Origin of the sequence: Pelomonas margarita (assembly GCF_043555875.1) — a bacterium.
Taxonomy (GTDB): Bacteria; Pseudomonadota; Gammaproteobacteria; order Burkholderiales; family Burkholderiaceae_C; genus Pelomonas; species Pelomonas margarita.
In genome coordinates, this window is sequence record NZ_JBIGHW010000004.1 from 56079 (window position 1) to 110555 (window position 54477).

The window sequence follows — 54477 nt, forward strand, 5'->3', positions numbered from 1 at the left end:
GCGAGGGCGGCAAGCTGCGCCGGTATGCCCACCTGTCCACCGGCAACTACAACCCCAAGACGGCGCGCCTGTACACCGACGTGGGCCTGCTGACCGCCGACCCCGACCTGACGGCCGATGCCGACTCGGTGTTCCGCCAGCTGGCGTCGCTGGGCAAGTTCAAGGCGCCGCGCCGCATGCTGCTCGCGCCGTTCAACATGCACAGCCGCATGGTGGAGCTGTTGGCGCAGGTGGAGGCCGCGGCGCGCGCCGGCTACAAGGCTGCGCGCGTGGTGATCAAGATCAACGCGCTGACCGATGCAGAGCTCATCCACGCGTTGCTGCGCACCGCCCAGGCCGGCGCCAAGGTGGACCTCATCGTGCGCGGCGCCTGCATGCTGCCGCCAGGGCTGCCCGGCGTCAGCGACAACATCGTCGTGCGTTCGGTGGTGGGCCGCTTCCTGGAGCACACGCGGGTCTGCTACTTCCGCTGGGCGGAGAGCGACGATGGCGAAGCGCTGTTCCTGTCCAGCGCCGACTGGATGAGCCGCAACATGTTCCGCCGCATCGAGGTGGCCTGGCCGGTGCTGGACGCCCGGCTGCGCCAGCGTGTCATCGACGAGGCCTTGCAGCCCTACCTGCACGACACGCTGGACGCCTGGCAGCTGGGCCCGGACGGCCGCTCGGCGCGCATCAGCGGCGAGCCGGGCGTCGGCGCGCAACAGGCGCTGATGCGCCGCTACAGCAGTGATGTCTGAGCCTCTTGGCCTGCAACGCTGGAACAAGGTGAGTTCATGGACCTGATCCTGTGGCGCCACGCCGAAGCCGAAGTCATCGCGCCCGGCCAGGACGACCTGCAGCGCCTGCTAACGCCCAAGGGCGAACGCCAGGCCCGGCGCATGGCGGCTTGGCTCAATCACCGGCTGGCCGCGTCCACGCGTGTGCTCGTCAGCCCGGCGCTGCGCTGCCGCCAGACGGCCGACGCGCTGGGGCGCGAGGCGCGCATCGTGCCGACGCTGGCGCCGGATGCGCCTCTCCAGGCGCTGCTGGACGCCGCTCGCTGGCCCAAGGCCAGCGAGCCGGTGCTGATCTGCGGCCACCAGCCCACGCTGGGCCAACTGGCGGCGCACCTGCTGGCCGGCGTGGAGCAGGACTGGGCGGTGAAGAAGGGCGCTGTCTGGTGGCTGCGCTGGCGCCAGCGTGACGGCGCGCCGGAGGTGACGCTGCACGCCGTGCAGGGGCCGGACGCGCTGTAGCCGGGGCGGGTCACGACCCGCCCGATGCCACCTTCAGCTGACAACAAGCTCCAGCAGGTCGCCGCGCGCCCAGGCCGCGGCCTCTTCCTTCAGCAGGAAGCGGGTGCGTGCCTGCTTGTTGGACCAGCTGCGCGGGCTGCGCAGCGTCAGGCGCCGCCCGGCCCGCTCCAGCGTCGGCACGCCGGGGGGCACCGTGCGGGCGTGGCACAGGATGACGGCCAGCCGCAGCGCGACGAGCTGTTCCAGCAGCCCCGCCTCGCCGAGCTGTGCCTCCAGCTTGCGCAAGCCGCCCCGCTGGCCTAGCGCCAGCGTGGCCAGCCGCTGTAGCTGGTTGGTGGAGAAGCCGGCGGCGTCCGCGTGGCCGAGGATGTAGGCGCTGTGGCGGTGGTGGTCGTGATGCGAGACCAGCATGCCGATCTCATGCAATGCAGCGGCCCAGCGCAGTTCGCGCAGCGGCTCGGCCAGCGGCTTGGGCACCAGCTGGCGGTAGAGCTTCTCGGCCTTCTCGGCGACGCGGTCGGCCTGCGCCTGGTCCACGCCGAAGCGCTGCTGCAACTGCTGCACGGCATTGGCGCGCGGATCGCGGGCGCCGCTGGGCTGCTGCCGCTCGGCCAGGTCGAAGATGACGCCCTGGCGCAGCGCACCTTTGGTGGGCAACAGCTCATCAATGCCGAACTGCGTCAGCAGCGTGTAGAGGATGCACAGGCCGCCGGCCACGACGGGGCGGCGGTCGTCCTTCATGCCGGGCAGCTGCAGCTTGTCCTGCGAGCCGGCGGCCAGGCATTGGTTGATGCACCAGCGCAGCGCGGCCGGCGTGATGCGGCCGTCGGTCTGGCCCGATGCCGCAAGCACCTGCGACACCGCGCCCGCCGTGCCCGACGAGCCCAGCGCCTCCCTCCACAGCTCGGGGCGGAACAGCGTCAGGCCTTCCTCCAGCTCCGCCCCAGCGGCCACCTGCGCTGCACGGAAGGCCTCCTCGGTGTAGCGGCCGTCGCCGAAGAAGCGCATGGACAGGCCCACGCTGCCGACGCTGTAGGACTCGGCCAGCACGGCCTTGCGGCCGGTTCCCAGGATCATCTCGGTGGAGCGGCCGCCGATGTCGATGACCAGCCGGGGCTTGTCCGAGGGCTGCAGCCGCGCGACGCCGGCGTAGATCAGGCGGGCTTCCTCGCGGCCGGCGATTACCTCCACCGGATGGCCCAGCACGGCCTGCGCGCGCGCCAGGAAGGCGTTGCGGTTGCGGGCCTCGCGCAGCGTCTGCGTAGCCACGGCCCGCACGCGCCCGGCCGGGATGCCGGTCAGCTGCTCGCCGAAGCCCTTCAGGCAGGCCAGGCCGCGCTCCATGGCGGCCTCGGTCAGCATGCCTTCGTCGTCCAGGCCGGCCCCTAGGCGCACGCTTTCCTTGATGTAGCTGACCCGCTGATAGCGCTCGCCGCTGAGGCGGGCCAGTTCCAGCCGGAAGCTGTTGGAACCGATGTCGATGGAGGCCCAGAGTTGGCCGGCTGTATCGGGGCGCGTCGTCATGGCGGCGGATTGTCGGGGCAAAATTTGACGCCCCTTCGTAACTCACGCCCCCCGGAGCGCCCATGCTGAAAGACGACATCGACAGCCTCAGCCCCGCACGCGATTTCAACCGCCGCAGCTTTGTGCAGACCACGGTGGGTAGCGGCTTTGCAGCCGCCGTGCTGCCGGTAACGGCGCAGACCGTCACGACCGACACCGCGGGCCTGGAGGCGGGCCCGGTGACCATCCCGGTGGGCGACTTCGCGATGCCTGCCTACCGCGCCCAGCCGGCCGGCAAGCAGCACCTGCCGGTCGTGCTGGTGGCCAGCGAGATCTTCGGCGTGCACGAGCACATTGCCGATGTGTGCCGACGCTTCGCCAAGGCGGGCTATCTGGCCATCGCGCCGGAGCTGTTCGTGCGCCAGGGCAACGCCGGTGCCTACACCGAGGCGGCGCGGCTCATCGCTGAGGTGGTCAGCAAGGCCAGCGATGCGCAGGTCATGGCCGACCTCGACGCCACGGTGGCCTGGGCGGCCGCCCAGGGTGGCGACACCGCCCGGCTGGCCATCACCGGCTTCTGCTGGGGCGGGCGCACGACCTGGCGCTACGTGGCGCACAACCCGCGCGTGGCGGCGGGCGTGGCCTGGTACGGCCCGGTGGCGCGGGCCTACCACCCGGGTGACAAGACCATCGTAGAGCTGGCCGCGGCCATCAAGGCGCCGGTGCTGGCGCTGTATGGCGCGGCGGATGGTGGCATCCCGGTGGAGACGCTGACGCAGCTGGAAACAGCGCTGAAAGCCGCCGGCAACCTGAGGAGCGAGTTCGTCGTCTACCCCGACACGCCGCACGCCTTCCATGCCGACTACCGGCCCAGCTACCGCAAGGCCGCGGCCGAGGACGGCTGGAAGCGCTGCCTGGCCTGGTTGGCCGTCCACGGCGTGAAGGCTTGACAGCTCTGCTACGCTGACTGCACTCGGGCCGCAGCTGCGGCCCGTTGCTTTGGCAGATTTCATGACGCTTCTCTATATCGTGCTCGCGACCTTTGCGGGCGGCCTGCTGTCGGTGCTGGTGGCCGCCAGCCTCACCGTGGGCGTGCTGACCCGCCTGGTGAAGAGCCTGGTCAGCCTGTCGGCTGGCATTTTGCTGGGCACCTCGCTGCTGAACGTGCTGCCCGAAGCCTTCGAGAGCCACACCGCCGAGCCGCAGACGCTGTTCGCCGTGCTGCTGGGCGGCCTGCTGTTCTTCTGGCTGCTGGAGAAGGTGGAGCTGTATCGGCATGTGCACCACCACGAGGGTGATGGCCACCACCACCATCACCACTTCGACGCCGAGCAGGCGGGCCGTGGCGGGCTGTCGGTGCTGGTGGGCGACAGCATCCACAACTTCTGCGACGGCGCCATCATCGCGGCCGCCTTCCTGGCCGACACCAAGCTGGGCGTGGCCACGGCGCTGGCCATCGTTGCCCACGAGATCCCGCAGGAGGTGGGCGATTACATCGTGCTGCTGAACGCCGGCTTCAGCCGCGCCAAGGCGCTGCTGTTCAATGCTCTGTCGGGCATGGCGGCGGTGCTGGGCGGGGTGTCGGGCTGGCTGCTGATCGGCCAGTTCGACCTAGCTTTGCCCTATCTGCTGGTGCTTGCGGCCAGTAGCTTCATCTACGTGTCGGTGTCGGATCTGCTGCCGCAACTGCAGCAGCGCCTGGCCATCCGCGAGACCATCGCGCAGGTGGCCTGGCTGGCCGTTGGCCTGGCGCTGTCGCTCGGGGTGTCAACACTGCTGCACGGCGCCGCGCACGCGCACTGAAGTGCGCGGCGGCAGCGCGCGTCACTTGACGATGAGCACGGGCAGGTCGACGTGCGTGAGCACCTTCTGCGCCTCGCTGCCCATCAGCAGCGCCGCAAAGCCCTTGCGGCCATGCGAGGCCATGACGATGAGGTCGACGGACTGGTCCTTGGCGTGGTCGACGATGGCCTCCCAGGCGTGGACTGCTTCCACCGTGTGGCCCTGGCAGGCCAGGCCCTCGGCCGCGGCCGCGGCACACACGTCTTCCACGCGCTTGCTGGCCAGGCGCTGCTGCGCGTCGATGAACTCCTGCGGCGGCACGGGCTGGATCTCCGAGACCGCGCTGTAGGGGAAGGGGTCCATAACGCTGAGCGTCAGCAGCTGCGCGCCGTGCAGCTTGGCGAGCTGGATGGCCATGTCCACCGCGTGGGTGGTGATGTCAGAGCCATCGGTGGGAACAAGGATGCGCTTGAACATGCAGTCCTCCTGTCGTCGTTGCGGAGAACCCCAGTGTGGCGCATGCGTGTGTCATGTGCTTGTCGGAGATCAACCCTTTGCGATGGGGCGCGCGGGGTCGGCGGACCACTCGCTCCACGAACCCGCATAGAGCACGCCTAGCCCCAGGCCGGCATGCGCCATGGCGAGCAGGTTGTGGCAGGCGGTCACGCCGGAGCCGCACTGGTGCACGACGTTGCCGGTGGCCAAGGCCTGCAGTTCGGCGCGCAGCTGCGCGGCGGGCTTGAAGCGGCCGTCGGCGCCGAGGTTGTCCTTGAAGAAGCGGTTGGCGGCGCCGGGAATGTGGCCGGCAGCCTTGTCCAGCGGCTCGATCTCGCCGCGGAAGCGCTCCCCGGCGCGGGCGTCGATGAGGCGGACGCGGCCCAGCTGCGTCAGCAGCGCCTCGGCGCTGATCTGTTGCACCAGCGGTTCGCTGGGCTGCCAGGTGCTGGGCGTGGCGGCCGGCAGCGCGGTCGTCATGTCGCCGTCCCAGGCGCCGTCCAGCACGGCCACCTCGGCATGGCCCAGCCATTGCAGCATCCACCACGCGCGGGCGGCGTACATGCCGCCCTGCCGGTCGCAGGTGACGACCTGACGGCCCGCGCGCAGGCCCAGGCGGCGCATCAGCGCCGCGAAGGTCTCGCGTGCCGGCAGCGGGTGGCGGCCGTAGAACCTGCCGTCAGCGCTGGTGGTGGCGCCGGCGAGGTCGCGGTCCAGGTGCAGGTAGAACGCGCCGGAGATGTGGCCGGCCGCGTAGGCGCGCTCGCCGGCACCGGTGTCGGCGAGGTCGAAGCTGCAGTCCAGGACGAGCGGGTCGTGCAGCGCGCGCAGTTCGGCGGCGGAGATCAGCGTCGTGTAGGCCATGGGTCAGGACTCGTTGGGGTTGAACTGGCTGTCCTTGGGCGGCGGCGCGGCCCGGGCGCGCAGCAAGGTGGCCGCGATGCCGGCGCCGATGATGAGCAGCATGCCCAGGGCCGCCAGCCAGGTCAGCGGGTCCTTGAACAGCAGCATGCCGTAGCCGAAGGAGAACACGATGCCCAGGTACTGCAGGCAGGCGTTCACCAGCGGGCGGCCGATGGCGTAGGCGCGGGTTAGGCAGACCTGGGCCGTCGTGGCCAGCAGGCCCACGGCCAGCAGCAGCGCGGCGCCGCGCAGCGTGTGGGCTTGCAGGCCGCCTTCGGTGATGCCGGTGATGACGGCGCCGGCCACGCAGCCGCCGGCGGAGAAGTAGAAGACGACGCGCAACTCGGGCTCGCCGGCCCGGCCCAGTGCGGTGACCTGCAGGTAGGCCATCGCGGCGATCATGCCGGACAGCAGGCCCGCGAGGCCGTGCCACAGCTGCTGCTGGTCCAGCGTGGGGCGCAGGATGAGCGCGACGCCGACGAAGCCCAACAGCACCGAGGCCATCAGACGCCAGTCCAGCTTCTGCGCGCCCATCAGCACGGCGCCGCCGAGCAGGAACAGCGCCATCCAGACCGAGGACATGTAGTTCAGCGTCATCGCCGTGGCCAGCGGCAGCTTGGCGATGGCGTAGAACCACAGGCACAGCGAGGTGACGCCCGAGATGCTGCGCCACAGATGCATGCCGGGCAGGCGGGTCTTGAGGCTGAGGCCTTGCTGGCGAACCAGCACGGCCATCATCACCATGCCCACCAGGCCGCGGTACATGACGATCTCGCTGGCTGCGTAGAGCTCGCTGGCCAGCTTGACGCAGACGCCCATGGTGGCGAACAGGAAAGTCGCCAGAACCATGAGCATCGGGGCGGGCATCAGGCGCCTGTGCCTTCGCTCATGCCCATCTGCTGGCGGAACCACTCGTGGAAGTGCTGCATGCCGTCTTCCATCGGGCTCTGGTAGGGGCCCACCTCGTTGTCGCCGCGCATCAGCAGCGCCTTGCGGCCGGCATCCATGCGCTCGCCGATCTCGTCGTCCTCCACGCAGGTCTCCATGTAGGCGGCCTGGTGGGCCTCGACAAAGTCGCGCTCGAAGGCCGCGATCTCCTCGGGGTAGTAGAACTCGACGAGGTTCAGCGTCTTCTGCGGGCCCTGCGGGTGCAGCGTGGACACCACCAGCACATGTGGATACCACTCCACCATGATGTGCGGGTAGTAGGTCAGCCAGATGGCGCCTGCCTCGGGCGGGCGGCCTTCTCGGTACTTCATGAGCTGGTCATGCCAGCGCTGGTAGACCGGTGAGCCGGGCCGCTCCAGCCCCTGGTGCACGCCGACCGTCTGCACCGAGTGGTGCTTGCCGAACTCCCAGGCCAGGTCGTCGCAAGTGACGAAGCCGCTCAGGCCGGGGTGGAAGGGGCCGACGTGGTAGTCCTCCAGGTAGACCTCGATGAAGGTCTTCCAGTTGTAGTTGCACTCGTGGACCTGCACCTTGTCGAGCACGAAACCGGAGAAGTCCAGCTGCGCGCGCGGCCCGAGCTGGGCCAGCTCGGCGGCGACGTCATGGCCGTTGTCCTCGAACAGCAGGCCGTTCCATTCCCGCAACTTGTAGTTGTTCAGGTTCAGGCAGGGGTCGTGGTCGAAGTGCGGCGCGCCAATCAGCTCGCCCTGATGTGAATATGTCCAGCGGTGCAGCGGGCAGACGATGTTGGCCTGTGTGTTGCCGCGCCCCTTCAGCATGACCGCCTGGCGATGCCGGCAGACGTTGGAGATCAGCTCGATGCCTTGGGCGGAGCGCACCAGCGCCCGGCCTTCGCCCTCCTGCGGCAACGCATAGTGGTCGCCGATTTCCGGTACAGCCAGTGCATGGCCGACATAGCGGGGCCCTCGCTGAAAGATGCTGGCCTGTTCGCGCTGGAACAGATCGGGATCGAAGTAGGCGCTCACCGGGAGCTGGGTCTGGCTGCGTTGTAGCGCCGAGACAGGGAGGCTCAGGTCGGACATGATCCAGGCGGGTCTTTCAGGCGGGTAGGGGTGCTGCGTCCCTCCGGCGCATCTCGGCTTGCCGAGTCGGCCAGGTTGCTGTGGTGGATGGGGTGCGGGTCGCGTACGCGCGCGGCCGCGGAGGAAGGGTCGGGATTCTACCCAGGCCGTCGGCCGTCCACTACAGAGGGGCTTTGTCCGTGGGGGAATGTCAAAACCCGCTGACTACAATTGCCGTTTCGCGTTTTGAAATGACAAAGCCCTCTTCCCGCACCAAGCCCGCCGCGACAGACGGCATTGAAACCAGCTACGAGCAGGCGCTCGACGAGCTGGAACGCTTGGTGGCGGCGATGGAGGGCCAGCAGCTCCCGCTGGATCAGCTCTTGCAGGCTTACAAGCGTGGCGCCGAACTGCTGGCCCTGTGCCGTGGCCGGCTGCAGGCCGTGGAGCAGCAGGTGAAGCTGCTGGACGGCAACGAGCTGAAGGCCTGGGAGGGCTCCTGAACATGGAAGCAAAAGACTTCGGCCACTGGGTTGACCAGTCGCTGGGCGCCGTCGAGTCGGCGCTGGACGAGCTCGTGCCCGCCCGCGCGCCTGCGGGCCTGGGCGAAGCGATGCGCTATGCCGTGCTCGGCGGTGGCAAGCGGCTGCGGCCGCTGCTGGTGCTGGCGAGCTGCGCTGCCGTCGAGGGCAATGCCTTTGCGGCGATGCGTGCGGCCTGCGCCGTTGAACTGATCCACGCCTATTCGCTGGTGCATGACGACATGCCCTGCATGGACAACGATGTGCTGCGCCGCGGCAAGCCGACGACGCATGTGGCCTTCGGTGAAGCCCAGGCCATGCTGGCCGGCGACGCGATGCAGGCGCTGGCCTTCGACGTACTGACGCCCGACGAAGGCATCGCCCCTGCGTTGCAGGCGCGGCTGTGCGCGCTGTTGGCCCGCTCGTCGGGCTATGACGGCATGGCAGGCGGTCAGGCCATCGACCTGGCCAGCATTGGCAAGCAGCTTGACGAATGCACGCTGCGCGACATGCACCGCCGCAAGACCGGTGTGCTGCTGCAGGCCAGCGTCATGATGGGGGCGGCCTGCGGGCCGGCGTCTGCACTGGCGACCAAGTCGCTGTCGGATTACGGCGCCGCGCTGGGCCTGGCTTTCCAGGTCGTCGACGACATCCTGGACGTGACGCAGGACTCCGCCGTGCTGGGCAAGACTGCTGGCAAGGATCAGGACGCCAACAAGCCGACCTATGTCAGCGTGCTGGGCTTGGAGCCGGCCCGAGCGCTGGCACAGGCGCTGCGTGCCGAGGCCAAGGCGGCGCTGGCCGCCAGCGGCCTGGCCGACGTCAGCCACCTGAGGCTGCTGGCCGACTCGGTCGTCGAGCGCGTGAACTAACAAGAGGGCACCGCCATGGACTACACGCTGCTGAACGGCATCAACAGCCCGGCCGACCTGCGCCGGCTGCCGCGCACCGACCTCAAAAAGGTTGCCGATGAGCTGCGCGCCTATGTGCTGGAGAGTGTCTCCAAGACCGGCGGTCATCTCGGCTCCAACCTCGGCACCGTCGAGCTGACGGTGGCGCTGCACTACGTCTTCAACACACCGGAAGACCGGCTGGTTTGGGACGTGGGCCACCAGACCTACCCGCACAAGGTGCTGACCGGCCGTCGCGACCGCATGGGCTCGCTGCGCCAACTGGGCGGTATCAGCGGCTTTCCGCGCCGCGATGAGAGCGAGTACGACACCTTCGGCACCGGCCACTCGTCCACCAGCATCTCCGCCGCCCACGGCATGGCCATGGCGGCCAAGATCAAGGGCGAGGATCGCAAGGCCGTCGCAATCATTGGCGACGGCTCGATGACGGCCGGCATGGCCTTCGAGGCGCTGAACAACGCCGGTGTGGCGCATGGCGGCCTGATGGGCGACGTGCTCGTCATCCTGAACGACAACGACATGTCGATCAGTCCGCCCGTCGGCGCGCTGAACAAGTACCTGGCCCGCCTGATGAGCGGCAGCTTCTACGCGGCCGCTCGCGAGGGCGCCAAGAGCGTGCTGAAGAACACGCCGCTGTACGAGTTCGCGCGTAAGTTCGAGGAGCACACCAAGGGCATGGTCGTGCCGGGCACGATCTTCGAGGAGTTCGGCTTCAACTACGTCGGCCCCATCGACGGCCATGACCTCGACTCCCTCGTGCCGACGCTGGAGAACCTGCGCGACAAGCGCGGCCCGCAGTTCCTGCACATCGTCACGAAGAAGGGCGCCGGCTACAAGCTGGCCGAGGCGGATCCGGTCAAGTACCACGCCGCCTCCGGCAAGTTCGACCCCGCTGTGGGCTTCGTCACGCCGGCAACGAAGCCAAAGACGACGTTCACGCAGGTGTTCGGCGACTGGCTGTGCGACATGGCCGAGGCCGATCCGCGCCTCGTCGGTATCACGCCGGCCATGCGCGAGGGCTCGGGCATGGTGGAGTTCCACAAGCGCTTCCCGCAGCGCTATCACGACGTCGGCATCGCCGAGCAGCACTCGGTGACCTTCGCCGCGGGCCTCGCCTGCGAAGGCCTCAAGCCGGTCGTCGCGATCTATTCGACCTTCCTGCAGCGCGCCTACGATCAGATGGTCCACGACGTGGCCATCCAGAACCTGCCGGTGCTGTTCGCGCTGGACCGTGCCGGCCTCGTCGGCGCCGACGGTGCAACGCATGCCGGCAACTACGACATCGCCTACACGCGCTGCATTCCCAACATGGCTGTGCTGACGCCGGCCGACGAGGACGAATGCCGCCAGGCGCTGTACACCGGCTTCTTGCACAACGGCCCGGTCACGGTGCGCTACCCGCGCGGCGCCGGTGCCGGCGTCGTGCCGGTCAAGCAGATGACGGCCCAGCCCTGGGGAAAGGGCGAAGTGCGCCGTGAGTCCCAGAGCACCGGCCAGCGTATCGCCGTGCTGGCGTTCGGCACGCTGCTCTACCCCGCACTGGAAGCGGCGGAGCGCCTGGATGCGACGGTGGCCAACATGCGTTTCGTGAAGCCGCTGGATGCCGAGCTTGTCGCCGAGCTGGCACGCACGCACGACGCCCTCGTCACCGTCGAGGACGGTTGCCTCATGGGCGGTGCAGGCAGCGCGGTGACCGAGGCGCTGAACGCTGCCGGAATCACGATTCCGGTGCTGCAGCTGGGCTTGCCGGACGAGTTCGTCGAGCATGGCGACCCGGCCAAGCTGATGAGCCTTTGCGGGCTGGATGCCGCCGGCATCGAGGCCAGCATCGTCAAGCGCTTTGGCGCGAAGCCGACGGTGGTTGCCCGCTCCGCAGCGCGCTGAGCAAGGCATCGACCAGCGGTTGCGCGGGTCGGTGCAGCGGGATCAGCGCACTGACACGATAGGGAATCGACACCGTCAACGGCCGCACTTCGAGACCTGGGCCGGAACAGGCTGCCGCGGTCAACGGGTTCACGATGGCCACGCCCAAGCCTGCTCGCACCAGTTCGCAGACGGCCACGGCGCTGTGTGTCTGTAGCCGCAGTCGCCGCTTCACGCCCGCCGCGTCGAAGCGTGCGTCGATTTCGCGTCGGTAGGGATCGTCCTCGGCCAGGCTGATGAAGTACTGGTCGTCGAAGTCCTTCAGCGCCAGCCGCTTGCGCGATGCCAGTGCATGACCAGCCGGCAGCACGGCCACTTCATCGGCCTGCAGCAGCGGCTCCACCCGCACGCCGGGTAACGGCGTGGCCTGCTCGGCCAGGCCGAGGTCGAAACGCTGCTCGCCCATCCATGCGTCCAACAGTGGTGGCTCGGCGGGCGTGATGGACACGTTGGCGCTCGGATGCCCGGTCAGCAGTTTGGTCAGCGCGCCGGGCAGCAGCGCGTGGCTCAGCGCCGGCAGGCTCAGCACGCTGAGTTCCGTGTCCTCCGATCTGCCCAGCGCCTCGGCGCGCTCGATGACGCGGGCCAGGCCCTGGAAGCTGCGCTCCACCTCGTCGAAAAGCGCCCGCGCCCGCGCCGTCGCCTTCAATCGGCCCCGTTCACGGTCGAACAGCGCGTAGCCCAGCAGCTGCTCCAGCCGCGCCAGGTCACGCGAGAGCGTGGGCTGTGACGTGTGTAGCAGCGCTGCGGCGGCGGTGACGCTGCCAGCCGTCATGACGGCGCGGAAGACTTCGATGTGGCGGTGCTGGATATCCATATCGGGATTGGATTGTCCAACGACAAATTGCAATTTGATTGAATGGACGGCGGGCGGCATGCTGCGAACCATGACAAAGCCCCTGCCTGCCGCCCTCACGCCCGCCCGCCTGCAAGCCCAGGCCGCCGACCACGGCACTCCGCTGTGGGTCTACGACGCCGCTACCATCCGCGCCCGTGCCGCGTCGCTGAAGCGTTTCGACGTCGTTCGCTTCGCGCAAAAGGCCTGCTCCAACATCCACGTGTTGAAGCTGCTGCGCGAGGTCGGCGTCAAGGTGGACTCCGTGTCGCGAGGCGAGATCCTGCGCGCGCTGGCGGCGGGTTACCAACCGGGTGGCGACGAGATCGTCTTCACGGCCGACCTGCTGGACCACGCGACGCTGGCCACCGTCGCCGAGCACCGCATCCCGGTCAACGCCGGTTCCATCGACATGCTGCACCAACTGGGCGCCGTGTCGGCCGGCCACCCGGTCTGGCTGCGCATCAACCCCGGCTTCGGCCACGGCCATAGCCACAAGACCAACACCGGTGGCGAGCACAGCAAGCACGGCATCTGGCACGCCGACCTCGCCGCGGCGCTGGGCGCTATCCGCCAGTACGGCCTGAAGCTCGTCGGCCTGCACATGCACATTGGTTCCGGCGTGGACTACGGCCATCTGGCCCAGGTCGGGCAGGCGATGGTGGGCCTGGTGAAGCAGGCCGTCGACGCCGGCCATGACCTGCACGCCATCTCGGCCGGCGGCGGCCTGTCCATTCCCTATCGCGAGGGCGACGCCGGCATCGACGTGGACCACTACTTCGGCCTGTGGGATGCGTCCCGCCGCGAAGCCGAGGCGCTGGTAGGCCATGCGCTGACGCTGGAGCTCGAGCCCGGTCGTTACCTCGTCGCCGAGAGCGCCGTGCTGCTGGCGGAGGTGAGGGCGGTCAAGAACGCCGGCGCTAACCGATTCGTGCTAGTGGATGCTGGCTTCAACGAGCTGATGCGGCCCGCGATGTACGGCAGCTTCCATGCGATGACGCTGCTGCCTCGCGACGGCGTCGCGCGGCCCGTGCGCGAGTCCGTCGTCGCCGGCCCGCTGTGCGAGTCGGGTGACGTGTTCACGCAGGCGGCCGGCGGTGAGGTGCTGACGCGCCCGCTGCCCGAGGCGCAGGTCGGCGACCTGCTGGTCATCCACGACGCGGGTGCCTACGGCGCGTCCATGTCCAGCAACTACAACAGCCGGCCGCTGGCGGCTGAGGTGTTGGTGGACGGCGACGCCAGCCGCCTGATCCGTCGCCGCCAGACAGTCGAGGAACTGCTGGCTTTGGAGACCGGTCTTTGATCGGACAATCCGGGGATTGAGTTCCCCAGATTGCCCATGCCCACGTCCCGCCCGCCCGTCCAGGGCCGCAAGGTCCGTTTCGCGTTGATCGGCTGCGGCCGCATCGCGCAGAACCACATCGAAGCCGTCAGGCGTCATGCCGATCGGGCGGAGCTGGTAGCGGCCTGCGACATCGACGCGGCAGCCCTTGCCGAAGCCGTGGCCAAGACGGGTGCGCGCGGCTTTTCGTCGCTGACGGCGCTGCTGGCGGCCAAGGACGAGCTGGCCATCGACTGCGTCGTGCTGACGACGCCCAGCGGCCTGCACCCGCGCCAGGCCATCGAGGCCGCCGCGGCCGGCCTGCATGTGATGACCGAGAAGCCCATGGCCACGCGCTGGCAGGACGGCCTGGCCATGGTCAAGGCCTGCGACGACGCCGGCGTGCGCCTGTTCGTCGTCAAGCAGAATCGCCGCAATTCGACGCTGCAGCTGCTCAAGCGCGCCGTGGCCGAAGGCCGCTTCGGGCGGCTCTACAACGTGGCCGTCAACGTGTTCTGGACGCGCCCCCAGGCCTACTACGACAGCGCCGACTGGCGCGGCACCTGGGAGTTCGACGGCGGCGCGTTCATGAACCAGGCCAGCCACTACATCGACCTGCTGGACTGGATCGTGGGCCCGGTGGAGAGCGTCATGGCGTACACCGGCACGCTGGCGCGCAACATCGAGGTCGAAGACAGCGGCGTCGCCGCGCTGAAATGGCGCAGCGGCGCGATGGGCACGGTCAACGTCAGCATGCTGACCTACCCGAAGAACCTCGAAGGCTCGATCACGCTGCTGGGCGAGAGGGGTACGGCGCGCATCGGCGGCCTGGCGGTCAACGAGATCAAGGAGTGGCAGTTCGACGCGCCGCACGACATGGACGCGCAGGTGGCCGATGCGAGCTACCAGACGACCTCCGTCTATGGCTTCGGCCACCCTGCGTACTACGACAACGTCATCAACACGCTGCGCGGCGAGGCACAGGCTGAAACGGACGGCCGCGAGGGCCTGAAGTCGCTGGAGCTGCTGATTGCGATGTACATGAGTGCCCGCGACGGCAAGCGCATCAACCTGCCGCTGCACTACTGATATGCCCCCACGTTCACTTCGTTCACTGCCCCCCGAGGGGGCGCTCGCGCCTTTGGGGCGACCCGGCGGGCGCGACTGATGGCCACCACGATTCACCCCTCGGCCATCGTCGATGACGGCGCCCAGTTGGGCGACGACTGCCGCGTCTGGCATTTCGTTCACATCTCGGCTGGCGCGCGCATCGGCGCGAAGTGCTCGTTCGGCCAAAACGTCTATGTTGGCAACGACGTCGCCATCGGCAACAACGTCAAGATCCAGAACAACGTCTCGGTCTACGACGCCGTGACGCTGGAGGACGACGTGTTCTGCGGCCCCAGCATGGTGTTCACCAACGTCTACAACCCGCGTTCGGCTGTCACGCGCAAGGACGAGTACCGGCGCACGCTGGTGAAGCAGGGCGCGACGCTGGGTGCCAACTCGACCATCGTCTGCGGCACCACCATCGGCCGCCACGCCTTCATCGGCGCTGGCGCCGTCATCAACCGCGACGTGCCCGACTTCGCGCTGATGGTGGGTGTGCCGGCGAAGCAGATCGGCTGGATGAGCCGCTTCGGCGAGAAGCTGGCGCTGCCCGTGAAGAGTGCCGATCCCGTCGAAGCCACCTGCCCGCACACGGGCGACCATTACCGCCTGACCGGGCAGCAACTCACTTTGATCTGATGGACTTCATCGACCTCAAGAGCCAGTACGCGGCCCTGCGCGACAACATCAACTCTCGCATCCAGGCCGTGCTGGATCACGGCCAGTACATCCTCGGTCCCGAGGTCGAGGAGATGGAGGCGGCGCTGGTGGCCTACTCGGGCGCCAAGCACTGCATCAGCGTCGCCAGTGGCACCGAGGCGCTGCTGATCTGCCTGATGGCGCTGGACCTGCAGCCCGGCGACGAAGTCATCACCAGCCCGTTCACATTCGCGGCGACGGCCGAGATGATCGTGCTGGCCGGCGGCGTGCCGGTGTTTGTCGACATCGAGGCGGATACGGCCAACATCGATGCGACGCTGATCGAGGCGGCCATCACGGCGAAGACGAAGGCCATCATGCCGGTCAGCCTGTATGGCCAAGTGGCGGACATGGACGTGATCAACGCGATTGCGACCAAGCATGGCCTCGCCGTCATCGAAGACGCCGCGCAGAGCTTCGGTGCGACGTACTGGGGTGCCCCCACGTCGGCGAGTACGCCGGCTGCCCCCCGAGGGGGCGCGCCCGCCTTGGGGCGGCCCGGCGGCGGGCCGGGCAAGAAGAGCTGCAACCTCTCCACCTTCGGCTGCACCAGCTTCTTCCCGAGCAAGCCGCTGGGCTGCTACGGCGACGGCGGCGCCATCTTCACGAGCGACGACCGGCTGGCCCAGGCCTGCCGCGAGATCCGTACCCACGGCCAGAGCCAGCGCTACCTGCACACCCGGCTGGGCGTGGGCGGCCGCATGGACACGCTGCAGTGCGCCGTCGTGCTGGGCAAGCTGGACCGTTTCAGCTGGGAGATCGAGCGTCGCCTGGCGCTGGGCGATGCCTACGCGCGCAAGCTGCAAGCTGCCGCGCCTGACCTGCAACGGCTGGCCGTGCGGGGCGACCGCGACTGCGTCTGGGCGCAGTACACCGTCTTCGTCGACGATCGCGATGCCGTGCAGGCGCGCCTCAAGCAAGCCGGCGTCCCGACAGCCGTTCACTACCCCCGGCCGCTGCATCACCAGCCCGCCTATGCCCGCTACGCGCAGCCCGAGTCCTGCCCCCACAGCGTGGCTGCGGCAAGCCGGGTGATGAGCCTGCCGATGAGCGCCGATCTCACCGACGCCCAGCAGGACCAGATCGTCAGCGCACTGGCGGGCGCCCTGCGCTGAGGGGCGCGGTACGCCGTTTCGGGCGGGCGCCATAGGCAGCGCCAATAACGGTCATTTGATAAATGTTTTCAACCGAAAACAGGTTTTATCTATAGTTCCGTCTATCCCATCAACCCGCCCCCACGGAGCGTTTCATGTCCCTGATCAACACCCAAGTCCAGCCCTTCAAGACCGAAGCCTTCCACAACGGCAAGTTCATCACCGTCAGCGACGAGACGCTGAAAGGCAAGTGGTCCGTGCTGATCTTCATGCCGGCTGCCTTCACCTTCAACTGCCCGACCGAAGTCGAAGACGCGGCCGACAGCTACGCCGAGTTCCAGAAGCTGGGCGCCGAGGTCTACATCGTCACGACCGACACGCACTTCTCGCACAAGGTGTGGCACGAGACCTCGCCGGCCGTCGGCAAGGCCAAGTTCCCGCTGGTGGGCGACCCGACCCATACGCTGACCAACGCTTTCGGCGTGCACATCCCCGAAGAAGGCCTGTCGCTGCGCGGCACCTTCGTGATCAACCCGGAAGGCGTGATCAAGACCGCTGAAGTGCACTCCAACGAGATCGCCCGCGACGTGTCGGAAACCCTGCGCAAGCTGAAGGCTGCCCAGTACACCGCCGCCAACCCCGGCCAGGTCTGCCCGGCCAAGTGGAAGGAAGGCGCCAAGACCATTGCCCCGTCTCTGGACCTGGTCGGCAAGATCTAACTGATGAACTTTAGGGTTGGACCTCGTCGCGCAGCGGCAAGCTCCGACCTCAACTGATCAAGATGTCGCTTGCAAGGAGCCCGGGAGGGCTCCTTCCCTCCGCAGAGCCCCTCAGGTTCTGCTGAAAGGGCCTCCGGCCGCTTCGGTGCGGGGACCCTTTCAGCAGTGGCCGGACTCGCCACGCCTCACTGAAAGGACCTCACCATGTTGGACGCCGCCCTCAAGACCCAGCTCCAGGGCTACCTGGACCACGTCAAGCTTCCCTTCGAGATCGTTGCCTCGCTGGACGACTCGGCCAGCAGCGCTGAGATGCGCGAACTGCTGGACGAGATCGCCAGCATGAACGACAAGATCACGCTGCGCACCGACGGCACCGACGCGCGCACGCCGTCCTTCCTGCTGCGCCGCACTGGCACCGAGCAGAGTCTGCGTTTCGCGGCCATACCGCTGGGCCATGAGTTCACGTCGCTGGTGCTGGCCCTGCTGTGGACCGGCGGCCACCCGCCCAAGGTCGAGCCCGCCCAGATCGACGCCGTCAAGGCGCTGGACGGCGACTACGACTTCGAGATCTACATGAGCCTGACCTGCCACAACTGCCCGGACGTGGTGCAGGCGCTGTCGCTGATGGCCATCGTCAACCCGCGCGTGCGCACCACCGTCATCGACGGCGGCCTGTACCAGAGCGAGGTCGAGGGCCGCGACATCATGGCCGTGCCGGCCGTGTGGCTGAATGGCAAGCCCTTCGCGTCGGGCCGCATGAGCCTGGAGGAGATCGTGGCCAAGCTCGACACTGGCGCCGCCGCTCGCGATGCCAAGAAGCTGGACGCAGAGGGGCCCTACGACATGCTCATCGTCGGCGGTGGCCCTGCTGGCGCGGCGGCCGCCGTGTACGCGGCGCGCAAGGGCATCCGCACCGGGGTGGCGGCCGAGCGTTTCGGCGGCCAGGTGAACGACACGCTGGGCATCGAGAACTACATCTCCGTGTCCATGACCGACGGCCCCAAGTTCGCGGCTGCGTTGGAGGGCCATGTCAAGGACTACCAGGTCGACATCCACAACCTGCAGCGCGCCGAGAAGCTCATCCCCGCCACCGAGCCTGGCGGCCTGATCCAGGTGCAGCTGGCCAACGGCGCCACGCTCAAGGGCAAGACCGTCATCCTGTCGACCGGCGCGCGCTGGCGCAACGTCAACGTGCCCGGCGAGGCCGAGTACAAAAACAAGGGCGTGGCTTACTGCCCGCATTGCGACGGCCCGCTGTTCAAGGGCAAGCCGGTCGCGGTCATCGGCGGCGGAAACTCGGGCGTGGAGGCCGCCATCGACCTGGCCGGCATCGTCAAGCACGTGACGCTGATCGAGTACGGTGACCAGCTGCGCGCCGACGCCGTGCTGGTGGCCAAGGCCCGCAGCCTGCCCAACGTGACCATCATCACCAACGCGCAGACGACCGAGTTCACTGGCGCCGGTGGCAAGCTCAACGGCCTGAACTACACCGACCGCGTCAGCGGCGAGGCCCGGCGCGTGGAGGTGGACGGCTGCTTCGTGCAGATCGGCCTGGTGCCCAACACCGAGTGGCTGCGCGGCACAGTGGAGCTGAGTAAGCACGGCGAGATCATCGTGGACGCCAAGGGCGCGACCTCGGTGCCCGGCGTGTTCGCGGCTGGCGACGTGACGACCGTGCCCTTCAAGCAGATCATCATCGCCGCCGGCGACGGCGCGAAGGCGGCCCTCGGCGCCTTCGACCACCTGATGCGCAGCTAAGCCGGCCGGGCGACTGCCGCGCGGCGGGCCTGCCACAGGCCTTCCGCGCTGTAGACAGCCAGCGCCGCCCATATGAAGCCGAACGCGACCAGCCGCGTCGCGTCCATCGCCTCCTGGAACAGGAACACGCCCAGCAGGAACTGCAGCGTCGGCGACACGTATTGCACGATGCCCAGCGTGGCCAGCGGAATGCGGCGCGCTCCGGCCGCAAACAGCAGCAGCGCCCCGGCCGTCACCGGCCCGGTGCCGATCAGCCAGACCCAGTCCACCGCGGTCTGTCCGGCCAGTGAGCCGGCTTGCGCCCAGAAGGCCAGCCCGGCCAGCGCCAGCGGCGCGAGGATCAGCGTCTCTAGCGCCAGGCCCTCGATGGCGCCCAGCGTCGCCGTCTTGCGCATCAGGCCGTAGAGGCCGAAGCTGACCGCCAGCACCAGCGCGATCCAGGGCAGCCGGCCGGCCGCCACCGTCAGCCACAGCACGCCGAACGCCGCCAGGCCCACGGCCAGCCACTGCACCGGGCGCGGCCGTTCGTGCAGCACCGCAAAGCCCAGCGCCACGTTGACCAGCGGGTTGATGAAGTAGCCCAGGCTGGCGTCGATGACGTGGCCATGGCCCACCGCCCACACATAGGTCAGCCAGTTCACGGCGATCAGCAGCGCCGAGATCGTGAAGCGCCGCCAGGTGGCGGCACGCACCTCGCGCAGCCAGCGCAGGTGGCCGGTCACCAGCAGCACCACGGCCACGAAGGCCAGCGACCACAGCGTCCGGTGCGCCACGATCTGCAGCGCCGGGATGGCGGCGATCTGACGGAAGTACAGCGGAAACAGTCCCCAGCTCAGGTAGGCGCCGAGGGCATAGAGGACACCAGCGTTCATCGCCGGCATTCTCGTTGCGGGTAATCCCCGGTGCCATCGCAGGGGCGACGCCGTCGAATCGAGCCGGTCCTGTTCGTCGTCATCCCATGGCCCGCATCGAATTCACGCCGCAACTGCATCGCTTCGTCGAGACGCCCGTGCTCGACACCGCCGCCACGCAGCTGGGCGACGGCCTGGCGGCCGCGTTCGCGATCAATCCCCGCCTGCGTGGCTACATCCTCGACGACCAGGGCCACGTGCGGCCCAACGTGGTCGTCTTCATCGATGGCCGGCGCGCGCGCGACCTGCGCGGCCTGACCGACCCCCTTGGCCCCGACAGCCGGGTTCATGTTCTGCAAGCACTCTCTGGAGGTTGAGATGGCAACTGATCGCGCCTGGGCCGCGACCCGCAAAGGCCTGTTCGAACTTCGTCTCCGTGGCGCAAGCTGGCAAGTGGAGAACCTGAGCTTCACCGCCGACCCGGTCACCATGCTGCTGCCGCCCGACGCCTCTGGCCACATGCTGGCCGGGCTCAATCTCGGCCACTTCGGCGCCAAGCTGCAGGCCAGCGATGACGCCGGTCAGACCTGGCGCGAGGTGGCGGCGCCCAGCTTCCCGCCGCAGCCCGACGGCGCCGAGGGCCCGGCCTGGAAGCTAGAGCAGGTGTTCGCGCTGGAGCGCGCGGGCGACGCCATATGGTGCGGCAGCGTGCCGGGCGGGCTGTTCGTCAGCCATGACCGGGGTGAGTCCTGGCAGCTGGCCGAAGCGCTGTGGCGCGACCCGCGCCGCACCGAGTGGATGGGGGGCGGCAACCCCAATCCGGCGCTGCACTCCATCTGCCCGCATCCCACGCAGCCGCAGGAGCTGCTGATCGGCGTGTCTTGCGGCGGCGCCTGGCGCACGACTGACGGCGGCGCCAGCTGGGCGCTGCGCGCCAAGGGCATGCGGGCCGACTTCATGCCGCCCGAGCTGGCTGGCGACGAAAACTCGCAGGACCCGCACCTCATCGCCCGCTGCCGTGATGCGCCCGAAGTGCTGTGGTGTCAGCACCATTGCGGCATCTTCCGCTCCACCGATAACGGCGCGAGCTGGGACGAGCTGCAGGCCCAGCCGTCGAGCTTCGGTTTCGCCGTGGCCGCCCACCCGCGCGAGCCTGGCACGGCCTGGTTCGCGCCGGCCATCAAGGACGAGCGCCGCATCCCCGTCGACGCCGCACTGTGCGTGACCCGCACGCGCGACGGCGGCAAGACCTTCGACGTGCTGCGCAACGGCCTGCCGCAGCAGCATTGCTACGACCTGATCTACCGCCACGGCCTGGCCGTGGACGACACCGGTGAGCAGCTCATCATGGGCTCCACCACCGGCGGCCTGTGGGCCAGCGGCGACGGCGGCGACAGCTGGCAGACCGTCTCGGCCCACCTGCCACCCATCTACGCCGTCAAGTTCGGATGACTTGCCGACCAGGGTGTTGCACTCCTAGCATGGCGTCTCCGACAACGATCCGAGGAGACAGGGTATGAGCAGCGCAACCGGGCAGGCAGGTCAGGGCGAGCGCGAGAGCGCGCGGCAGGCCTCATGGCGAGAAGCTGACCAGATGATGTTGATGGGTCTGGCGGTACACGTGCTGATCGCGCTGGCGCTGGGCCTGCACTTCGGCGGTATCGGCCTGGCCATCGGGGGCAGCGTGGTGCTCGCCGGTGCCGCGCTGGCGGCCCACCTGACTGCCGGCGGCACGGCGCTGTCAGCCCACACCATGGCTGTGGCGGCCATGGGCATGGTGGCGCTGCAGATCCAGCTGGCGCGCGGCATGCTGGAGTTTCATTTCGGCGTGTTCGTCACGCTGGCTTTTCTGCTCGCCTACCGGCACTGGGCGCCCATCGTCACCGGCGCGGCGGCGATTGCCGTTCACCATGTGCTGTTCGACCGCCTGCAGGCGTCCGGCATGGGCGTGTACTGCCTGACCGAGCCCGGCTTCTCGCGCGTGATGGTGCATGCCGGCTATGTGGTGGGGCAGACCGTGTTCGAGCTGCTGATCGCGCGCCAGATGTACCGCCGCGCGGCCGAGCAGTCGGCGCTGGTGGGCCTGGTGGAGCACCTCACGGCGCATGAGCGCATCAACCTGGACACCGGCCACATCACCAGCGCCGAGGGCACGGCCGGGCTGCTGCGCGACGCGGTGGACCGCATCCACGGCGTGGTGCGCCAGGTGCAGACGGCGGCCAAGAGCATCGACGGTGCCAGCGCCGAGATCGCCGCCGGCAACCAGGACCTGTCGGTGCGTACCGAGAAGATGGCGGCCAGCCTGCAGTCCACCGCCTCATCCATGGACTCGCTGACCGTGGCCGTGCGCCAGACCGCCGACTCCGCCACCCAGGCCCACGCGCTGGCCAGCGGCGCGGCCGGCTCGGCCTCGCGCGGCGCGGGTGTGGTGCAGCAGGTGGAAACCACCATGCAGGCCATCGACGCCAGCGCCGGCCGCATTGCCGACATCACCGGCCTCATCGACTCCATCGCCTTCCAGACCAACATCCTCGCGCTGAACGCGGCCGTCGAGGCGGCCCGCGCGGGCGAGGAAGGCCGGGGCTTCGCCGTCGTGGCCTCCGAGGTGCGCGCGCTGGCCCAGCGCAGCGCCGAGGCTGCGCGCGACATCAAGCGGCTTATCGCGCAGTCCACCGAGCAAGTGCAGGCCGGCTCGGGCCTGGTGGTGTCGGCGGCCACGGCCATGCGCGAGATCGAGGGCGCTGCCCAGCAAGTGGCCCAGCTCATCGGCGACATCGCGCGCTCCGCCGCCGAGCAGAGCGAGGGCATCGGCCGCGTCAACCAGGCCGTGGGCCAGCTGGACCAGGTCACGCAGCAGAACGCCGCGCTGGTGGAGCAGTCCGCCGCTGCGGCCGAGAGCCTGCGCGACCAGGCGCAGCGGCTGGCCGATGAGGTCAGCGTGTTCAGCACGCGCGCCGGCTGAGGCAGGGGCGGCGGCTCAGGGTTTCCGGCAGGACCACGGCGCTGTCGGCGCCGTGGGCGGCGCGGCCCGTGGTGTCAGACTCCGGTCATGCCTGCTGCCCAAGCCCTTCATCCGTTGCGCCGCGTCGCGCTGTCGTGCCTGCTGGCGTCTGCGCTCGGCGCCATCGCCCCGGCCCATGCCGACGTGCCCGCCTACGAGCCGCGCGAGCACTACACCAAGTACGAGTACCGCGTGCCGGTGCGCGACGGCAAGAAGCTGTTCACCGCGGTCTACGTGCCCAAGGACGCCAGCCGTCGCCACCCGTTCCTGATGGTGCGCACGCCCTACGGTTGCGGGCCCTACGGCGTTGACCGCGACGGCGTGCGGCGCCTCGCGCCCAACGAGGACTTCCTGAAAGCGGGCTACATCTTCGTCTGCCAGGACGTGCGCGGGCGACACATGTCGGAGGGCGAGTTCATCGAGATGACGCCGCACAAGCCGGTCAAGAAGTCGGCGGCCGACGTGGACGAGAGCGCCGACACCCATGACAGCGTGCAATGGCTGCTGGAGCACGTGCCAGGCCATAACGGCCGCGTTGGCCTGTGGGGCATTTCCTACCCGGGCTTCTACACGGCGGCTTCCATCATCGACTCCCACCCCGCCATCAAGGCCGCCTCGCCGCAGGCGCCCATCGCCGATCTCTACATGGGCGACGACAGCTATCACGGCGGCGCCTTCATGCTGGCCGCCAACTTTGGCTTCTACACCGGCTTCAAGCCGCAGCGCACGCCGGTGCTACCGCCCAAGAGCTGGCCGTCGTTCGACTGGGGCACGCTGGATGGCTACGAGTTCTACCTGCAGCACGGCAACCTGGACGCGCTGTCGGCCCGGCTGGCCCGTGACGGCGGCCCCAACCCGTACTTCGATGTGCAGATCCAGCACGACACCTATGACGCCTTCTGGCAGGCCCGCGCCATCACGCCGCACCTGAAGAACATCCGCGCCGCCGTGCTGACGGTGGGCGGCTGGTTCGATGCCGAGGATCTCGCCGGCCCGCTGGCCATCCACCGTGCCATCGCGAAGCAGAGCCCGGCGACGGACAACCGCCTCGTCATGGGGCCCTGGGTTCATGGCGGCTGGGTCGGCGCGCCGGGCCGGCAACTGGGCCGCGTGCAGTTCCAGCAGCCCACGTCGGAGCAGTTTCAGAAGGAAGTGCTGCTGCCCTTCTTCGAGCAGCACCTGCGCTCCGATGGCGAGGTGAAGACGCCCAAGTCGCCACCGGCCCGGGCCACGGTGTTCGAGACCGGCACCAACGTGTGGCGCCGCTACGAGGCCTGGCCGCCGCGCGAGGCGCAGCCGCGCACGCTGTACTTCGCGCCCGGCGGCCGGTTGAGCTTCACGCCGCCCGTCGACACGGCGCCCGCGTTCGACAGCTGGGTCAGCGATCCCAACAAGCCCGTGCCTTTCGTCGGTTATGCCGCCCTGGGCGTGCCGCAGGAATACATGGTCAGCGACCAGCGCTTCGCTGCCACGCGGCCGGACGTGCTGACTTTTCGCAGCGAGGTGCTGGAGGAGGACGTCGTCATCGCCGGCCCGCTCGTGGCGCGGCTGTTCGCGTCCACGACCGGCACGGACGCCGACTGGGTGGTCAAGCTCATCGACGTCTACCCGCCCGAGCTGGACGAGGACGCCGCCCGCAAGCGCAAGCCGCGCAGCGATGACGTCGAGCCGCCCGAAGCGCCGCTGGGCGGCTACCAGCAGCTGGTGCGCGGCGACCCGCTGCGCGGGCGCTTTCGCCATGGCTTCGAGACGCCACGGGCCATGGTGCCCGGGCAGGTGGAGGAACTGCGCGTGACGCTGCAGGACGTGAACCACAGCTTCCGCCGCGGCCACCGCATCATGGTGCAGGTGCAGAGCAGCTGGTTCCCGCTGATCGACCGCAACCCGCAGACCTTTGTGCCCATCCGCAGCGCGCGGCCCGAGGACTTCCAGCCCGCCACACAGCGCCTGTACCGCTGGCAGGGCCAGGCCTCGGGGCTGGACGTGAAGGTACTCGCGCCGCGTTGACCTGGCCCCTATGCTCGCGCCGCGAGGAGTTCGCGGCCTTCATGCGCGTCGATGCGTTCGCGGCGCGCGAGCGGCTCACCACCTTCGCGGACGACGCCAAGGGCCTGGAGCTGCTGCGTTATGACTGGGGCGATGTGCTGCTGGGCGACCGGCTGGCCGTGCTGCATGCGGCACAGGCCGACGGGCTGGCCCTGGTTGCGCTGGCCGGGCCGGTCAGCCGTGACGTGGTGGCCTACAGGCGCAGCCGCAAGCGCTTCGACGAGGCCGCCGTGCGGCGCATCAACGAGGCCATCCTGCGGCTGGATGCGCAGGGGGAGCTGGCGCGCATCCGGGCGCGCTGGCTGGTGGCACCGCAGCAGCCGCGACCGGTGCCGGCCCCCAGGCCGGCGACTGCAGCGTCAGCGCCGCGCCGCTGACCGGGTGCGTCAGCGCCAGGTGCTCGGCATGCAGCCACAGCCGGTTCAGACCCAGGTGGGCCGCAACAGCCCGGTTCAGCGGGCCCTTGCCGTGCGTGGCGTCGCCGAGAATGGGGTGGGCGATGTGCTTGAGATGGCGGCGGATCTGGTGCCGCCGCCCCTGCAGCGGCTCGGCCGCCAGCAGCGCCACGCGGGTGGTGGCAAAGCGCGGGTCGGTGCTGACGGGCCACTCCTCGCGCTGCAGCACGCGCCAGCGCGTCTGTGCCGCCAGCAGCGGCTGGCCGGCCGAGGGCAGCTCGGGGTCGCGGGCCAGCGGGTGGTCGATGAGGCCGGCGTCCGCGCTCGGCCAGCCGCGCACCCGGGCCAGGTAGCGCTTGTCCATGCGGCCCTGCTCGAACATCGCTCCCAGCAGCGAGGCGACCTCGGCCGACAGCGCGAACAGCAGCACGCCCGAGGTGCCGCGGTCCAGCCGGTGCACGGGCCACACGGGCCGGCCCAGCTGGTCGCGCAGCAGCTGCAGTGCGGCCTCGCCCTCGCGCGCCGCCAGCTGCGTGCGGTGCACCAGCAGCCCCGGCGGCTTGTCGATCGCGACGAGGTGCTCGTCCTGATAGAGCAGGGTCAGTGTCAAGGTCGTCAGGCGCCGCCGATGTCGCGGTCGATGTAGAACCACTGGCCGTCCTCGCGCACGAAGCGACTCACCTCGTGCAGCCGGTAGGCGCGGCCGCCCAGCTTGCTGCGCGCGACGAATTCGACGAGGCCGTGCTCGGCGTCCTGCAGCGTCTGGCGCTTGACGCTCAGGCCCAGCCAGCGCAGGCCCGGCTCGGGCGGCTCCAGCGCGGCCGGCCGGGTGCTGGCGTGCCAGCTGGCCAGCAGGTAGGGCCGCAGGTCCCGCACGAAGGCGCTGTAGCGCGAGCGCATCAGCGCCTCGGGCGTGGCGGCCGCGAGCCGGCCGCTGGCGGCGTGTTCGGCATGCAGGCGGCCGCAGCAGTCGGCATAGGGGGCAGGCAGGCCGCAAGGGCAGGGGGTGGTCGCGTTCATCGGGGGCGCATCATGCCCTGCGGGCGGGCTCACGACTCAGCGGTCCAGCGCGACAGCTGCTGCAGCAACTCGGCCGCACGCGGGTCGCCGGGGCGCAGGGCCTGGGCGGTCTGGATGCTCTGCTGCACCTCGGCCTCCAGCGCGGCCGAGCGCCCATGGCGCTGCAGCACGGTCATCGCGACGGCGGCAAAGTTCAGCAGCACGCGGGCGTTGCGCGGCATGGAGATCTTGGCGCTGCGCAGGCTTTCCAGCGCGGCCTGCGGGTCGCCGTCGGCCATGCGTTGCATGCCGTCCTTCATCGCATGGGTGGCCTCGCGGCGCGCGGCCGCGGCCAGCTCGCCGCCGCTGGCGCCCAGGCCCAGGCGCTCGAAGGCGCGCTGCGAGCGCTGGATGAGGCGCTCGTCGTCGTAGTTGTTGCGCGTGACGTGCTGCAGCAGCCGCGTCGCGGCGTCGGCCTGCTGGGCCTCGATCAGCGTCTCGGCGATGCGCACGGCCAGCTCTGCGGCGTGGTCGGAGGTCTCGTCGGCACTCAACCCCACCAGCTCGGCCGCCAACCGGGCGGCGGCCTCGGCGTCGCCCGTGGCCTGCACGGCCCGCACGGTCTCGGCCTTGGCCAGCAGCTGGGCATCGTGGCTGTCGTAGCGCTGCGTCATCGTGGCCAGCAGCTTCTGTGCCTCGCCAGGGTAGCCGGCCTCGGTGTGCAGCCGGGCCATGCCCAGGAAGGGGTCCAGCGTCTCGACGGCGCTGTGCTCGGTCAGCTTGATGGCGCGGGCAAAGGCGCGCTCGGCCAGCTCGTGCTGGCCCTGGGCCAGCGCGGCCACGCCCAGCGCGGACTGGCGCTGCGCCGTGTTGGGCGACAGCGCCACGGCGCGCTCCAGCAGCGCCAGCTGCTGCGCCTCGTCGCCTTGTGCGTGCAGCACCTGGGCCAGCTCGTCGTAGGCCTCCAGGTACTGCGGGTGCTCGCGTACGGCGGTCTGCAGCAGCGTGCGGGCGGCGGCCAGGTCACCGGCCTGCGCGCGCACCTGGGCCAGCCCCAGCCGCGCCCACGCGATAGGTCCGCGCTGCAGCACGCCTTCGTAGACGGCCTGGGCGCGCGCCCAGTCACCCAGTTTCTGGTGGATCTGGGCCTGCAGGCGCAGCAGCTCGGCGAGGCATTTGCTGCCGGCGGTGATCTGTTCCTCGCACAGCTTGAGCGCGCCGCGCCAGTCACGCGCCTTCATCGCGGTGGCGATGCCGGCCAGCGCCGTCTTGCGCTCCACCAGCTTGAGCAGCCGCGTCTGCAGCATGTTCTCGGTGATGGGCTTGAGCAGGTAGTCGTCGGGCGCGTCCTCGGCGGCGGCCGAGACCATGGCGCTGGTTTTCTCGGCGGTGATCATCAGCCACACGGTGGCGGCGTCCACCCAGCCCCTGAGGCGGGCTTCCTCCAGCAGCTGCTGGCCGTTCTTGCCGGCGCCGAGGTTGTAGTCGCACAGCACGACGCCGTAGCGGCGCGCGGCCAGCATGCCGGCCGCGTCGCGGCCGTCGCTGGCGGTGTCCACACGGCGGGCGCCGCTGCGCAGCAACTGGCCCTTGAGCACGCTGCGCATGGCTTCGAAGTCCTCCACCAGCAGGAAGTCCAGGCTGCGCAGCGGGTCCAGGTGAGCGGGCATTTCTTTCATGGCAGCTGCAGGATGAAGCGGCCGCCTCCGAACTCGCCGCCGTTGGCGAGAACGGTGCTGCCGCTGGCGTCGCCGTGGCGGTGCAGGCCGGCGGCCAGCCGCGCGAAGTACAGGCCCAGGCCGGTGCTGCCGGTGCGGGTGTCGATGCCCTGGCGCGTGGGAAAGCCCTGCGCCAGCATGAAGGCGGGGAAGCCCTGGCCGTCGTCGGCCACCTCGATGGCCAGCCCGTCGGCCGTGGGCTGCAGGCACAGGGCCACGGTGTGGCGCGCGTAGCGCACCGCGTTGAACAGCGCCTGCACGACGACACTGTCGATCAGGTCGCGGTCGAACACCCAGTCGGGCGGCGCGGCCTGTGCGTGCACTTGCAGCGTCAGGCCCTTGAGCTTCACGAGCGGCCGCACGCGCGCCAGCAGTTCGTCGACGAATTCGTCCAGCGCCACCGGCTGCGGCTGGAAGGGGTACATGCCTTCCTCGATCTTGAACAGCGCCATCATCTGCACGAGGTTGCCGTTGACACGCTGCGTCTCGTACAGGGCCTGGGCCGTGGACTCGGCCGCGCCGGGCGGGGCGTCGGTGCGGGCCAGCTGCTGCAGCGCGTCTTCCAGGTAGGCCGAGATGACGCTGACCGAGTTCTTCATGTCGTGGGCTGCCGCCGCCACGAAGGTGGAGATGTCCATCGCTTGCCTTTCCGCCCCTGGCCTGCGCCTGCTGCCGGCGCCGTCACCGGGCTTGCGCGCCGACTGTACCGGTCGGGCGGCTCAGCGGGGGCGGCCGTTCGGGAAGGCGGCGATCAGCCCCTGCAGCGGCAGCGGCCGGCCCAGCAGCCAGCCCTGGCCGAAACGGCAGCCGCAGTCGGCCAGCACGGCCCGCTGCTCGGCGCTCTCGATGCCCTCGGCGATGACCTCCAGCTGCAGGTGCTGGCCCAGGCCCACGATGGTCTGCGCGATGGCGCGGTCGCGCTCGCCGGTGGGCAGGTCGCGCACGAAGCTGCGGTCGATCTTCAGCGAGCTGATGGGCAGGCTCTTGAGCATGGCCAGCGACGAATGGCCCATGCCGAAGTCATCCAGCGAGATCTCGAAGCCGATGTCGCGCAGCTGGTGCATCACGCGTTTCACCTGTTCGGGCTGGCGCATCAGCATGCTCTCGGTCAGCTCCAGCACCACCTGCGACGGCGGTACGGCCAGCTCGGCCGACATCGTGCGCAGCATCTGCGGCAGCGCGCTGCTGGTGAACTCCGAGGCGGCCATGTTGACGTGGATCTTCAGCGCGGCCAGGCCGCTGCGCTGCAGCAGGGCCAGGTCGCGAAGCGCCTGGCCCAGCACCCAGCGGCCGATGTCGATGATGAGGTGGCTCTGCTCGGCGATGGGGATGAAGACGTCCGGCGGCACGGTTTCGCCATCGGGCCGGTGCCAGCGGATCAGCGCCTCCACGCCGTGCAGCGCGCCCGAGGCGATGTCCACGATGGGCTGGTACAGCAGGTAGAGCTGACCGGTCTGCAGCGCCTCGTGCAGCGCGGTCTCGATGGCCAGGTGCTGGGCCAGCTTGGCGCGCTGCTGGGCCAGTGTGTCGGGGCTGCTGGTGGAGAACACCGTGCTGCCGTTGCGGCCGTTCTGCTTGACGCGGTACATGGCCGCGTCAGCGCTGCGCAGCAGCTCGGGGCCGGTGATGCCGTTCTCCGGGAAGCGGCTCACGCCGATGCTGGCCGACACGTTGAGTGCCACGTTCTCGTACAGGAAGGGCCGGCTGGCGGCGGCCAGCACGGCATCCACCAGCGTGGCGAGGGCCTGCTCGTTGCCGCTGTCGGGCACCAGCACCGCGAACTCGTCGCCGCCCAGCCGGCCCACGCGCGCGGGCGGCGGGGCGAGGGCCTGCAGCCGGCGCGCAAAGCCCTGCAGCACGGCGTTGCCGGCCTCGTGGCCGAAGGCGTCGTTGATGGGCTTGAAGCGGTCGAGGTCGATGAACATCAGCGCGAAGCGCCGGCCCTGGCGCTGGCTGAGCGCGCAATGCTGGTTGAGTTGGGCGTAGAAGTAGCCGCGATTGTCCAGCTCGGTCATCTCGTCCACCTGGGCCAGGCGGCGGATGACGGCCTCGGTCTCCAGCCGCTGCGCGGTCTGTGCGATCAGCGCGCCGATGGTGGCCGAGACCTTGGGCAGCTGCGCGTCGGGCTGGCGCGCCAGGCTGCTGTAGAACTCCAGCACGCCGGGGCAGTGCTGGCTGCCGTCGTCGGATGCGTAGGTCACCGGGAACACGTAGCCTGACCACAGCCCGCACATCTGCGCGCTGCCGCGCCGCAGGAAGCGTGCATCGGTGCTCATGTCCTCCACCCACTCGGCCTGGCCGGTGGCCCACACACGGCCCACCAGGCCCTCGCCCGGCGCCATGCCCAGGTCGGCGCTGACGACGCTGAACTGCTCCAGGTCGCGGTCCGGCGGGTGCCAGAAGTGGCGGCAGTGCAGCTGGCCCGGCGCGTCGCCGGCGTCTTCCATGCGCCAGTAGGCGCCCCATTCCCAGCCCAGGTTGCGGCAGATCAGCTGGATGACGTTGGTGATGGCGTCCTGCAGCGTGTGCGTGCCGACGAGGTACTCGGTCAGCGCATAGCCCAGGCGCTCGCGGACGGCGGCGTGGGTTAGGTCGGTCACGTCCTGCAGCAGGCCCCGGCGCCAGCGCGGGCGCAGCGGGTCGGGCGGCAGTGGCGTCACACGCAGCCAGCGCATGCCGCGCGCCAGGCCGATGACGCGTATGTCCAGCGGCGCCTGTGCCTGCGGGGCCGTCCACAGCCGCATCAGCCCGGGCAGGTCCTCCTCCACCACATGGCCGAAGCAGGCGTACAGGTTGTCGGGCACCTCGGCCGCGCCGGGCAGCTCCAGGTAGTCGCAGGCCACGGGCGACAGCTGCGTCTGGCCGGTCAGCGGGTCATGCCACCACTGGCCGAAGCCGGCGGCGCGCTCCAGCTCCGTCATCCCTGGCGCGAGGCTGGGCATGCGCTGTGCGGGAGCAAGGGCGAGGGCGGGTGGTACACGGGTTCCCTGGGGGCTGGTCATGCGCGGGGGCGCGCAATTCGCATGCCAGCGTTGGCCGCGCTGCAGGCCCCGCCGGCGTGCGGCCGCCCGGGTCTGGCGCAGGGGTCGCACGCTGCTGGTGCGCGGCGCGCTACGCTGTGGCCTTCATGGCAAGGAGGCGCCTGTGGGCATCGTGGTGTATTGGCTGGAGGCGGATGGCCCGGACTGGCGGCCGGCGTGCGAGTTTTTCGCCGGCCACGAGCTGACGCAGGCGCTGGCCTGCGCCGAGGCGCAGCGCCGCCAGGGGCATGGCCATGTGAGCATTTCCACCGAACTGGCCGACCACGTCGGCCGGCCCGGCGTGGCCGCCGTGGAGGGCGGCAAGACGCCCGACGGCGAAGCCTACGAGTGGAGCAAGGCCGGGCGGGCCGGCAAGGTGCGGCGCGGGCGTTGAGCGCGCTGGGGCGGCAGCTGCCTCAGAACTTGTAGCCGAAGCCCATGGTCAGCAGGTTGTCCGTCTTGCGGGTGCCCGCCGGGACGCGGCTGCTGTAGCGGCTGGACAGGCCTGCGTTCAGCGTCCAGCTGCCGCTGAGGGTGGTGGCCAGGCCGGCGTCGAAGGTGGCTCGGTCGCCGAGCTCACCGCCGCCGGGGTAGTAGACGAGGCGCTGCTTCAGCGACGTGGTGTCGCTGAGCTTGTGGCTGGACTCCTCGCCGAACAGCGCCTGCGCGCCGTCGGCGCGCGTGCCGTCGGTGGCGCGGGTGTCGGTGTAGCCCACACCGGCGAACACGTCCCACAGGTGGGCGTCGTTCTTCACGAGGTGGTGGCCCACGCCGCCGTTGAGGCTGTAGCGGTCGCGCACGCCGCCGGCCTCGTTGGTCTCGCCTTCGGCGCCGCCGAAGGAGAACCAGCGAGCGCCGAGGTTGAAGTCGTAGCGGCCGCCCACGCGCAGCAGGTCGGCGGTGGTGGTGCTGACCCCGCCGACGCGGCTGCGGCCGTAGTTGGCGATGCCGTAGAGGCTGATCTTGTCGTCGGCGGTGGCGCGGCTGGTGTCGGCGTTGGCGGCCAGCGTGCGGCTGCTGGTGTTACCGCTGGCCAGGGCGCCGGAAAGGCTGAGGCCGCCGTGCCAGCGGCCGTCGGGGGTGTCCTGGGCCAGGGCGGCTGGGCAGGTGAGGCAGAGAGCGGTGAGCAGGAGCGTGGAACGGGTCATCAAGGCAAGCAGGACTTCGGGAAAGCCCGCAGTATCCCCAGCGCCGTCGGGCCCCGGTGTCGGACGCCAGCCCGTCCGGGGGGGGCTCTCTAAAATGCCGGTATGACTTCTTCTCCTGTCGGTGTCGCGGCCGACGCTGCTTCCAGCCCCCTCCTGCGCAATCTCAACCCCGAGCAGCTCGCCGCCGTAACGGCAGCGGCCGAGCCGGCCCTGATCCTGGCCGGCGCCGGCTCCGGCAAGACCCGCGTGCTGACCACCCGCATCGCCTGGCTGCTGAACACGGGCCAGGTCAGCCCCGGTGGCGTGATGGCCGTGACCTTCACGAACAAGGCCGCCAAGGAGATGCAGACGCGCCTGGCCACGATGCTGCCGTTCAATGTGCGGGGCATGTGGATCGGCACCTTCCACGGCCTGTGCAACCGCTTCCTGCGCGCGCACTGGAAGCTGGCCCACCTACCGCAGGCCTTCCAGATCCTGGACGCGAGCGACACGACCTCGGCCGTCAAGCGCGTCATCAAGGCCATGAAGCTCGATGAGGAGCGCTTCGTGCCGAAGCAGGTGGGCTGGTTCATCGCCGGCTGCAAGGAAGACGGCCAGCGCCCGGGCGATGTGGTGGTGCATGACGAGCAGACGCGCAAGCTCGCCGAGATCTACGCCAACTACGAGGACCAGTGCCAGCGCGAGGGCGTCGTCGACTTCGCCGAGCTGATGCTGCGCAGCTACGAGCTGCTGCGCGACAACCCGGCCGTGCGCGAGCACTATCAGAACCGCTTCCGCCACATCCTTGTCGACGAATTCCAGGACACCAACAAGCTGCAGTACGCGTGGCTGAAGATGTTCGCGCCGCCGGGTTCGGCGCATGGCCAGAGCCTGCTCGCGGTGGGCGATGACGACCAGAGCATCTACGCCTTCCGTGGCGCTCGCGTGGGCAACATGATCGACTTCGAGCGCGAGTACCGCGTTCAGCGCGTCATCAAGCTGGAGCAGAACTACCGCAGCTTCGGCCACATCCTTGATGCCGCCAACGAGCTGATCAGCCGCAACAGCCAGCGCCTGGGCAAGACGCTGCGCACCGACGCCGGCCAGGGCGAGCCCATCCGCGTGCAGGAGTCGCCAAGCGACTTCGCCGAGGCGCAGTGGCTGATCGAGGAGATCCAGCACCTGCACCGCGGCGGGCTGGACCGCAAGGAAATCGCCATCCTGTACCGAAGCAACGCGCAGTCGCGGGTCATCGAGTCGGCGCTGTTCAACTCGGGCATCCCGTACCGCGTCTACGGCGGCCTGCGCTTCTTCGAGCGCGCCGAGGTCAAGCACGCGCTGGCCTACCTGCGCCTGCTGGAGAACGCCAACGACGACACCAGCTTCCTGCGCGTCGTGAACTTCCCGACGCGTGGCATCGGCGCCAAGACGCTGGAGAACCTACAGGACGCTGCCAAGGCCACGGGTCGCAGCCTCTACCAGAGCGTCAGCGCCATCGCCGGCAAGGGCGGCGCCAACCTGCTGGCCTTCACCAACCTCATCGATTCCACGCGCAACCTCACGCAGGGCATGACGCTGCGCGAGATCATTGAGCAGGTGCTGCAGACCTCGGGCCTGCTGGACTTCTACCGCACCGACAAGGACGGCGCCGAGCGGCTGGAGAACCTGGACGAACTGGTCAACGCGGCCGAGGCCTTCGTCATGCAGGAGGGCTTTGGCAAGAACGCCGTCGGCCTACCGGTGGACGAGACGGCCCAGCCTGGCACGCCGGGCGCGGTGCCCGACGCCGAGACCGGCGAGATCATGTCGCCGCTGGTGGCCTTCCTGACGCATGCCTCGCTGGAGGCGGGCGACAACCAGGCGCAGGCCGGACAGGACGCCGTGCAGCTGATGACCGTGCACTCGGCCAAGGGCCTGGAGTTCGACGCGGTGTTCATCACGGGCCTGGAGGAAGGTCTGTTCCCGCATGAGAACGCGATGTCCGACCCCAACGGGCTGGAGGAGGAGCGGCGCCTCATGTATGTGGCCATCACGCGGGCGCGTAAGAAGCTGTCCTTGAGCTTCTGCCAGACGCGCATGCTGCACGGACAGACGCGTTATCACATCAAGAGCCGCTTCTTCGACGAGCTGCCCGAGGACGCGCTGAAGTGGCTGACGCCGCGCAACCAGGGCTTCGGCTCGGGCTTTGCACGGGAGTACCAGAACGCCTGGGACCGCGGTTCCGGCCTCAAGGGCATGGTGGGGGCGGGCCGCGTCGAGAAGGCTGCCTGGGTGGAGCCGCCGGTGCCGGCCAGCATGAAGCAGAAGGTCTCCGAGGAGCACGGCGGCCTGCGCGTGGGCAAGGGCGTGTTCCACACCAAGTTCGGCGAGGGCGTGCTGCTGACGCTGGAAGGCGCGGGCGCCGATGCGCGAGCGCAGGTCAACTTCGGCCGGCATGGCACCAAGTGGCTGGCGCTGTCGGTAGCCAAGCTCACGCCCATCGATTGAGCGAGGCACCATGACGCCGCTTCTCACCCGCGACGAGATGGCCGCCTTCCTGGCGGCCGAGTTCCCGCAGACGCGGGTGACGGTGGAGGCCATCGAGGCCGACGGCGTCACGCTGGCGCATGCCATCACCGAGGCCGAGCTGCGCCCCGGAGGCACGGTGTCGGGGCCCGTGATGATGGCGCTGGCCGACGTGGCGCTGTATGTGGCCGTGCTGGCGCGCATCGGCATCGTGCCGCTGGCGGTCACGACGCAGCTGAGCATCAACTTCCTGCGCAAGCCGCGCGCCGACCGGAGCCTGCTGGCGCGCTGCCGGCTGATCAAGCTGGGCCGCACGCTCGCCGTGGGCGAGGTGTGGCTGCAGTCTGAGGGCGAGGACGAACCGGTGGCGCACGCCACCGGCACCTACGCGCTCCCGAGGGAGCGCTGATCATGCCCCGTCAGCTGCCGATGCGGCCGCCGTCGTTCTTCGTGATCATCACCGTGGCCGACCGCGGGCGGGCCGTGGCGCCGCCGGCACCGTAGCCGCTGTTGCCCGGCCAGTGGCTGGTGAACTTGCTCGGGTCGGCCAGGGCAGACACCGGCGTGTCATCACCCGGGTGCTGCACGTTGACGAACATCACCTTGCCGTCCGGCGACTCGCACATGCCGGTGATCTCGTTGTTGTTCGGGCCCACGAGGAAGCGCTTGAGCGTGGCGTCGGTCGGCTTCTTGCCCACGGGCGTCGTCACCGAGACGGTGCCGTAGTTCAGCGTCTGCACCGCGCCGTCACCCACGGTGCCCGGCAGCGCAGCCAGCATCATGCAGTTGGTGGCGTCGGTGAAGGCGCCGTCGTCGGTCTGGATCCAGCAGATGCCGGTGCTCTGGCTGAACACCAGGCCGTCGGGGCTGGAGAAGTCCTGGTCGGCGGTCAGGCCCGACAGGTTCACGAAGCCCGGCGACGCGGTGGACTCGGCGCCGAACAGATAGACGTCCCAGCTGAAGCTGGCCGCACCCGACTCGCCGCCGGTTTCCTTGACGCGCACGATGTGGCCGTTGACGTTGCCCTGCTGCGTGGTCGAGGCATCCTTGATGTCGCTATAGGCGCGCGGGTTGGCAGCGTTGACCTGGGTCTGTGAGCCGGTGGGCGCCACGCGACGGTTGCTGTTGTTGGTCATCGTGAAGTAGACCTCGCCGGTGACCGGGTGGGTGCCGCACCACTCGGGGCGGTCCATCTTGGTGGCGCCCACAGCGTCGGCGGCCAGGCGGGCGTGCATCAGCACGTCGCCGTCGTTGGCGAAGGCGTAGCCCGTGTAGCCGGCCACCGTCGGGTTGGCCATGCTGAGCTCGACCCAGGTGCCGGTGCCGTCGGCGTTGAACTTGGCGACGAACAGCTTGCCGCTGTCCAGGTATTTGTCGCCCGCGGCGATGCGGTCGGCGGGCGTGGCGTCGGCGGCGGCCCAGTTGGCGCTGGTCACGAACTTGTAGACGTATTCGTTCTGCGCGTCGTCGCCCATGTACACGGCCAGCGGCTTGCCGGCCACCGGCTTGCTGAAGGCGGCGGCCTCGTGCGCGAAGCGGCCCAGCGCGCTGCGCTTCTTAATGACCGAGGTGGCGTTGTAGGGGTCGATCTCGGTGATGTAGCCCTGGCCGTTGATCTCGTGGCGGTAGTCGTCGCTGCCGTCGGCCGACACGCCGGTGACGCTGGTATTCCAGCGAGCGTACTTGTCGGCGCTGCCGGCGGTTTCCCAGCCGTAGCGGCTGGCGGCGGCAGCTGTGGCGCTGGCCGAGCGGCCGTAGCGGGCCAGCGCCACGTTGGCGTTGGCGCTGCGCTTGGCGTTGTCGCCCATCGCGCGGAAGAAGTAGCCGGTCCAGTTCTCCTCTCCGGTCAGCAGCGTGCCCCAGGGCGTCTTGCCGGTGCCGCAGTTGTTCAGCGTGCCGCGTGTCTTGGTGGCAGACGGCGAGAACTTGGTGACCAGCAGCGCGTTGCCGCGCGCCGGGCCGGAGATCTCGATCTCGGTCAGGCCGGTGATGCGGCGGTTGAACGGCGAGTCCGTCACGCAGGCGAACTTGCTTGCGGTCTTGCGGAACTCGACGATGGCCACGCCGTGGGCGTCCACCTCGATGTCGGTCTCAGCGGCTGGGCGGGGCAGGGCGCTCGGACCCTTGGCGTGCAGGAACTGCGGCGTGATGTATTCGAAGTTCATGCCCAGCAGCGCGCGGTCGCTGTTGCTGGCGTCGGGCGTGCCGGTGGCGGACAGGCCGAAGTACTCCATGCCGTCGTGGCAGTCGCCGGCGCGCTTGTCGAAGCCTGTGTCCGTGCCGTCGTTCTTGTAGGCGGACACGCCGGCGAACATGGCGTCGCCGGTGGCGAACACGACGGTGGCGGTGTAGCCGGCCGGCACCGTGATGGTGTCGTTGAGGTTCTTGTTGACCGCCGCGAAGGACAGCAGCGTCTCGGTGGGCTTGGGCGGCTGGGCGGGCGCGGGGTTGTCGTCCCCGCCGCCGCAGGCGGTCAGGGCGGAGGCGCCGAAGGCGGCGGTCATCGCGGTGCCGAAGCCGCCGCGCAGGATGTTGCGGCGGCTCAGGCGCGCCTGCAGCACGCTGTCGAAGCTCGGGTTGGCCGAGCGGTTGGAGTCTTCGTCGTCAAACGAGGCAGCGAGGGGCAGGACGGACTTGCCAGAGGGGCGGGTCATGGGTGTGACATCACGAGGGTTGGAACACAGCCAAACAGGCTATGCGGCCTTCGTGAAATCCCTGTTAAACACCCGCAGCGGGCGTTGAACAGCGCCGCCCGCGTCAGTGGTCGAGCAGGTCCTGCGGGGCGCCGAACATGAAGCAGTCGACGAAGCTGAAGTACAGCGACGCGTAGAACGCGGTGGACAACATCAGCCCGACAGCCATCAGCGCCACGGGCGCCACCTGGGCAAGGCCCAGCAGCCCGAACACCAGGCTGATGATGCCCGCCACGGCCATCAGCAGCGCGCCCCACAGCAGCGCATTCAGCGCGAAGGCGGCCTTGTTTCGCCACAGCGCCAGCGTGCTGGAGAACAGCGCCTGCGCCACGCCCTGGCCGCCCCAGTGCACCAGGGCCGGCGCATGCCAGTAGGGCACGGCCAGCAGCGCCAGCAGGCCCAGCCGCGTGGCCATGCCCCAGAACAGGCGTGGGTCGGTGGCGGCGTTGGTGACGGCGTCGCTGTTGTCAGCGTTCTCGGCGATGAGCTTCTGCAGCTCGCGCGTGCTGCCGCCATCCACCCAGTCGGCCAGCCAGCTGATGAATACCACGGCCAGCGCGTAGCTGACGCACAGCAGCAGTTGGCTGCGGCGGCGTTCCGGCGTGAGCTTGAACGGCGCGGCGAACACGGCGGCCGTGGGCGCCTTCTTCTGCAGCACCAGATGCGTGGCCAGCATGAAGCCCAGCGACAGCAACGGCAGCGACGCGAAGGTCAGCAGCGGTCCCACGCCTGGCAGCAGCATGGCGACGAAGCCGAAGAACAGGAACAGCCCGAACAGCCCCGACAGCGCCAGCGGCTGGCGCTGGAACACCTTGAAGCCGTGGCGTATCCACAGCCGGCCGTTGCGCGCCGGCACATCCTGCAGGTGCAGCTGCATGGTCATGTTGTCTGCCTCTCGCCCGCAGGGATGACGGCTTGCTTGGGGCGGCCCGGCGCTGCGCGGCTCATGCGTGTTCCTTCAGGGCGTGCCACGGCGTGGCGATGCGCTCGCGCAGCACTCGCTCGAAGTGGCCGGGGTCGTGGGCCTTCAGCAGCGCCGCCTCGCGCGGCAGGTGCAGGTCGAACAGGCGCGACACCCAGAAGCGCAGCGCCGCCGCGCGCAGCAGCGCCGGCAGCAGCCGGTGCTCGGTGCCGGTGAGCGGCCGCACGCGCTCGTAGGCCGCCACGAATACGGCCGCGCGCTCCTCGACAAGGCGGCCGTCGCCCAAGTCGATGCACCAGTCGTTCAGGCACACGGCGAGGTCGAACAGCCAGGTGTCCACGCCGGCAAAGTAGAAGTCGAAGAAGCCGGTCAGCCGCTCGCGGCCTGGGCCCTCGCCGGGCTCGAACATCACGTTGTCGCGGAACAGGTCGGCGTGGATGGGGCCCGACAGCTCGGCCTGCAGGTGGGCATAGTCGGCAGACGTGGCCAGCTGTTCCTGGAAGCGCAGCTCGGCTGTCAGCAGCTCGGCCTGTGTAGCGTCCAGGAAGGGCAGCAGCTGCGGGACCACCTGCTGCCACCAGGCCAGGCCGCGCAGGTTGGGCTGGTGCATGGGGAAGTCGCGCCCGGCCAGGTGCATCTGGGCCAGCGTGGCGCCGACCTGCTCGCAGTGAAATGCGTCGGGCGCCATCTGGTGGCCGCCGTGCAGGCGGTCGACGATGGCCGCCGGCTTGCCGGCCACGGTGAACAGGATCTCGCCTGTCGCGTCGGCATGCGGCTCGGGCACCAGCACGCCGCGCTGGGCCAGGTGCTGCATCAGCCGAAGGTAGAACGGCAGCTGCTCGGCCGTCAGGCGCTCAAACAGCGTCAGCACGTAGCGGTGCAGGTGGCCGTCGTCGCCGGTGCAGTCGACGAAGTAGTTGGTGTTCTCGATGCCGGCGCCGATGCCGCGCAGCGAGCAGAGCTGCCCCAGGTGGAGGTGGTCCAGCAGGGCTTGCGCCTGCACGGGGCTGACTTCGGTGAAAACGGCCATGGGCTACAGGGAACACGGCGCGAGGCCGCGTGACATCAGAATTTGAGGACTTTCCAGACCCGCGTGCCCGAGCCGCTCTTGGGCAGGCCCGTGCCGGTGCCGCCGGCCGACTCGCGGCCCGCGTCGTTGACGACGATCTCGTACTCCGGCGCCTTGGTGAGCTTGTTCTTCACCGTGACCTTCTTGGTCTCGCCGCGCACCTTCAGCTCCTCGATGCGGACCTGGTCGTCCTCGGCCACGTTGCGCTCAACCTTGGGCTCGGGCGGCGGGTCTGCCAGGGCGCCGGTCGCGACTGCGGCCAGCAGCAGGAGGAGGGAGGAGCGGAGCATGGCGCGGATTCTAGGTGGGAGGTGTCCGAGAATCCGTCGCCATGAGTAAACCCATCCTGCTGCTGGTCGACGGTTCCAGCTACCTGTACCGCGCCTTCCATGCCATGCCCGACCTGCGCGGGCCCGAGGGGCAGCCCACCGGGGCGGTGCGCGGCATGGTGGCCATGCTGAAGAAGCTGCAGAGCGACATCGGCGCGGAGCACGCCGTCTGCGTGTTCGACGCCTCCGGCCCCACCTTCCGCGACGAGTGGTACCCCGAGTACAAGGCTCAGCGCTCGCCCATGCCGCCGGAGCTGCGCGCGCAGATCGAGCCCATCCACGAGGTCGTCAAGCTGCTGGGCTGGCCCACGCTGACGGTGCCGGGCGTGGAGGCGGACGACGTCATCGGCACGCTGTGCCGCGTCGGCGTGGCGCAGGGCCACCGCGTCATCGTGTCCACCGGCGACAAGGACCTGTCCCAGCTCGTGAACCCCGACGTGGAGCTCATCAACACCATGAGCAACGAGCGGCTGGACGAGGCCGGCGTGATGGCCAAGTTCGGCGTGCCGCCGGACCGCATCATCGATTACCTGACGCTGATGGGCGACACGGTGGACAACGTGCCCGGCGTGACCGGCGTGGGCCCCAAGACCGCGGCGAAGTGGATTGCCGAGTACGGCTCGCTGGATGGCGTCATCGCCGCGGCGGCCAGCGTCAAGGGCAAGGCCGGCGAGAACCTGCGCGCCGCGCTGGACTGGCTGCCCATGGGCCGCAAGCTCGTTACCGTGAAGCTGGACTGCGAGCTGGCCGACCACGTGAAGGGCTGGCCGGCGCTGGAGGAACTCGCCTTCCGCGCGCCCGACAAGGCGCCGCTGGCCGAGTTTTACACGCGCAGCGGTTTCAAGGCCTGGCTGGAGGAACTGACCGGCGCGGCACCCGCGCCCAAGCCCAAGGCCGCTGCGGCGGCCAGCCTCGGCCTGTTCGACGAGCCCGAGCCGCCCGCCGGTGCCGCCGACCTGGCCCGCCAGTACGACACCATTTTCACGTTCGAGCAGCTGGACGCCTGGATTGCCCGCTTGTGCGCAGCTCCCTTGTGCGCTCTGGACACCGAGACCGACTCGCTGGACCCGATGGCCGCGCAGATCGTCGGCATCTCCTTTGCCGACCAGCCCGGCCAGGCCGCCTATATCCCGCTGCGCCACAGCGGGCCGGACGCGCCTGAGCAACTGCCCATGGAAGAGGTGCTGGCGCGCCTCAAGCCCTGGCTGGAGGACGCGTCGGCCAAGAAGATCGGCCAGAACCTCAAGTACGACCGCCATGTGTTCCTGAACCACGGTATCCAGCTGGCCGGCGTGCAGCACGACACGCTGCTGCAGAGCTATGTGCTGGAGGCGCACAAGACCCACAACCTCGAAGCGCTGGCCGAGCGCCACCTGGGCCGCAAGGGCCTGAGCTACGAAGACCTGTGCGGCAAGGGCGTGCACCAGATCCCGTTCGCGCAAGTGGCGGTCGACAAGGCCACCACCTACTCCTGCGAGGACAGCGAGATGTGCCTGCACCTGCACGGCGTGCTGTGGCCGCAGATCGAGGCTGAGGCAGGCCTCAAGCGCATCTACGAGCTGGAGATGCCTACCGCCGATCTGCTGGCGCGCATCGAGCGTACCGGCGTGCTCATCGACACCGAGCGCCTGCAGCAGCAGAGCCATGAGATCGGCCAGCGCCTCGTCACGCTGGAGCAGCAGTGCTACGACATTGCCGGCCAGCCCTTCAACATCGGCAGCCCGAAGCAGATCGGCGACATCCTGTTCACCAAGCTTGGCCTGCCGGTCGTCAAGAAGACGGCCACCGGCGCGCCGTCCACCGACGAGGAGGTGCTGACCGAGCTGGCCGCCGACTTCCCGCTGCCGGCCAAGATCCTGGAATACCGCGGCCTGGCCAAGCTCAAAAGCACCTACACCGACAAGCTGCCGCTGCAGGTCAACGCCCACACGGGCCGCGTGCACACCAACTACGCACAGGCCGTGGCGGTCACGGGGCGGCTGTCCAGCAACGAGCCCAACTTGCAGAACATCCCCATCCGTACAGCCGAGGGGCGCAAGGTGCGCGAGGCCTTCGTCGCGCCGCCGGGCTGCAGGATCGTCAGCGCCGACTACTCGCAGATCGAGCTGCGCATCATGGCCCATATCAGCCAGGACCCCGGCCTGTTACGCGCCTTCCAGGAAGGCCAGGACGTGCACAAGGCCACCGCCAGCGAAGTGTTCGGTGTGCCGCTGGCCGAGGTGTCCAGCGAGCAGCGCCGCTATGCCAAGACCATCAACTTCGGCCTCATCTACGGCATGGGCGCCTTTGGCCTGGCCTCGGCGCTGGGCATCGAGCAGAAGGCGGCCAAGGACTACATTGACCGCTACTTCACCCGCTTTGCCGGCGTGAAGACCTACATGGACGAGACCAAGGCCGGCGCCGCCGAGCGCGGCTATGTGGAGACGCTGTTCGGCCGGCGCATCTACCTGCCCGAGATCCGCGGCGGCAACGGCCAGCGCCGTGCCGGCGCCGAGCGCCAGGCCATCAACGCGCCCATGCAGGGCACGGCGGCCGACCTCATCAAGCTCGCCATGCTGGCCGTGCAGGCTGAGCTGGAGCGGGCCGGCAAGCAGAGCAAGATCGTCATGCAGGTGCACGACGAACTGGTGTTCGAGGTGCCCGAGGCCGAGCTGGACTGGATGCGCACCGAGGTGCCGCGCCTGATGGCCGGCGTGGCCCAGCTCAAGGTGCCGTTGCTGGCCGAGGTGGGCGTGGGCAGCAACTGGGAAGAGGCTCATTGATTTCCTATATTTCCCAAAATGGGGAAAATGGGCGGGCGTGATCAGGAGCTGCCCATGTCTGCCGTCGTCGAACAAGCCATTGCCGACCATCTTCCCAGCGTGACGGCCACCGAACTCGTGGCCGGCATCCAGAAGGTGGGCCGCGCGGTGGCCGCGCATGGTGCCGTGCTCATCACCAAGCACGACCAGCCGGCCTTCGTGCTGATGTCGGTCGAGCGCTACCGCGAACTGCAGCGCGCCGCCGAGCCCGACCTCGGGGCGCTGAGCGGCGAGTTCGATGCGATGTTCGCGCGCATGCAGGGGCAGGTCGAGGCACTGGCCGAGGCGTTCGCGATGGCGCCCGAGGCGGTCGGCCAGGTCGCCGTGAAGGCCGCCAAGCCCCGCCGCAAGGCCGCCTGACTTGCCGATCTTCGTGCTGGCCGGCGTCAACGGCGCCGGCAAGAGCTCGCTGGGCGGCGCGGCCATCCAGGCCAGCGGCGCCGAGTTCTTCAATCCCGATGTCATCGCCGCGCGGCTGCGGGAGCAGCAGCCCGGCCTGTCCGTCGAGCAAGCAAACGGCCTGGCCTGGACGCTGGGCCGGCGCGGCCTGGAGAAGGCGCTCGCCGGCGGCCTGACCTATGCGTTCGAGACGACGCTGGGCGGCCACAGCATCGCCCGGCTGCTGTTCGACGGTGCCCGTCAGGGCGCGCAGATTCACGTGTGGTTCGCCGGCTTGGCCACGCCGGAGCTGCACCTGCAGCGCATCGCTGCCCGCGTGGTGGCCGGCGGGCACGACATCCCCGAGGCGAAAGTGCGCGAGCGCTTCGATGCCAGCCGAAGCAACCTCATCAAGCTGATGCCGCACCTGGCCAGCCTGCGCGTCTACGACAACAGCGCCGAGGCCGACCCGCGCGCCGGCAAGCGGCCACAGCCCGTGCTGCTGCTGCAGATGCAGGCCGGCCGCGTCGTCTCGCATGCGCCCCTGCGCAGCGTGCCGGTCTGGGCCAAGCCCGTGCTGGCCGCCGCCCTGCGTTGACTATCATCATCCGAGTCCATAAGGAGGGGTGATGCAGGTTCTGCTGGTCGATGCGTTTCCGATGGTGCGCGCGGCGCTGACGGCCCTGATCGAGCAGCACTTCGCGGGTGCGCAGGTGCTGGGCGTGGACAGTGCCGCCGCCGCGCGGGCCGCGCTGGAGCGGCAGGTGCCGCGCCTCGTGCTGCTGGACCTGCGCGTTGACGGCGGTTTGGAGCTGATGAACCAGATCCACCAGCAGCACCTGCTGCTGCCCGTGGTGGTGATCTCCGGCAGCGACGACACCGAGGATGCGCTGCAGGCTCTGGGCGCCGGCGCCATGGGCTATGTGCCCGAGCGCAGCGACCTGGGCACGCTGGTGCAGGCCCTGCACCTGGTGCTGGCCGGTGGCACCTATGTGCCGCCGCTCAAGCGCCTGGCCGACGAGCCCGCGCCCGTATCTGCCGAGCCCGGTCAGGCCTGGGCCGAACTGCCGCTGACACCGCGCCAGAAGGGCGTACTGGATCTGCTGGCGCGTGGACTGTCCAACAAGGAGATCGCCCGCGAACTCAACATCGGTGTGGAGACCGTGAAGGACCACGTCGCCGCCGTGCTGAAGGCGCTAGGCGCCAACTCACGCACGCAGGCGGTGCTGATTGCGACGCAAAAACGCGGGCGGTGACGGGCTGCATGCGGGTGCCGGCGGCGCCCGCGTGGTGGGCGGCGATCAGCCCGTTGTGGTCGCCCACTGTCGCTCACCCAACGACAGCCGTGGCGCAGGCACTCGCCGTTGCGTCAGATGTCCGGGCGGGCGCAGGGCAGTTTTCACCGAGTTCGTGCGACCGGGGGCTGGCATCATTTGCGCACGACAGACGCCGTTCTTCGGGCGAAGAGAACTTGTCACAACGCGCCGCTTTTGTCGAAAATTTAATGACCGTTTCGCCCGTCAATTTTTTTGGAAACTGCTTATGCGTCAAGTGCTTGCAGCATCCAACCAGGGGTGTGTTGTGGCGCACCGTTCCTGCTTAAGTAGCAGTGGCTGTCTCCCGAAAACGCGTTGGCCTCTTGAGGACGACTGGACTGCTGTGCGCCTCTGGCGTATAGTTTCTCAATGCTCACGGTCGTTGAAACATTGCTCTTCCAGCGCCAATGGCCGCTCTATTGGAGCGAGGAAGAGCGAGGCGTCTTCGCGGCGTACATCGCTGAGCATCCCACCGCCGGAGATGTCGTGCCCGAGTCCGGCGGCATTCGTAAAGTTCGATGGGGCCGTGCAGGTTCGGGCAAGTCGGGTGGCGTGCGGGTGATCTATTTCACTCGTACCGCTGAAGGTGAGGTCGTTTTGCTGACGCTCTACGCAAAGGCGACGACGGACAACCTCACTGGACCCAAGCTGAAGGAGATTCGCCGTGCCCTCGAAGAGTAAAGCCCTGACCGACGCGGAACTTACCGCCTACGAAGCAAAGCGCGATCTGGCGGCCGAGTTGCTGCAATCCGTGCGAGAAATGAAAGCGGGCCAAGTTCGCGTCATTTCCTCTCCCGTCATTGAGGCACGCAACAAGACTGGGTTGTCCCAGTCTCAGTTCGCTGCGCTGATGGGTGTTTCGGTTCGTACGCTGCAGGGGTGGGAGCAAGGCCGGAAGCAGCCAAGCGGTGCGGCACGCACGTTGCTGGCTATCGCTAGCACCAATCCAAAAGCGCTGTTGGCGGTGGCTCAGAAGTAAGTGCGCCAGAGGCCCAACCAGTCGCTCTAGCCGACTCGCGTCGGCAAGCCGCCGCTCGCGGCTCAGCTTCAACGTTGGGCAGCAGCATCCCGGCATCTGACCGTGCCGGAGCGAAATATCGCTGTTGACTGTCAGCCGACCTCGGTCGCGGCAAGCTCACTGACCGCCACGCAAAGCCGCCCACTCGCTGGCGCCGGCCCGTGCTGGCCGCGCGCGGCAGCCGCGCTGCATCACCGGCCGTTCAGCCGCCGCGCGACCTCGGCCTTGAACCAGCCCGACGTCAGGTGGGCGTAGAGATGCTTGCCCGGGCACACGGTCTGGGCGCTGTAATCCTTGTGGCTGGCGATGTCGTCCAGCCCCAGCCCGTGCTGGCGTGCCAGCCAGGCCGTCAACTGCACGGCGGCGTCCAGTTGCGCGGGCGTGGGCTGTTGCACCTCGAAGTTGCCGACCAGCATTAGCAGCGCGTGGCCGCGCGGGTCGTATTCGGTGTTGGTGTCGCCCGGCTGCTGCAGGGGCCGTGCCGCGTAGATGCGGCCATCGGGGGCGATGACGTAGTGGTAGGGGATGTCAGCCCAGCGCTTGGTGAGGCGCGACCATTGCTGCAGCCGGCGCAGGTAGGCCGCCACGTCGGTCCCGTCTTTCCAGACCTCGCCCTGGTGGTGCAGCGTGATCTTGCGGATGGGCTGCGCGGGCGCGGCGGTGCTGGCGGGCGTGCCGCCCCAGGCGGCCACCTCGATGATGGCGGGCGCGGGTGGTGATGGCGGTACGGTGGCACAGCCGGCCAGCGCCAGTGCTGCAGCGAGAGTGGCCAGGGCGGTGAGAGCGCGCTTCATCGCACGGCGTCGATGGCGTCCAGCACGGCCTCGGCGGTGGCCGGGGCGCGCAGTGGCGGGTCGCTGCCTTCGGGGCCTGCGGCAGCGCAGGCGTCCTTGATGGCCAGCAGCGCCGCAAAGCCCAGCAGCAGCGGCGGCTCGCCGACGGCCTTGCTGCGGTGGATGGTGTCGCTGGCATTGGCCACGCCGAACAGCGCGGTGTGCAGCTCGGTGGGGCAGTCGTTGGCGGTGGGGATCTTGTAGGTGCTGGGCGCGTGCGTGGTGAGCAGGCCGGTGGTGGGGTGCCACACGAGCTCCTCCATCGTCAGCCAGCCCATGCCCTGGATGAAGCCGCCCTCGACCTGGCCTATATCCAGCGCGGGGTTCAGCGAGTTGCCCACATCGTGCAGCAGGTCGGCCCGCGTGATGCGGCTCTCGCCGGTCAGCGTGTCGACCAGCGCCTCGCAGACGGCGCCGCCCCAGGCGTAGTAGTAGAAGGGGTGGCCCTGCAGCTTGGCCTTGTCCCAGTGCAGGCCGGGGGTGGCGTAGAAACCGTCGCTCCACAGCTGCACGCGCTGCAGGTAGGCCTGGGCCACCAGGTCCTGGAACGACAGGCGCTGCCCTTCACCGCTGACCTGCCCGCCGTCAAAGGCCACCAGCTCGGCCGAGCAGCCGAAGCGCTCGGCCGCCAGCGCCGCCAGCCGTGCCTTGATCTTGCGCGCGGCGTCCTGCGCTGCCTTGCCGTTGAGGTCGCTGCCGGTGGAGGCCGCGGTGGCCGAGGTGTTGGCGACCTTGCTGGTGTCTGTCGCCGTGCAGCGCACCTGCTCGAACGGGATGCCCAGCTCGTGTGCCACGACCTGGGCGACCTTGGTGTTCAGGCCCTGGCCCATCTCGGTGCCGCCGTGGTTCACGAGCACAGAGCCGTCGGTGTAGACATGCACCAGTGCGCCGGCCTGGTTCAGGTGCACGACGTTGAACGAGATGCCGAACTTGACCGGCGTGAAGGCCAGGCCCTTCTTGAGCACCGGGCTGCCGGCGTTGAAGGCGGCGATCTCGGCGCGGCGTTCGTTGTAGCGGCTGCTGGCCAGCAGCTGCGCCGTCAGCGCCTGGGCGTGCAGTTCCTCGACGCGCTGGCCGTAGGGGGCCACGTCTTGCCCAGGGGCGTAGAAGTTGCGCTGGCGCACCTCGGTGCCGTCGCAGCCCAGACGGCGGGCGATGCCGTCCAGGATCATCTCGATGGCGATGGCGCCCTGCGGGCCGCCGAAGCCGCGGAAGGCGGTGTTGCTCTGCGTGTTGGTTTTCGCGCAGTAGCCGAGCATGGCCACGTGCGGCAGCCAGTAGGCATTGTCGAAGTGGCACAGCGCGCGTGCCATCACCGGCGCGGAGAGGTCGGCGCTGTGGCCGGCATTGGATACGAGCTCGATGTCGGCGGCGAGGATGCGGCCGTCGTCGTCGAAGCCCACGTCCCAGCGGTAGTCAAAGCCGTGGCGGCGGCCGGTGATGAGGAAGTCGTCGTCGCGGTCCAGGCGTAGCTTGACCGGCTTGTTCAGCCGCAGCGCGGCGAGGGACGCCACGCAGGCGAACAGCGCCGACTGGCTCTCCTTGCCGCCAAAGCCGCCGCCCATGCGCCGGCATTGCACGGTGACGCGGTGGGCATGCCAGCCGAGCGCGTGCGCCACCAGCTGCTGCATCTCGCTGGGGTGCTGCGTGGAGCAGTGCACCAGCAGGCTCTCGCCGCCTTCCTGCGGCACGGCCAGGCTGATCTGGCCTTCCAGGTAGAACTGTTCCTGGCCGCCCAGGTGCCAGCGGCCTTGCAGGCGATGCGGCGCGCGGGCCAGCTGCTCGGCGGGCTCGCCACGCGTGAGGTGCATGGGCGGCAGCACGTACTGGCCCTGGGCATGCGCGTCCAGCGCGGTCAGCACGGCGGGCAGCGGCTCGGCCCGGATGACCTGCTTCGCAAGCGACGCCGCACGGCGGGCCAGCTCGCGATCGGTGGCGATGACGGCGAACACGGGCTGGCCCACGTAGCGCAGCTCCTCGGCGGCGAGGATGGGGTCGTCGTGCAGCAGCGGGCCGCAGTTGTTCTCGCCGGCAATGTCGGCTGCAGTGAGCACAGCCACCACGCCGGGCTGCTGGCGCAAGCGCGCCACGTCGATGCCGGTCAGCCGCCCGTGGGCGAGGGGCGACAGGCCCAGCGCGGCATGCAGCGTGCCGGCGGGCTCGGGCAAGTCGTCGGTGTAGGGCGCCGCGCCGCGCACATGCAGGTGGGCAGACTCGTGCGGCCGCGAATGGCCGACGACGGGCGGCGTCAGGGGCAGCTGTTCGGGCTTGTTCATGCGGCCAGCCTCGCGCTGCGCCAGACGGTGATGGTGCGGCGGTCCAGCGTCTCCAGCCACAGCTTGCGCAGCAGGTTCTGCGCGACCTTGAGGCGGTAGGCGTCGCTGGCGCGCATGTCGGTCAGCGGCTGGAAGTCGTTCACCAGCGCGGCGGCCGCGGCGTCGGCCGTGGCCTGCACCCAGGGCTGGCCGACGACGACGGCCTCGGCCTGCGCCGCGCGCTTGACGATGGCCGCCATGCCGCCGAACGCGAAGCGCGCCTCCTGCACCGTGCCATTGCGCAGTTGCACGGCCAGCACGGCGCAGACGGCGGAGATGTCGCTGTCATGCCGCTTGGAGATCTTGTGTGCGCTGATGGCCCAGCTGGTGTCCGGCCGGGGCACCCACAGCGCTTCGATGAACTCGCCGGGCTGCAGATCCTTCTTCATGTAGTCGAGGTAGAAGTCCTGCAGAGGCAGGCGGCGCTGCTGGTGGCCACGGCGCAGCATCACGTCGGCGCCAAGCGCGATGAGCGCCGGGGCGCCGTCACCGATGGGCGAGCCGTTGGCGATGTTGCCGCCCAGCGTGCCCGCGTGGCGCACCGGCGGCGACGCAAAGCGCCGCCACAGCTCAGCGAGCGACGGTGCCATCGTCGTCAGCGCCGCCCATGCGTCTTCCAGCGTGGCGGCGGCGCCTATCCACAGACCGTCGTCCTGCGCGCGGATCTCGCGCAGCGCCGTCACGCGGCCGGTATAGATCAGCGTGGGCAGGTCGCGGAACTGCTTGTTCACCCACAGTCCGATGTCGGTGGAGCCGGCCAGCAGCGTGGCCTCGGGATGGGCCTCGCGCAGGCGGGCGAGCTCGGCCAGGTCTTGCGGCGCATGAAAGCGCAGGGCGCCGTGCTGGTAGTGCAGCGGCGCATCGGCCGCCAGGTGCTGCAGCGCGGCGATGAGGGGCGCGCGGTCCAGCGGCTGCGCGGGGGCGTCGAACATGCGGTCGCCGGCATCCAGGATGGGCCGGTAGCCGGTGCAGCGGCACAGGTTGCCGGCCAGGTCGTCGGCCAGCTGCTCGCGCGTGGGGCGGGTGCCGGCGGCCTGGTGGGCCTCGTAGCAGGCCGTCATCGTCATCACGAAGCCCGGGGTGCAGAAGCCGCACTGGGAGCCGTGGCAGTCCACCAGCGCCTGCTGCACCGGCGTCAGCGCGCCGGGCTCGCCCAGATCCTCCACCGTCAGCAGCGCGCGGCCGTCCAGCGTGGGCAGGAACTGCGTGCAGGCATTGACATTGCGTAGCTGCAGCTGGCCGCTGGCATCCAGCTCACCCTGGATGACAGTGCAGGCGCCGCAGTCCCCTTCGGCGCAGCCTTCCTTGGTGCCGGTGCAGCCGGCATGCTCGCGCAGGTAGTGCAGCACCGTGGTGGTGGGCGGCAGGCCGTCCAGCTCGACGATGGCGCCACGGTGGAAGAAGCGGATGGGGCGGGTATTCATGCTGCCGTCGATTGTCGAGGCTTGATCCAGAATTGCCATATGAGTTTTACTACCCAGAAAAACTTCGAGCCTGCCCCGCGCCGCTGGGCCTTGCGGGGCGACCTGCTGGACTTCACGGCCGCACCGGCCTGGGGCGAGGTTGCGTCCGCGGCGGTGCGCTTCGACCGCGACCACTGGCTGCTGATTGAAGACGGCCGCATAGTCGGCCGCCAGGCCCACGAGCCTGACGCCAGCTGGGTGCGCAAGGACCATGCCGGCCAGCTGGTGCTGCCGGGCTTCATCGACACCCATGTGCACTGCCCGCAGCTGGAGGTCATCGGCTCCTACGGCACCGAGCTGCTGGACTGGCTGGAGCGCTACACCTTCCCCAGCGAATGCGCCTTTGCCGACCCGGCCCGCAGCCGGGCGGGGGCCGAGGTCTTCCTGGACGCGTTGCTGGCCAGCGGCACGACGGCGGCCGTGGTGTTCGCGACTGTGCACAAGGTGAGTGCCGAGGCCCTGTTCCAGGGCGCGATGGCGCGCGGCATGCGGCTCATCACCGGCAAGGTGCTGATGGACCGCCACGCGCCCGACGGCCTGCGCGACGACGTGACCCGTGCCGAGCGCGACTGCGTGGACCTGATCCAGCGCTTCCACTGCCAGGGCCGGCTGTCGTACGCGGTGACGGTGCGCTTTGCGCCCACCAGCACGCCCGAGCAGCTGGCCATGGCCGGTGCGCTGTGCCGCGCCGACGCCAGCCTTTACATGCAGACCCACGTGGCCGAGAACCGCGCCGAGGTTGAGTGGGTGGCGCGGCTCTTCCCCGAGGCGCGCAGCTACCTGGACGTCTACGAGCGCGTGGGCCTGGTGCACGAGCGTGCCGTGCTGGCCCACGGTATCTGGCTGGACGCGCAGGACAAGGTGCTCATCGCCGAGCGCGGCGCGCAGGTGGCGCATTGCCCGTCCAGCAACCTGTTCCTGGGCAGCGGGCTGTTCGACTGGTCGGCGGCGCCGTTCAACGTCAGCCTGGCGTCCGACGTCGGCGGCGGCACGTCGCTGAGCCTGCCGCGCAACATGGGCGACGCTTACAAGGTGCAGGCGCTGCGAGGCCAGCGGCTGACGGCTTGGACGGCGCTGCACGCGGCCACGCGGGGCGCCGCTGAGGCATTGCAGCTGGGCCACGAGATCGGTGGCCTGTCGGCGGGGCAGGCGGCCGATCTCTGCGTGTGGGACTGGGCTCAGGGCCCGGTGGCCGCCGCGCGCGACGCCGCGGCCCGCGAGCTGCATGAGCGCGTGTTCGCCTGGATGACGCTGGCCGACGAGCGCAACCTGGCCGCCTGCTATGTGGCCGGCCGTCAGCGCGTTTGACGGGCTGTCCTGCGTGAGCGCCGCTTCGTCGCACGCCGCGTGACCGGCCGGGCGGCGCCGCCTATCGTGGCGGCTGTCCGTTCACAAGGAGTCCCGCGATGCTCGGCCTGTTGCTCTGGTGCGTCCTGTTCGTCGTCTGCTGGCCGCTGGCCTTGCTGGCGTTGCTGCTGTGGCCGCTGGTGTGGCTGATAACGCTGCCGTTCCGGCTGCTGGGCATCGCGGTGGAAGGCGTTTTCGAACTGCTGCGTGCCGTCGTGCTGCTGCCCGCGCGCCTGCTGGGCGGCGGCCGCTGAGCGCGGTCAGCTCGGCGTGGCGGGGCGCTCCACGCCCCAGCGGCGGTACAGCTCGGCCGCCTCGGGCAGGCGCAGCCAGCGCTCGAAGGCCTGGTCGTAGCGCTGCGCCAGCACTTCGCCGGCCGCGCTGCGGCTGAAGGCCATGTGGCCGTGCAGCACGTCCAGCGGCGGCGAGCAGCGCACGATGGCGTCGGCTAGGCCCAGCCGTTGCAGCACCGGCTGGCAGTTGCGGTCATTGGCCGCGAACAGGTCCAGGCGGCGACGCTGCAGCATCTGCAGTCCCGATTCGACGTTCTGCACCCAGGTCAGTTGCGCCAGCGAGGGCTTCATGCGCTCGAAGCGGCTGCCGTAGGCCCAGCCCCGCACGGCACCGAGCGGGGCCTGCGCCAGGGCGCTGAACTCGCCGCTCCAGCGCGCCTCCTCGCCGCGCCGGGCGTACCAGACCATGGCGTCCGAATAGAACGAGCGCACGCTGAACAGCATGCGGGCCTCGCGTTCCGGCGTGCGGTAGGGGCCCACGAGGATGTCGGCCTCGCCCTGCTCCAGCATCAGCTGCGCGCGCTGCCAGGGCAGCCATTCGCACTGGACGTTGGCGCCGAAGAGCTGGGCCAGCAGGTCCACGGCCAGGCCGCGCGGCGGCTGCCCTTCGCTGCCCTCGAACAGGCGCGCGAACTGCGTGCCCACCGCGCGCAGCGGCGCCGCGTGTGCCGGCCCGGCCAGCGCCAGTGCGCCCATGCCGCCCAGCCAGTGACGTCGTGTCTGCATGGTCGGCATCATGCGCGAGCGCTCAGGGAATGTCGATGCAGCGCAGTGCGAAGTCGCGGCCGGCGCGCCGGTCCTCGAAGAAGCTGTGCAGCGTCTCGCGTGTGGTGCGGAAGGCGAGCTCGTCCCAGGGGATCTCGTGCTCGGCGAACAGCCGCGCCTCCAGTGACTCGGGCCCGGGGTTGAACGTCGTGGAGCGCAGGCGTGCCCGGTAGAACAGGTGGATCTGGCCCACGCGCACGACGTTGAGCAGCGTGTACAGAGGGCCCATCTCGATGTCGGCGCCGGCCTCCTCGTGCGTCTCGCGCAGTGCGCCCTCGGCCGTGGTCTCGCCCAGTTCCATGAAGCCGGCGGGCAGCGTCCACAGCCCGTGGCGGGGCTCGATGGCGCGGCGGCACAGCAGCACGCGGCCGTCGGCCTCCCACACCGGCAGCGTGCCGACGACGTTCAGCGGGTTCTGGTAGTGGATGGCCTCGCAGGCCGTGCACACGGCGCGCTCGCGACTGTCGTCGGCGGGGATGCGGTAGTCCACGGCAGCGCCGCAGCTGGGGCAATGGTTGAGGCGGCTGGGCAGGGGCATGCGGCGGAGTTTAGAAGCACCAAAATGACAGCATGAAGCTCTACAACTATTTCCGCTCGTCGGCATCCTGGCGCGTGCGCATCGGCCTGGCGCTCAAGGGCCTGGCCTACGACTACCTGCCCGTCCATCTGGCCAGGAACGAGCAGTTCGGCGCGGCCTTCGCGGCGCAGCAGGCCTCGCAGCTGGTGCCGGCGCTGGTGCTGGACGACGGCCAGTGGCTGGGCCAGTCCCTGGCCATCCTGGAGTACCTGGACGAGGTCCACCCCGAGCCGCCGCTGCTGCCGCGGGAGCCGCTGGCCCGCGCCCGGGTGCGCGCGCTGGCGCAGGACATCGCCTGCGACATCCACCCGCTCAACAACCTACGCGTGCTGCGTCACCTCAAGGGCGAGCTGGGCCACACGCAGGAGGAGGTGGACGCCTGGTACCGCCACTGGATCGCCACCGGGCTTGCGGTCGTCGAGCGGCGGCTGGCGACGAGTGCGGGAGGCTTCTGCTTCGGTGACGCACCTGGCCTGGCTGACTGCCTGCTGGTGCCGCAGGTCTACAACGCGCAGCGCTTCGACTGCCCGCTGGACGCCTACCCCACGGTGATGCGCGTCAACGCCGCCTGCCTGGCACTGTCGGCCTTTGCGAGCACCCGACCCGAGGCCTGCCCCGATGCAGCCTGACGCGACCTGGCTGAGCCCGGGCTGGCCGGGTGTCACGGCCTTCATGACCGGGCGCGGCCCCAACTTCGGCCGCAAGGCGGGCGATGTCGACGAGGTGCGTGCCAACCGTGCCGCGCTGGCGACGTTGCTCGGCGCGCGGCCGGTGTTCCTGGACCAGGTGCATGGCGCCGACGTCGTGCAGCTGCGTGCCGACTGGCGCGACGACAACGCGCCGCCGGCCGATGCGGCCGTGTCCACCGACCCCGACCTGGCCGTTGCCATCCTGGTGGCCGACTGCCTACCCGTGCTGTTCAGCGCGCCCGGCGGTGTGGCCGGTGCACATGCGGGCTGGCGTGGCCTGGCGGCCGGTGTGCTGCAGAACACGGTGGGCGCGCTGTGTGCGGCCACGGGCTGCATGCCGGGCGACGTGCGCGCCTGGCTGGGCGCCTGCATCGGGCCGCAGGCCTTCGAGGTGGGACCGGAGGTGGTGACCGCCTTCGGCCGCGAGCCGCTGGCGCGGGATCAGCCCGGTGTGCTGTACCGGCCCAACCCCGAGCCTCGCTGGCGCGTTGACCTGGCGTTGCTGGCTCGCGAAGCCTTGCAGGCGGCCGGTGTCGCGCAAATCAGCGGCGGCGGCTGGTGCACGTTGACCGAAGATTTACGGTTCTTCTCGTTCCGCGGGGAGGCGCTCGGCCGGCCCCGGGGGCGCATGGCTGCCTGCATCAGCCTGCGCTGAGGATTGGGCGGCCCGGCGCCGCCGGCCCGGTGTGCCCAGGATGTACAGCAGCAGACCCAGCGGCAGCACGCCGTACAGCATCAAGGTGATGAAGGCGCCGAACAGCGTGCCCTGTGGGCTCGTGGCTTCGGCGGCCGCCATCATCAACGCGACGTAGGCCCAGGCGATGGCAATCAGATACATGGGGAGCGGTTGACCTTTGTCATTGGCGTGTCGACGCATCAGGGTACAAAGCCTGCGGCTGCCGGCATGTGGCAAGCTTATTGCAATGGTTCACGGCGAGACTGTCTCGACGAAGCGTTCCCAGGAGATCCATGGCTACCCGCAAGAAGAACGAACCGCTCGGCGCCGAGGCGCAGCCCTTCGCCGAGCTGATGCAGCAGATGACGCACCTGCCGCAGATCTCTCCCGCGACGCTGGCCGAACTGCAGGCCGACTACCTGAAGCAGGCCGCCGCGCTGTGGAACGGCTCGCTGGGCCAGGGTGAGGCGCCGGCGGTCAGCGACCGGCGCTTCTCGGCGCCTGAGTGGCGGGCCAATCCGGCCGCCAGTTTCATGACGCAGCTCTACCTGC

Annotated in this window: 54 protein-coding genes (2 of these 54 running past the window's edge); 31 read left to right on the top strand and 23 right to left on the bottom strand. The window is 69.6% G+C overall.

Going from position 1 to position 54477, the window contains the following annotated elements:
* Both ppk1 and ACG0Z3_RS08770 read left to right on the top strand, forming a co-directional pair.
* Positions 1-737 carry the 3' end of a polyphosphate kinase 1 gene (gene ppk1 / locus ACG0Z3_RS08765; protein ID WP_394396910.1) on the top strand. Its footprint begins 1408 nt before the window's first position, so only the last 737 of its 2145 coding nucleotides appear in the window; its start codon lies off the left edge, out of view; its stop codon occupies positions 735-737.
* Positions 738-773: 36 nt separating this feature from the next.
* Positions 774-1235 (top strand): SixA phosphatase family protein, encoded by a 462-nt coding sequence (locus tag ACG0Z3_RS08770; RefSeq protein WP_394396911.1) that lies wholly within the window; start codon positions 774-776, stop codon positions 1233-1235.
* A gap of 33 nt (positions 1236-1268) precedes the next feature.
* On the opposite strand, the gene ACG0Z3_RS08775 is transcribed toward ACG0Z3_RS08770, so the two are convergent.
* Positions 1269-2759: a Ppx/GppA phosphatase family protein gene (locus ACG0Z3_RS08775; protein WP_394396913.1), complete on the bottom strand. Its 1491-nt coding sequence runs from the start codon at positions 2757-2759 to the stop codon at positions 1269-1271.
* A gap of 62 nt (positions 2760-2821) precedes the next feature.
* On the opposite strand from ACG0Z3_RS08775, the gene ACG0Z3_RS08780 reads away from it, so the two are divergent.
* Both ACG0Z3_RS08780 and ACG0Z3_RS08785 read left to right on the top strand, forming a co-directional pair.
* The gene (locus tag ACG0Z3_RS08780) at positions 2822-3688 is read left to right on the top strand and encodes a dienelactone hydrolase family protein (RefSeq protein WP_394396914.1); all 867 of its coding nucleotides are present in this window, start codon (positions 2822-2824) and stop codon (positions 3686-3688) included.
* Between the two features lie 61 nt (positions 3689-3749).
* Positions 3750-4541 (top strand): ZIP family metal transporter, encoded by a 792-nt coding sequence (locus tag ACG0Z3_RS08785; RefSeq protein ID WP_394396915.1) that lies wholly within the window; start codon positions 3750-3752, stop codon positions 4539-4541.
* 21 nt (positions 4542-4562) lie between these two features.
* Here the strand turns inward: ACG0Z3_RS08785 and ACG0Z3_RS08790 are convergent, their stop codons facing one another.
* The 4 genes from ACG0Z3_RS08790 to ACG0Z3_RS08805 all read right to left on the bottom strand — a co-directional run bounded on the left by ACG0Z3_RS08790 (position 4563) and on the right by ACG0Z3_RS08805 (position 7909).
* Entirely contained in the window at positions 4563-4997 is a 435-nt protein-coding gene (locus ACG0Z3_RS08790; protein ID WP_268168436.1) for a universal stress protein, read from the bottom strand.
* 69 nt (positions 4998-5066) lie between these two features.
* Complete coding sequence (locus ACG0Z3_RS08795) at positions 5067-5879, bottom strand: sulfurtransferase (protein WP_394396918.1); 813 nt, start codon at positions 5877-5879, stop codon at positions 5067-5069.
* 3 nt (positions 5880-5882) lie between these two features.
* The gene (locus tag ACG0Z3_RS08800) at positions 5883-6767 is read right to left on the bottom strand and encodes a DMT family transporter (protein ID WP_394397502.1); all 885 of its coding nucleotides are present in this window, start codon (positions 6765-6767) and stop codon (positions 5883-5885) included.
* A 17-nt stretch (positions 6768-6784) separates the two neighbouring features.
* The gene (locus ACG0Z3_RS08805; protein WP_394396919.1) at positions 6785-7909 is read right to left on the bottom strand and encodes an aromatic ring-hydroxylating oxygenase subunit alpha; all 1125 of its coding nucleotides are present in this window, start codon (positions 7907-7909) and stop codon (positions 6785-6787) included.
* A 230-nt stretch (positions 7910-8139) separates the two neighbouring features.
* Here ACG0Z3_RS08805 and xseB point away from each other — a divergent pair, with 230 nt between their 5' ends.
* Genes xseB through dxs form a run of 3 tightly spaced genes read left to right on the top strand, consistent with a single transcriptional unit; the run spans position 8140 to position 11204 of the window.
* Positions 8140-8391 carry an exodeoxyribonuclease VII small subunit gene (xseB, locus tag ACG0Z3_RS08810; protein WP_394396920.1) on the top strand — a complete coding sequence of 84 codons (252 nt, stop codon included), beginning with the start codon at positions 8140-8142 and terminating at the stop codon, positions 8389-8391.
* A 2-nt stretch (positions 8392-8393) separates the two neighbouring features.
* On the top strand, positions 8394-9281 hold the full coding sequence (locus tag ACG0Z3_RS08815; protein ID WP_394396922.1) for a polyprenyl synthetase family protein: 888 nt from the start codon (positions 8394-8396) through the stop codon (positions 9279-9281).
* A 15-nt stretch (positions 9282-9296) separates the two neighbouring features.
* Entirely contained in the window at positions 9297-11204 is a 1908-nt protein-coding gene (gene dxs, locus ACG0Z3_RS08820; RefSeq protein ID WP_394396924.1) for a 1-deoxy-D-xylulose-5-phosphate synthase, read from the top strand.
* Here the strand turns inward: dxs and ACG0Z3_RS08825 are convergent.
* The gene (locus ACG0Z3_RS08825) at positions 11152-12060 is read right to left on the bottom strand and encodes a LysR family transcriptional regulator (protein WP_394396926.1); all 909 of its coding nucleotides are present in this window, start codon (positions 12058-12060) and stop codon (positions 11152-11154) included. The genes dxs and ACG0Z3_RS08825 overlap by 53 nt on opposite strands.
* 70 nt (positions 12061-12130) lie before the next feature.
* Between ACG0Z3_RS08825 and lysA the strand changes: the two genes are divergently transcribed.
* The 6 genes from lysA (at position 12131) to ahpF (ending at position 18779) form a co-directional block, all read left to right on the top strand.
* Positions 12131-13381 (top strand): diaminopimelate decarboxylase, encoded by a 1251-nt coding sequence (gene lysA / locus ACG0Z3_RS08830; RefSeq protein ID WP_394396927.1) that lies wholly within the window; start codon positions 12131-12133, stop codon positions 13379-13381.
* A 36-nt stretch (positions 13382-13417) separates the two neighbouring features.
* Positions 13418-14488 carry a Gfo/Idh/MocA family protein gene (locus tag ACG0Z3_RS08835; RefSeq protein ID WP_394396928.1) on the top strand — a complete coding sequence of 357 codons (1071 nt, stop codon included), beginning with the start codon at positions 13418-13420 and terminating at the stop codon, positions 14486-14488.
* A 78-nt stretch (positions 14489-14566) separates the two neighbouring features.
* Positions 14567-15148 carry an acyltransferase gene (locus ACG0Z3_RS08840; RefSeq protein ID WP_394396929.1) on the top strand — a complete coding sequence of 194 codons (582 nt, stop codon included), beginning with the start codon at positions 14567-14569 and terminating at the stop codon, positions 15146-15148.
* Positions 15148-16323, top strand: a complete 1176-nt coding sequence (locus ACG0Z3_RS08845; RefSeq protein ID WP_394396930.1) for a DegT/DnrJ/EryC1/StrS family aminotransferase — start codon at positions 15148-15150, stop codon at positions 16321-16323. Before ACG0Z3_RS08840 ends, ACG0Z3_RS08845 begins: the two co-directional genes overlap by 1 nt.
* A gap of 134 nt (positions 16324-16457) precedes the next feature.
* The gene (gene ahpC, locus ACG0Z3_RS08850; protein WP_394396931.1) at positions 16458-17021 is read left to right on the top strand and encodes an alkyl hydroperoxide reductase subunit C; all 564 of its coding nucleotides are present in this window, start codon (positions 16458-16460) and stop codon (positions 17019-17021) included.
* Between the two features lie 204 nt (positions 17022-17225).
* Complete coding sequence (gene ahpF / locus ACG0Z3_RS08855) at positions 17226-18779, top strand: alkyl hydroperoxide reductase subunit F (protein WP_394396932.1); 1554 nt, start codon at positions 17226-17228, stop codon at positions 18777-18779.
* Here the strand turns inward: ahpF and rarD are convergent.
* Entirely contained in the window at positions 18776-19651 is an 876-nt protein-coding gene (gene rarD, locus ACG0Z3_RS08860) for an EamA family transporter RarD (protein WP_394396933.1), read from the bottom strand. The genes ahpF and rarD overlap by 4 nt on opposite strands.
* 86 nt (positions 19652-19737) lie before the next feature.
* Here rarD and ACG0Z3_RS08865 point away from each other — a divergent pair, with 86 nt between their 5' ends.
* The 4 genes from ACG0Z3_RS08865 to ACG0Z3_RS08880 all read left to right on the top strand — a co-directional run bounded on the left by ACG0Z3_RS08865 (position 19738) and on the right by ACG0Z3_RS08880 (position 24638).
* Positions 19738-20007, top strand: coding sequence for a MoaD/ThiS family protein (locus ACG0Z3_RS08865; RefSeq protein WP_394396934.1), 270 nt, complete (start codon positions 19738-19740; stop codon positions 20005-20007).
* A 1-nt stretch (position 20008) separates the two neighbouring features.
* Positions 20009-21082, top strand: a complete 1074-nt coding sequence (locus tag ACG0Z3_RS08870; RefSeq protein WP_394396936.1) for a WD40/YVTN/BNR-like repeat-containing protein — start codon at positions 20009-20011, stop codon at positions 21080-21082.
* A 64-nt stretch (positions 21083-21146) separates the two neighbouring features.
* The gene (locus ACG0Z3_RS08875) at positions 21147-22592 is read left to right on the top strand and encodes a methyl-accepting chemotaxis protein (protein ID WP_394396938.1); all 1446 of its coding nucleotides are present in this window, start codon (positions 21147-21149) and stop codon (positions 22590-22592) included.
* Positions 22593-22679: 87 nt separating this feature from the next.
* On the top strand, positions 22680-24638 hold the full coding sequence (locus ACG0Z3_RS08880) for a CocE/NonD family hydrolase (protein WP_394396939.1): 1959 nt from the start codon (positions 22680-22682) through the stop codon (positions 24636-24638).
* 279 nt (positions 24639-24917) lie between these two features.
* On the opposite strand, the gene ACG0Z3_RS08885 is transcribed toward ACG0Z3_RS08880, so the two are convergent.
* The 5 genes from ACG0Z3_RS08885 to ACG0Z3_RS08905 form a co-directional block, all read right to left on the bottom strand.
* Positions 24918-25682: a pseudouridine synthase gene (locus tag ACG0Z3_RS08885; protein ID WP_394396940.1), complete on the bottom strand. Its 765-nt coding sequence runs from the start codon at positions 25680-25682 to the stop codon at positions 24918-24920.
* Positions 25683-25687: 5 nt separating this feature from the next.
* A complete protein-coding gene (locus ACG0Z3_RS08890) occupies positions 25688-26092 on the bottom strand; it encodes a YchJ family protein (protein WP_394396942.1) in 405 nt (134 codons plus the stop codon).
* A 29-nt stretch (positions 26093-26121) separates the two neighbouring features.
* Entirely contained in the window at positions 26122-27750 is a 1629-nt protein-coding gene (locus ACG0Z3_RS08895; RefSeq protein WP_394396943.1) for a response regulator, read from the bottom strand.
* Entirely contained in the window at positions 27747-28427 is a 681-nt protein-coding gene (locus tag ACG0Z3_RS08900) for a sensor histidine kinase (protein WP_394396945.1), read from the bottom strand. Before ACG0Z3_RS08900 ends, ACG0Z3_RS08895 begins: the two co-directional genes overlap by 4 nt.
* An 81-nt stretch (positions 28428-28508) precedes the next feature.
* Positions 28509-30731, bottom strand: a complete 2223-nt coding sequence (locus ACG0Z3_RS08905) for a putative bifunctional diguanylate cyclase/phosphodiesterase (protein ID WP_394396946.1) — start codon at positions 30729-30731, stop codon at positions 28509-28511.
* A gap of 202 nt (positions 30732-30933) precedes the next feature.
* Here ACG0Z3_RS08905 and ACG0Z3_RS08910 point away from each other — a divergent pair, with 202 nt between their 5' ends.
* Entirely contained in the window at positions 30934-31203 is a 270-nt protein-coding gene (locus ACG0Z3_RS08910; protein ID WP_394396947.1) for a hypothetical protein, read from the top strand.
* Positions 31204-31225: 22 nt separating this feature from the next.
* On the opposite strand, the gene ACG0Z3_RS08915 is transcribed toward ACG0Z3_RS08910, so the two are convergent.
* Positions 31226-31957 (bottom strand): DUF481 domain-containing protein, encoded by a 732-nt coding sequence (locus ACG0Z3_RS08915; RefSeq protein WP_394396948.1) that lies wholly within the window; start codon positions 31955-31957, stop codon positions 31226-31228.
* A 102-nt stretch (positions 31958-32059) separates the two neighbouring features.
* Here ACG0Z3_RS08915 and ACG0Z3_RS08920 point away from each other — a divergent pair, with 102 nt between their 5' ends.
* Positions 32060-34423 (top strand): UvrD-helicase domain-containing protein, encoded by a 2364-nt coding sequence (locus ACG0Z3_RS08920; protein WP_394396949.1) that lies wholly within the window; start codon positions 32060-32062, stop codon positions 34421-34423.
* A gap of 10 nt (positions 34424-34433) precedes the next feature.
* A complete protein-coding gene (locus tag ACG0Z3_RS08925) occupies positions 34434-34850 on the top strand; it encodes a PaaI family thioesterase (protein WP_394396950.1) in 417 nt (138 codons plus the stop codon).
* Between the two features lie 10 nt (positions 34851-34860).
* Here the strand turns inward: ACG0Z3_RS08925 and ACG0Z3_RS08930 are convergent, their stop codons facing one another.
* The 4 genes from ACG0Z3_RS08930 to ACG0Z3_RS08945 all read right to left on the bottom strand — a co-directional run bounded on the left by ACG0Z3_RS08930 (position 34861) and on the right by ACG0Z3_RS08945 (position 39415).
* Positions 34861-37095 carry a PhoX family protein gene (locus ACG0Z3_RS08930; RefSeq protein WP_394396951.1) on the bottom strand — a complete coding sequence of 745 codons (2235 nt, stop codon included), beginning with the start codon at positions 37093-37095 and terminating at the stop codon, positions 34861-34863.
* A gap of 103 nt (positions 37096-37198) precedes the next feature.
* Positions 37199-38017 (bottom strand): BPSS1780 family membrane protein, encoded by an 819-nt coding sequence (locus ACG0Z3_RS08935; RefSeq protein WP_394396952.1) that lies wholly within the window; start codon positions 38015-38017, stop codon positions 37199-37201.
* 61 nt (positions 38018-38078) lie between these two features.
* Positions 38079-39086 carry a homoserine kinase gene (locus ACG0Z3_RS08940; RefSeq protein WP_394396953.1) on the bottom strand — a complete coding sequence of 336 codons (1008 nt, stop codon included), beginning with the start codon at positions 39084-39086 and terminating at the stop codon, positions 38079-38081.
* A 35-nt stretch (positions 39087-39121) separates the two neighbouring features.
* Positions 39122-39415 carry a hypothetical protein gene (locus tag ACG0Z3_RS08945; protein WP_394396954.1) on the bottom strand — a complete coding sequence of 98 codons (294 nt, stop codon included), beginning with the start codon at positions 39413-39415 and terminating at the stop codon, positions 39122-39124.
* A 41-nt stretch (positions 39416-39456) separates the two neighbouring features.
* On the opposite strand from ACG0Z3_RS08945, the gene polA reads away from it, so the two are divergent.
* The 6 genes from polA to ACG0Z3_RS08975 all read left to right on the top strand — a co-directional run bounded on the left by polA (position 39457) and on the right by ACG0Z3_RS08975 (position 44928).
* Complete coding sequence (gene polA / locus ACG0Z3_RS08950) at positions 39457-42216, top strand: DNA polymerase I (protein ID WP_394396956.1); 2760 nt, start codon at positions 39457-39459, stop codon at positions 42214-42216.
* A 54-nt stretch (positions 42217-42270) separates the two neighbouring features.
* Positions 42271-42615, top strand: coding sequence for a type II toxin-antitoxin system prevent-host-death family antitoxin (locus tag ACG0Z3_RS08955; RefSeq protein ID WP_394396957.1), 345 nt, complete (start codon positions 42271-42273; stop codon positions 42613-42615).
* Between the two features lies 1 nt (position 42616).
* Entirely contained in the window at positions 42617-43231 is a 615-nt protein-coding gene (locus tag ACG0Z3_RS08960; protein WP_394396958.1) for an ATPase, read from the top strand.
* A gap of 31 nt (positions 43232-43262) precedes the next feature.
* Positions 43263-43889 (top strand): response regulator transcription factor, encoded by a 627-nt coding sequence (locus tag ACG0Z3_RS08965; RefSeq protein WP_394396960.1) that lies wholly within the window; start codon positions 43263-43265, stop codon positions 43887-43889.
* Positions 43890-44318: 429 nt separating this feature from the next.
* Positions 44319-44630 carry a type II toxin-antitoxin system RelE/ParE family toxin gene (locus ACG0Z3_RS08970; protein WP_394396961.1) on the top strand — a complete coding sequence of 104 codons (312 nt, stop codon included), beginning with the start codon at positions 44319-44321 and terminating at the stop codon, positions 44628-44630.
* Positions 44614-44928, top strand: a complete 315-nt coding sequence (locus tag ACG0Z3_RS08975) for a helix-turn-helix domain-containing protein (protein ID WP_394396962.1) — start codon at positions 44614-44616, stop codon at positions 44926-44928. Before ACG0Z3_RS08970 ends, ACG0Z3_RS08975 begins: the two co-directional genes overlap by 17 nt.
* A gap of 230 nt (positions 44929-45158) precedes the next feature.
* Here ACG0Z3_RS08975 and ACG0Z3_RS08980 read toward each other — a convergent pair whose 3' ends face one another.
* The 3 genes from ACG0Z3_RS08980 to xdhA are packed head-to-tail and all read right to left on the bottom strand — an operon-like array spanning position 45159 to position 49539.
* Complete coding sequence (locus tag ACG0Z3_RS08980) at positions 45159-45761, bottom strand: peptidoglycan recognition protein family protein (protein WP_394396963.1); 603 nt, start codon at positions 45759-45761, stop codon at positions 45159-45161.
* A complete protein-coding gene (xdhB, locus tag ACG0Z3_RS08985) occupies positions 45758-48076 on the bottom strand; it encodes a xanthine dehydrogenase molybdopterin binding subunit (protein ID WP_394396964.1) in 2319 nt (772 codons plus the stop codon). Before xdhB ends, ACG0Z3_RS08980 begins: the two co-directional genes overlap by 4 nt.
* Positions 48073-49539, bottom strand: a complete 1467-nt coding sequence (xdhA, locus tag ACG0Z3_RS08990; RefSeq protein WP_394396965.1) for a xanthine dehydrogenase small subunit — start codon at positions 49537-49539, stop codon at positions 48073-48075. The genes xdhB and xdhA overlap by 4 nt, the downstream gene beginning before the upstream one ends.
* 39 nt (positions 49540-49578) lie before the next feature.
* Here xdhA and guaD point away from each other — a divergent pair, with 39 nt between their 5' ends.
* Positions 49579-50886, top strand: coding sequence for a guanine deaminase (guaD, locus tag ACG0Z3_RS08995; RefSeq protein ID WP_394396966.1), 1308 nt, complete (start codon positions 49579-49581; stop codon positions 50884-50886).
* 98 nt (positions 50887-50984) lie between these two features.
* Positions 50985-51179: a hypothetical protein gene (locus tag ACG0Z3_RS09000; RefSeq protein WP_394396968.1), complete on the top strand. Its 195-nt coding sequence runs from the start codon at positions 50985-50987 to the stop codon at positions 51177-51179.
* 6 nt (positions 51180-51185) lie between these two features.
* On the opposite strand, the gene ACG0Z3_RS09005 is transcribed toward ACG0Z3_RS09000, so the two are convergent.
* Positions 51186-51944: a substrate-binding periplasmic protein gene (locus ACG0Z3_RS09005; RefSeq protein WP_394396969.1), complete on the bottom strand. Its 759-nt coding sequence runs from the start codon at positions 51942-51944 to the stop codon at positions 51186-51188.
* A 22-nt stretch (positions 51945-51966) separates the two neighbouring features.
* Positions 51967-52521, bottom strand: coding sequence for an NUDIX hydrolase (locus ACG0Z3_RS09010; RefSeq protein WP_394396970.1), 555 nt, complete (start codon positions 52519-52521; stop codon positions 51967-51969).
* Between the two features lie 32 nt (positions 52522-52553).
* On the opposite strand from ACG0Z3_RS09010, the gene maiA reads away from it, so the two are divergent.
* Entirely contained in the window at positions 52554-53189 is a 636-nt protein-coding gene (gene maiA, locus ACG0Z3_RS09015; protein WP_394396972.1) for a maleylacetoacetate isomerase, read from the top strand.
* A complete protein-coding gene (locus tag ACG0Z3_RS09020; RefSeq protein WP_394396974.1) occupies positions 53179-53904 on the top strand; it encodes a purine nucleoside phosphorylase YfiH/LACC1 family protein in 726 nt (241 codons plus the stop codon). Before maiA ends, ACG0Z3_RS09020 begins: the two co-directional genes overlap by 11 nt.
* Here ACG0Z3_RS09020 and ACG0Z3_RS09025 read toward each other — a convergent pair.
* Positions 53827-54087: a hypothetical protein gene (locus ACG0Z3_RS09025; RefSeq protein WP_394396976.1), complete on the bottom strand. Its 261-nt coding sequence runs from the start codon at positions 54085-54087 to the stop codon at positions 53827-53829. The two genes, ACG0Z3_RS09020 and ACG0Z3_RS09025, sit on opposite strands and share 78 nt — an antisense overlap.
* A 131-nt stretch (positions 54088-54218) precedes the next feature.
* On the opposite strand from ACG0Z3_RS09025, the gene phaC reads away from it, so the two are divergent.
* A protein-coding gene (phaC, locus tag ACG0Z3_RS09030) for a class I poly(R)-hydroxyalkanoic acid synthase (protein WP_394396978.1) crosses the window boundary here: on the top strand, positions 54219-54477 show its 5' portion. The gene runs 1412 nt beyond the window's last position; the window shows 259 of its 1671 coding nt (coding positions 1-259); its start codon is at positions 54219-54221; the stop codon falls past the right edge of the window.

Bases quoted from the DNA above. Each gene is read 5' to 3' on its own strand.
- ACG0Z3_RS09010 (WP_394396970.1), bottom strand. From the start codon at position 52,521: ATGCCCCTGCCCAGCCGCCTCAACCATTGCCCCAGCTGCGGCGCTGCC.
- ACG0Z3_RS08815 (WP_394396922.1), top strand. From the start codon at position 8,394: ATGGAAGCAAAAGACTTCGGCCACTGGGTTGACCAGTCGCTGGGCGCC.
- lysA (WP_394396927.1), top strand. From the start codon at position 12,131: ATGACAAAGCCCCTGCCTGCCGCCCTCACGCCCGCCCGCCTGCAAGCC.
- xdhA (WP_394396965.1), bottom strand. From the start codon at position 49,539: ATGAATACCCGCCCCATCCGCTTCTTCCACCGTGGCGCCATCGTCGAG.
- ACG0Z3_RS08900 (WP_394396945.1), bottom strand. From the start codon at position 28,427: ATGGACATCTCCACCTTCGTGGCGGCGGCAGCCCACGACATGAAGAAC.
- ACG0Z3_RS08980 (WP_394396963.1), bottom strand. From the start codon at position 45,761: ATGAAGCGCGCTCTCACCGCCCTGGCCACTCTCGCTGCAGCACTGGCG.
- ACG0Z3_RS09000 (WP_394396968.1), top strand. From the start codon at position 50,985: ATGCTCGGCCTGTTGCTCTGGTGCGTCCTGTTCGTCGTCTGCTGGCCG.
- ACG0Z3_RS08955 (WP_394396957.1), top strand. From the start codon at position 42,271: ATGTCTGCCGTCGTCGAACAAGCCATTGCCGACCATCTTCCCAGCGTG.
- ACG0Z3_RS08780 (WP_394396914.1), top strand. From the start codon at position 2,822: ATGCTGAAAGACGACATCGACAGCCTCAGCCCCGCACGCGATTTCAAC.
- ACG0Z3_RS08800 (WP_394397502.1), bottom strand. From the start codon at position 6,767: ATGGTTCTGGCGACTTTCCTGTTCGCCACCATGGGCGTCTGCGTCAAG.
- ACG0Z3_RS08945 (WP_394396954.1), bottom strand. From the start codon at position 39,415: ATGCTCCGCTCCTCCCTCCTCCTGCTGCTGGCCGCAGTCGCGACCGGC.
- ACG0Z3_RS08965 (WP_394396960.1), top strand. From the start codon at position 43,263: ATGCAGGTTCTGCTGGTCGATGCGTTTCCGATGGTGCGCGCGGCGCTG.
- ACG0Z3_RS08905 (WP_394396946.1), bottom strand. From the start codon at position 30,731: ATGCCCAGCCTCGCGCCAGGGATGACGGAGCTGGAGCGCGCCGCCGGC.
- ACG0Z3_RS08845 (WP_394396930.1), top strand. From the start codon at position 15,148: ATGGACTTCATCGACCTCAAGAGCCAGTACGCGGCCCTGCGCGACAAC.
- polA (WP_394396956.1), top strand. From the start codon at position 39,457: ATGAGTAAACCCATCCTGCTGCTGGTCGACGGTTCCAGCTACCTGTAC.
- ahpF (WP_394396932.1), top strand. From the start codon at position 17,226: ATGTTGGACGCCGCCCTCAAGACCCAGCTCCAGGGCTACCTGGACCAC.
- ACG0Z3_RS08825 (WP_394396926.1), bottom strand. From the start codon at position 12,060: ATGGATATCCAGCACCGCCACATCGAAGTCTTCCGCGCCGTCATGACG.
- ACG0Z3_RS08875 (WP_394396938.1), top strand. From the start codon at position 21,147: ATGAGCAGCGCAACCGGGCAGGCAGGTCAGGGCGAGCGCGAGAGCGCG.
- ACG0Z3_RS09005 (WP_394396969.1), bottom strand. From the start codon at position 51,944: ATGCAGACACGACGTCACTGGCTGGGCGGCATGGGCGCACTGGCGCTG.
- ACG0Z3_RS08795 (WP_394396918.1), bottom strand. From the start codon at position 5,879: ATGGCCTACACGACGCTGATCTCCGCCGCCGAACTGCGCGCGCTGCAC.
- ACG0Z3_RS08920 (WP_394396949.1), top strand. From the start codon at position 32,060: ATGACTTCTTCTCCTGTCGGTGTCGCGGCCGACGCTGCTTCCAGCCCC.
- ACG0Z3_RS08930 (WP_394396951.1), bottom strand. From the start codon at position 37,095: ATGACCCGCCCCTCTGGCAAGTCCGTCCTGCCCCTCGCTGCCTCGTTT.
- ACG0Z3_RS08880 (WP_394396939.1), top strand. From the start codon at position 22,680: ATGCCTGCTGCCCAAGCCCTTCATCCGTTGCGCCGCGTCGCGCTGTCG.
- ACG0Z3_RS08785 (WP_394396915.1), top strand. From the start codon at position 3,750: ATGACGCTTCTCTATATCGTGCTCGCGACCTTTGCGGGCGGCCTGCTG.
- ACG0Z3_RS08915 (WP_394396948.1), bottom strand. From the start codon at position 31,957: ATGACCCGTTCCACGCTCCTGCTCACCGCTCTCTGCCTCACCTGCCCA.
- maiA (WP_394396972.1), top strand. From the start codon at position 52,554: ATGAAGCTCTACAACTATTTCCGCTCGTCGGCATCCTGGCGCGTGCGC.
- rarD (WP_394396933.1), bottom strand. From the start codon at position 19,651: ATGAACGCTGGTGTCCTCTATGCCCTCGGCGCCTACCTGAGCTGGGGA.
- ACG0Z3_RS08865 (WP_394396934.1), top strand. From the start codon at position 19,738: ATGGCCCGCATCGAATTCACGCCGCAACTGCATCGCTTCGTCGAGACG.
- xseB (WP_394396920.1), top strand. From the start codon at position 8,140: ATGACAAAGCCCTCTTCCCGCACCAAGCCCGCCGCGACAGACGGCATT.
- xdhB (WP_394396964.1), bottom strand. From the start codon at position 48,076: ATGAACAAGCCCGAACAGCTGCCCCTGACGCCGCCCGTCGTCGGCCAT.
- ACG0Z3_RS08870 (WP_394396936.1), top strand. From the start codon at position 20,009: ATGGCAACTGATCGCGCCTGGGCCGCGACCCGCAAAGGCCTGTTCGAA.
- ACG0Z3_RS08805 (WP_394396919.1), bottom strand. From the start codon at position 7,909: ATGTCCGACCTGAGCCTCCCTGTCTCGGCGCTACAACGCAGCCAGACC.
- ACG0Z3_RS08840 (WP_394396929.1), top strand. From the start codon at position 14,567: ATGGCCACCACGATTCACCCCTCGGCCATCGTCGATGACGGCGCCCAG.
- ACG0Z3_RS08775 (WP_394396913.1), bottom strand. From the start codon at position 2,759: ATGACGACGCGCCCCGATACAGCCGGCCAACTCTGGGCCTCCATCGAC.
- ACG0Z3_RS08890 (WP_394396942.1), bottom strand. From the start codon at position 26,092: ATGAACGCGACCACCCCCTGCCCTTGCGGCCTGCCTGCCCCCTATGCC.
- guaD (WP_394396966.1), top strand. From the start codon at position 49,579: ATGAGTTTTACTACCCAGAAAAACTTCGAGCCTGCCCCGCGCCGCTGG.
- ahpC (WP_394396931.1), top strand. From the start codon at position 16,458: ATGTCCCTGATCAACACCCAAGTCCAGCCCTTCAAGACCGAAGCCTTC.
- ACG0Z3_RS09025 (WP_394396976.1), bottom strand. From the start codon at position 54,087: ATGTATCTGATTGCCATCGCCTGGGCCTACGTCGCGTTGATGATGGCG.
- ACG0Z3_RS09020 (WP_394396974.1), top strand. From the start codon at position 53,179: ATGCAGCCTGACGCGACCTGGCTGAGCCCGGGCTGGCCGGGTGTCACG.
- ACG0Z3_RS08925 (WP_394396950.1), top strand. From the start codon at position 34,434: ATGACGCCGCTTCTCACCCGCGACGAGATGGCCGCCTTCCTGGCGGCC.
- ACG0Z3_RS08835 (WP_394396928.1), top strand. From the start codon at position 13,418: ATGCCCACGTCCCGCCCGCCCGTCCAGGGCCGCAAGGTCCGTTTCGCG.
- dxs (WP_394396924.1), top strand. From the start codon at position 9,297: ATGGACTACACGCTGCTGAACGGCATCAACAGCCCGGCCGACCTGCGC.
- ACG0Z3_RS08790 (WP_268168436.1), bottom strand. From the start codon at position 4,997: ATGTTCAAGCGCATCCTTGTTCCCACCGATGGCTCTGACATCACCACC.
- ACG0Z3_RS08970 (WP_394396961.1), top strand. From the start codon at position 44,319: ATGCTCACGGTCGTTGAAACATTGCTCTTCCAGCGCCAATGGCCGCTC.
- ACG0Z3_RS08770 (WP_394396911.1), top strand. From the start codon at position 774: ATGGACCTGATCCTGTGGCGCCACGCCGAAGCCGAAGTCATCGCGCCC.
- ACG0Z3_RS08940 (WP_394396953.1), bottom strand. From the start codon at position 39,086: ATGGCCGTTTTCACCGAAGTCAGCCCCGTGCAGGCGCAAGCCCTGCTG.
- ACG0Z3_RS08895 (WP_394396943.1), bottom strand. From the start codon at position 27,750: ATGAAAGAAATGCCCGCTCACCTGGACCCGCTGCGCAGCCTGGACTTC.
- ACG0Z3_RS08935 (WP_394396952.1), bottom strand. From the start codon at position 38,017: ATGACCATGCAGCTGCACCTGCAGGATGTGCCGGCGCGCAACGGCCGG.